49 protein-coding genes, 1 pseudogene and 2 riboswitches (2 of these 52 cut by a window edge) are annotated in these 55,832 nt (G+C 75.1%); of the genes and pseudogenes, 28 read left to right on the top strand and 22 right to left on the bottom strand.

Features of this window, described 5'->3' with window-relative positions; genetic code table 11:
- Both ACVMYR_RS13915 and ACVMYR_RS13910 read right to left on the bottom strand, forming a co-directional pair.
- Nucleotides 1-114, bottom strand: partial view of an ROK family protein gene (locus ACVMYR_RS13915; protein WP_457121953.1) — the beginning only. Its footprint begins 834 nt before the window's first position; the window shows 114 of its 948 coding nt (coding positions 1-114); it begins with the start codon at nucleotides 112-114; its stop codon lies beyond the left edge, outside the window.
- Entirely contained in the window at nucleotides 111-1,040 is a 930-nt protein-coding gene (locus tag ACVMYR_RS13910; protein ID WP_077938101.1) for an SIS domain-containing protein, read from the bottom strand. The genes ACVMYR_RS13915 and ACVMYR_RS13910 overlap by 4 nt, the downstream gene beginning before the upstream one ends.
- 194 nt (nucleotides 1,041-1,234) lie before the next feature.
- Here ACVMYR_RS13910 and ACVMYR_RS13905 point away from each other — a divergent pair, with 194 nt between their 5' ends.
- The 6 genes from ACVMYR_RS13905 to ACVMYR_RS13880 all read left to right on the top strand — a co-directional run bounded on the left by ACVMYR_RS13905 (nucleotide 1,235) and on the right by ACVMYR_RS13880 (nucleotide 6,386).
- Nucleotides 1,235-2,020 carry a DeoR/GlpR family DNA-binding transcription regulator gene (locus ACVMYR_RS13905; protein ID WP_043965142.1) on the top strand — a complete coding sequence of 262 codons (786 nt, stop codon included), beginning with the start codon at nucleotides 1,235-1,237 and terminating at the stop codon, nucleotides 2,018-2,020.
- Nucleotides 2,021-2,106: 86 nt separating this feature from the next.
- Complete coding sequence (locus ACVMYR_RS13900) at nucleotides 2,107-3,117, top strand: ATP-binding cassette domain-containing protein (RefSeq protein ID WP_077938102.1); 1,011 nt, start codon at nucleotides 2,107-2,109, stop codon at nucleotides 3,115-3,117.
- Entirely contained in the window at nucleotides 3,114-4,136 is a 1,023-nt protein-coding gene (locus tag ACVMYR_RS13895; protein WP_077938103.1) for an ABC transporter permease subunit, read from the top strand. Before ACVMYR_RS13900 ends, ACVMYR_RS13895 begins: the two co-directional genes overlap by 4 nt.
- A gap of 128 nt (nucleotides 4,137-4,264) precedes the next feature.
- Entirely contained in the window at nucleotides 4,265-4,744 is a 480-nt protein-coding gene (locus ACVMYR_RS13890) for a DUF3263 domain-containing protein (protein ID WP_077938104.1), read from the top strand.
- A gap of 66 nt (nucleotides 4,745-4,810) precedes the next feature.
- Nucleotides 4,811-5,806, top strand: a complete 996-nt coding sequence (locus tag ACVMYR_RS13885) for a hypothetical protein (protein WP_457121952.1) — start codon at nucleotides 4,811-4,813, stop codon at nucleotides 5,804-5,806.
- A 70-nt stretch (nucleotides 5,807-5,876) separates the two neighbouring features.
- Complete coding sequence (locus ACVMYR_RS13880) at nucleotides 5,877-6,386, top strand: GNAT family N-acetyltransferase (RefSeq protein WP_077938106.1); 510 nt, start codon at nucleotides 5,877-5,879, stop codon at nucleotides 6,384-6,386.
- Nucleotides 6,387-6,420: 34 nt separating this feature from the next.
- Here the strand turns inward: ACVMYR_RS13880 and ACVMYR_RS13875 are convergent, their stop codons facing one another.
- The 7 genes and pseudogenes from ACVMYR_RS13875 to ACVMYR_RS13845 form a co-directional block, all read right to left on the bottom strand.
- Nucleotides 6,421-8,718, bottom strand: coding sequence for an AAA family ATPase (locus ACVMYR_RS13875; protein WP_457121951.1), 2,298 nt, complete (start codon nucleotides 8,716-8,718; stop codon nucleotides 6,421-6,423).
- A gap of 74 nt (nucleotides 8,719-8,792) precedes the next feature.
- Nucleotides 8,793-9,503: a hypothetical protein gene (locus tag ACVMYR_RS13870; RefSeq protein ID WP_457121950.1), complete on the bottom strand. Its 711-nt coding sequence runs from the start codon at nucleotides 9,501-9,503 to the stop codon at nucleotides 8,793-8,795.
- A gap of 39 nt (nucleotides 9,504-9,542) precedes the next feature.
- Nucleotides 9,543-10,292, bottom strand: coding sequence for a GTP-binding protein (locus ACVMYR_RS13865; protein WP_396789666.1), 750 nt, complete (start codon nucleotides 10,290-10,292; stop codon nucleotides 9,543-9,545).
- Nucleotides 10,270-10,617 (bottom strand): annotated as a pseudogene (locus ACVMYR_RS13860) (DUF742 domain-containing protein); the annotation flags it as partial. The pseudogene ACVMYR_RS13860 and the gene ACVMYR_RS13865, both read right to left, overlap by 23 nt.
- A 428-nt stretch (nucleotides 10,618-11,045) precedes the next feature.
- Nucleotides 11,046-11,510: a roadblock/LC7 domain-containing protein gene (locus ACVMYR_RS13855; RefSeq protein ID WP_077938110.1), complete on the bottom strand. Its 465-nt coding sequence runs from the start codon at nucleotides 11,508-11,510 to the stop codon at nucleotides 11,046-11,048.
- Nucleotides 11,507-14,305, bottom strand: coding sequence for a sensor histidine kinase (locus ACVMYR_RS13850; protein WP_457121949.1), 2,799 nt, complete (start codon nucleotides 14,303-14,305; stop codon nucleotides 11,507-11,509). The genes ACVMYR_RS13855 and ACVMYR_RS13850 overlap by 4 nt, the downstream gene beginning before the upstream one ends.
- Nucleotides 14,295-15,527: a hypothetical protein gene (locus ACVMYR_RS13845; RefSeq protein WP_096761662.1), complete on the bottom strand. Its 1,233-nt coding sequence runs from the start codon at nucleotides 15,525-15,527 to the stop codon at nucleotides 14,295-14,297. The genes ACVMYR_RS13850 and ACVMYR_RS13845 overlap by 11 nt, the downstream gene beginning before the upstream one ends.
- Before the next feature lie 367 nt (nucleotides 15,528-15,894).
- On the opposite strand from ACVMYR_RS13845, the gene ACVMYR_RS13840 reads away from it, so the two are divergent.
- From ACVMYR_RS13840 to ACVMYR_RS13825, 4 genes are all read left to right on the top strand, one after another.
- Nucleotides 15,895-18,765 carry an alpha/beta fold hydrolase gene (locus tag ACVMYR_RS13840; RefSeq protein WP_457121948.1) on the top strand — a complete coding sequence of 957 codons (2,871 nt, stop codon included), beginning with the start codon at nucleotides 15,895-15,897 and terminating at the stop codon, nucleotides 18,763-18,765.
- The gene (locus ACVMYR_RS13835) at nucleotides 18,765-19,637 is read left to right on the top strand and encodes an ABC transporter permease subunit (protein ID WP_343449281.1); all 873 of its coding nucleotides are present in this window, start codon (nucleotides 18,765-18,767) and stop codon (nucleotides 19,635-19,637) included. The genes ACVMYR_RS13840 and ACVMYR_RS13835 overlap by 1 nt, the downstream gene beginning before the upstream one ends.
- Nucleotides 19,638-19,832: 195 nt before the next feature.
- Nucleotides 19,833-20,282, top strand: a complete 450-nt coding sequence (locus ACVMYR_RS13830) for a DoxX family protein (RefSeq protein WP_077938116.1) — start codon at nucleotides 19,833-19,835, stop codon at nucleotides 20,280-20,282.
- A gap of 137 nt (nucleotides 20,283-20,419) precedes the next feature.
- Nucleotides 20,420-21,718, top strand: coding sequence for a low temperature requirement protein A (locus ACVMYR_RS13825; RefSeq protein WP_457121947.1), 1,299 nt, complete (start codon nucleotides 20,420-20,422; stop codon nucleotides 21,716-21,718).
- Between the two features lie 16 nt (nucleotides 21,719-21,734).
- Here the strand turns inward: ACVMYR_RS13825 and ACVMYR_RS13820 are convergent, their stop codons facing one another.
- Nucleotides 21,735-22,124 (bottom strand): Rv0361 family membrane protein, encoded by a 390-nt coding sequence (locus ACVMYR_RS13820; protein WP_457121946.1) that lies wholly within the window; start codon nucleotides 22,122-22,124, stop codon nucleotides 21,735-21,737.
- 288 nt (nucleotides 22,125-22,412) lie between these two features.
- Nucleotides 22,413-22,544: riboswitch (SAM riboswitch) on the top strand.
- A gap of 12 nt (nucleotides 22,545-22,556) precedes the next feature.
- Between ACVMYR_RS13820 and thrC the strand changes: the two genes are divergently transcribed.
- The 3 genes from thrC to paaN all read left to right on the top strand — a co-directional run bounded on the left by thrC (nucleotide 22,557) and on the right by paaN (nucleotide 26,986).
- On the top strand, nucleotides 22,557-23,843 hold the full coding sequence (gene thrC / locus ACVMYR_RS13815) for a threonine synthase (protein WP_457121945.1): 1,287 nt from the start codon (nucleotides 22,557-22,559) through the stop codon (nucleotides 23,841-23,843).
- A 363-nt stretch (nucleotides 23,844-24,206) separates the two neighbouring features.
- On the top strand, nucleotides 24,207-25,226 hold the full coding sequence (locus ACVMYR_RS13810) for an N-acetyltransferase family protein (RefSeq protein ID WP_457121944.1): 1,020 nt from the start codon (nucleotides 24,207-24,209) through the stop codon (nucleotides 25,224-25,226).
- Between the two features lie 86 nt (nucleotides 25,227-25,312).
- Nucleotides 25,313-26,986, top strand: a complete 1,674-nt coding sequence (gene paaN / locus ACVMYR_RS13805; protein WP_457121943.1) for a phenylacetic acid degradation protein PaaN — start codon at nucleotides 25,313-25,315, stop codon at nucleotides 26,984-26,986.
- A gap of 65 nt (nucleotides 26,987-27,051) precedes the next feature.
- Here the strand turns inward: paaN and ACVMYR_RS13800 are convergent, their stop codons facing one another.
- Entirely contained in the window at nucleotides 27,052-27,531 is a 480-nt protein-coding gene (locus tag ACVMYR_RS13800) for a GNAT family N-acetyltransferase (protein WP_457122054.1), read from the bottom strand.
- A gap of 338 nt (nucleotides 27,532-27,869) precedes the next feature.
- Between ACVMYR_RS13800 and ACVMYR_RS13795 the strand changes: the two genes are divergently transcribed.
- The 3 genes from ACVMYR_RS13795 to groL all read left to right on the top strand — a co-directional run bounded on the left by ACVMYR_RS13795 (nucleotide 27,870) and on the right by groL (nucleotide 31,236).
- Complete coding sequence (locus ACVMYR_RS13795; RefSeq protein WP_007073263.1) at nucleotides 27,870-28,073, top strand: cold-shock protein; 204 nt, start codon at nucleotides 27,870-27,872, stop codon at nucleotides 28,071-28,073.
- Nucleotides 28,074-28,204: 131 nt separating this feature from the next.
- A complete protein-coding gene (locus ACVMYR_RS13790) occupies nucleotides 28,205-29,296 on the top strand; it encodes a hypothetical protein (protein WP_457121942.1) in 1,092 nt (363 codons plus the stop codon).
- Between the two features lie 317 nt (nucleotides 29,297-29,613).
- Complete coding sequence (gene groL / locus ACVMYR_RS13785) at nucleotides 29,614-31,236, top strand: chaperonin GroEL (protein ID WP_043965179.1); 1,623 nt, start codon at nucleotides 29,614-29,616, stop codon at nucleotides 31,234-31,236.
- Nucleotides 31,237-31,368: 132 nt separating this feature from the next.
- Here the strand turns inward: groL and ACVMYR_RS13780 are convergent, their stop codons facing one another.
- Entirely contained in the window at nucleotides 31,369-31,632 is a 264-nt protein-coding gene (locus ACVMYR_RS13780; protein ID WP_077938125.1) for a hypothetical protein, read from the bottom strand.
- Between the two features lie 172 nt (nucleotides 31,633-31,804).
- Complete coding sequence (locus ACVMYR_RS13775; protein ID WP_457121941.1) at nucleotides 31,805-34,237, bottom strand: S8 family serine peptidase; 2,433 nt, start codon at nucleotides 34,235-34,237, stop codon at nucleotides 31,805-31,807.
- 27 nt (nucleotides 34,238-34,264) lie between these two features.
- Between ACVMYR_RS13775 and ACVMYR_RS13770 the strand changes: the two genes are divergently transcribed.
- Together ACVMYR_RS13770 and ACVMYR_RS13765 are read left to right on the top strand one after the other, a co-directional pair.
- Entirely contained in the window at nucleotides 34,265-36,133 is a 1,869-nt protein-coding gene (locus ACVMYR_RS13770; protein ID WP_077938126.1) for a glycerol-3-phosphate dehydrogenase/oxidase, read from the top strand.
- Nucleotides 36,134-36,218: 85 nt separating this feature from the next.
- Nucleotides 36,219-36,755, top strand: a complete 537-nt coding sequence (locus ACVMYR_RS13765; RefSeq protein ID WP_091277871.1) for a hypothetical protein — start codon at nucleotides 36,219-36,221, stop codon at nucleotides 36,753-36,755.
- A 19-nt stretch (nucleotides 36,756-36,774) separates the two neighbouring features.
- On the opposite strand, the gene ACVMYR_RS13760 is transcribed toward ACVMYR_RS13765, so the two are convergent.
- Nucleotides 36,775-38,175, bottom strand: coding sequence for an FAD-binding oxidoreductase (locus tag ACVMYR_RS13760; protein WP_091277869.1), 1,401 nt, complete (start codon nucleotides 38,173-38,175; stop codon nucleotides 36,775-36,777).
- 35 nt (nucleotides 38,176-38,210) lie between these two features.
- On the opposite strand from ACVMYR_RS13760, the gene ACVMYR_RS13755 reads away from it, so the two are divergent.
- Complete coding sequence (locus ACVMYR_RS13755; RefSeq protein WP_077938129.1) at nucleotides 38,211-38,477, top strand: DUF4031 domain-containing protein; 267 nt, start codon at nucleotides 38,211-38,213, stop codon at nucleotides 38,475-38,477.
- Here the strand turns inward: ACVMYR_RS13755 and ACVMYR_RS13750 are convergent, their stop codons facing one another.
- On the bottom strand, nucleotides 38,478-39,116 hold the full coding sequence (locus ACVMYR_RS13750) for an HD domain-containing protein (RefSeq protein ID WP_457122053.1): 639 nt from the start codon (nucleotides 39,114-39,116) through the stop codon (nucleotides 38,478-38,480).
- Nucleotides 39,117-39,305: 189 nt separating this feature from the next.
- Here ACVMYR_RS13750 and ACVMYR_RS13745 point away from each other — a divergent pair, with 189 nt between their 5' ends.
- Entirely contained in the window at nucleotides 39,306-40,526 is a 1,221-nt protein-coding gene (locus ACVMYR_RS13745) for an FUSC family protein (RefSeq protein ID WP_091278125.1), read from the top strand.
- Nucleotides 40,527-40,566: 40 nt separating this feature from the next.
- Here ACVMYR_RS13745 and ACVMYR_RS13740 read toward each other — a convergent pair whose 3' ends face one another.
- The gene (locus ACVMYR_RS13740; RefSeq protein WP_396789676.1) at nucleotides 40,567-41,865 is read right to left on the bottom strand and encodes an aminotransferase class V-fold PLP-dependent enzyme; all 1,299 of its coding nucleotides are present in this window, start codon (nucleotides 41,863-41,865) and stop codon (nucleotides 40,567-40,569) included.
- A gap of 46 nt (nucleotides 41,866-41,911) precedes the next feature.
- Nucleotides 41,912-42,031, bottom strand: a riboswitch (SAM riboswitch).
- A 66-nt stretch (nucleotides 42,032-42,097) separates the two neighbouring features.
- Here ACVMYR_RS13740 and ACVMYR_RS13735 point away from each other — a divergent pair.
- A complete protein-coding gene (locus ACVMYR_RS13735) occupies nucleotides 42,098-43,573 on the top strand; it encodes a PrsW family intramembrane metalloprotease (RefSeq protein WP_457121940.1) in 1,476 nt (491 codons plus the stop codon).
- 100 nt (nucleotides 43,574-43,673) lie between these two features.
- Here ACVMYR_RS13735 and ACVMYR_RS13730 read toward each other — a convergent pair whose 3' ends face one another.
- Together ACVMYR_RS13730 and ACVMYR_RS13725 are read right to left on the bottom strand one after the other, a co-directional pair.
- Nucleotides 43,674-43,835, bottom strand: a complete 162-nt coding sequence (locus ACVMYR_RS13730; RefSeq protein WP_176734157.1) for a hypothetical protein — start codon at nucleotides 43,833-43,835, stop codon at nucleotides 43,674-43,676.
- 161 nt (nucleotides 43,836-43,996) lie between these two features.
- Nucleotides 43,997-44,344 (bottom strand): GroES family chaperonin, encoded by a 348-nt coding sequence (locus ACVMYR_RS13725; protein ID WP_043965186.1) that lies wholly within the window; start codon nucleotides 44,342-44,344, stop codon nucleotides 43,997-43,999.
- Nucleotides 44,345-44,431: 87 nt separating this feature from the next.
- Between ACVMYR_RS13725 and ACVMYR_RS13720 the strand changes: the two genes are divergently transcribed.
- On the top strand, nucleotides 44,432-45,844 hold the full coding sequence (locus tag ACVMYR_RS13720; RefSeq protein WP_377536828.1) for an AI-2E family transporter: 1,413 nt from the start codon (nucleotides 44,432-44,434) through the stop codon (nucleotides 45,842-45,844).
- Between the two features lie 33 nt (nucleotides 45,845-45,877).
- Here the strand turns inward: ACVMYR_RS13720 and ACVMYR_RS13715 are convergent, their stop codons facing one another.
- Nucleotides 45,878-48,037 (bottom strand): ATP-dependent DNA helicase, encoded by a 2,160-nt coding sequence (locus tag ACVMYR_RS13715; RefSeq protein ID WP_457121939.1) that lies wholly within the window; start codon nucleotides 48,035-48,037, stop codon nucleotides 45,878-45,880.
- A gap of 138 nt (nucleotides 48,038-48,175) precedes the next feature.
- Between ACVMYR_RS13715 and ACVMYR_RS13710 the strand changes: the two genes are divergently transcribed.
- Nucleotides 48,176-48,682 (top strand): DUF402 domain-containing protein, encoded by a 507-nt coding sequence (locus tag ACVMYR_RS13710; RefSeq protein WP_043965189.1) that lies wholly within the window; start codon nucleotides 48,176-48,178, stop codon nucleotides 48,680-48,682.
- A 76-nt stretch (nucleotides 48,683-48,758) separates the two neighbouring features.
- On the opposite strand, the gene sigJ is transcribed toward ACVMYR_RS13710, so the two are convergent.
- On the bottom strand, nucleotides 48,759-49,733 hold the full coding sequence (sigJ, locus tag ACVMYR_RS13705; RefSeq protein WP_457121938.1) for an RNA polymerase sigma factor SigJ: 975 nt from the start codon (nucleotides 49,731-49,733) through the stop codon (nucleotides 48,759-48,761).
- Nucleotides 49,734-49,899: 166 nt separating this feature from the next.
- Here sigJ and ACVMYR_RS13700 point away from each other — a divergent pair, with 166 nt between their 5' ends.
- From ACVMYR_RS13700 to ACVMYR_RS13690, 3 genes are all read left to right on the top strand, one after another.
- Complete coding sequence (locus tag ACVMYR_RS13700; protein WP_198956611.1) at nucleotides 49,900-50,811, top strand: PPK2 family polyphosphate kinase; 912 nt, start codon at nucleotides 49,900-49,902, stop codon at nucleotides 50,809-50,811.
- 247 nt (nucleotides 50,812-51,058) lie between these two features.
- Nucleotides 51,059-51,685 (top strand): DUF47 domain-containing protein, encoded by a 627-nt coding sequence (locus ACVMYR_RS13695; protein ID WP_043965192.1) that lies wholly within the window; start codon nucleotides 51,059-51,061, stop codon nucleotides 51,683-51,685.
- Between the two features lie 4 nt (nucleotides 51,686-51,689).
- Nucleotides 51,690-52,697, top strand: coding sequence for an inorganic phosphate transporter (locus tag ACVMYR_RS13690; RefSeq protein WP_077938139.1), 1,008 nt, complete (start codon nucleotides 51,690-51,692; stop codon nucleotides 52,695-52,697).
- 135 nt (nucleotides 52,698-52,832) lie between these two features.
- On the opposite strand, the gene ACVMYR_RS13685 is transcribed toward ACVMYR_RS13690, so the two are convergent.
- On the bottom strand, nucleotides 52,833-53,801 hold the full coding sequence (locus tag ACVMYR_RS13685) for a Gfo/Idh/MocA family protein (RefSeq protein ID WP_431892225.1): 969 nt from the start codon (nucleotides 53,799-53,801) through the stop codon (nucleotides 52,833-52,835).
- Between the two features lie 81 nt (nucleotides 53,802-53,882).
- Here ACVMYR_RS13685 and ACVMYR_RS13680 point away from each other — a divergent pair, with 81 nt between their 5' ends.
- On the top strand, nucleotides 53,883-54,716 hold the full coding sequence (locus ACVMYR_RS13680) for an NUDIX hydrolase (protein WP_363631476.1): 834 nt from the start codon (nucleotides 53,883-53,885) through the stop codon (nucleotides 54,714-54,716).
- An 88-nt stretch (nucleotides 54,717-54,804) separates the two neighbouring features.
- Nucleotides 54,805-55,260: a hypothetical protein gene (locus ACVMYR_RS13675; protein WP_457121937.1), complete on the top strand. Its 456-nt coding sequence runs from the start codon at nucleotides 54,805-54,807 to the stop codon at nucleotides 55,258-55,260.
- 105 nt (nucleotides 55,261-55,365) lie between these two features.
- Here ACVMYR_RS13675 and pstB read toward each other — a convergent pair whose 3' ends face one another.
- Nucleotides 55,366-55,832, bottom strand: the 3' portion of a protein-coding gene (gene pstB / locus ACVMYR_RS13670) for a phosphate ABC transporter ATP-binding protein PstB (protein WP_074472378.1). 310 nt of this gene lie beyond the right edge of the window; 467 of the gene's 777 nt are visible here — the last part of the coding sequence; its start codon lies beyond the right edge, outside the window — the gene reads right to left on this strand; its stop codon occupies nucleotides 55,366-55,368.

The following is a 55,832-nucleotide window of genomic DNA, read 5'->3' as shown; positions in this document are numbered from 1 at the left end:
CTCGGTGTGGACGGTGCTGCCGTCCGGGCGGACCAGCGCGCACTTCATGCCGGTGCCGCCCACGTCCAGCGCGACGACGACGTCGGCGGGACCGGCGGCGTCGGCTGGGCTCACGCGAGGACCACGGAGCGGGTCAGGTGGCGGGGCGCGTCGGGGTCGAGGCCCCGGCTGGTGGACAGGGCGACGGCGAACCGCTGGGCGAGGATCAGGTCGGCCATCGGGTCGACCGGCGTACGCCCGGCGGCCCAGCTCGTGAGCACGGCGCGGCAGCCGTGGGTGCGGCTGTGCACGAAGGCGGCCCCGGTGGCGGCGACGTCCTCGGCGAGCCCCTCGGGGATGTCGCCGAACGCCCAGACCAGCCGGCCCGGCGCGGCCACCGAGATCGGGCCGTGCCGGTAGTCCATGGCCGGGTACGCCTCGGCCCAGAAGGTGGCCGCCTCGCGGCACTTGAGCGCGGCCTCCTGGGCCAGCCCGATCGTCCAGCCCCGGCCGAGGAAGGTGACCTGCTCGATGCGGGCCGGGTCGATCGGCAGCGGGGCCCGGACGGCGACCTCGGCGTCGGCGGAGAGCGCGGCCAGGTTGTCGCCGAGGTGGGCGCGGAGCAGGGCCAGGGCGGTGGTGGCGAAGCGGGTCTGCACCACGGAGCGTTCGTCGGCGAACGGCATGGCGACCACGGCGGAGGCGACGTCCACGGCGGGGGAGGCCGGGTCGCCGACGATGACGGTGGTGGGGAGCTGGCCGCGCAGCGCGGCGAGCAGCTCCAGCACCTCGGTGGTGGTGCCGGAGCGGGTGACGGCGATCAGCCGGTCGTAGCGGCGGCCCGTGGGGAACTCGGACGCCTGGAACGCGTCGGTCTCGCCGTGGCCGGCGGCCTCGCGCAGCCCGGCGTACGCCGTCGCCATGAACCACGACGTGCCGCAACCGACGACGGCGACCCGCTCCCCGGGGCGCGGCAGGTGCTCGGCGACCGTGGGGGCCAGCAGCGCTGCCTCCCGCCAACAGTCGGGTTGACTCGCGATCTCCGCGTGCACGAACGCCATGAGAACTCCTCGCTGGGAGGTCGTGCGCAATACGGCGCAATACGGCCGCCTTTCGCGCGTTATTCTGCGCGAAACCTCGCGTCTCTGGCAACCGGGTACCCGATCGCGCAGAGCGGAGTTTTGCACCTTGGTAGTTTCGCGCACTACTGTGCACGCAATCAATCACCCTTCGTGCAGTCAGTGGAGGCGCCGCAGTGGACCGGTACGCCCGATGGAACGCGCTGCTGGAGATGCTCACTGACAACGGGCGGGTGAGCGTGGAGGAGGCCGCCGGGCGGCTGGACGTCTCCCAGGCCACCATCCGGCGCGACTTCGACCAGCTCGCCCAGCAGCAGATGATCACCCGGACGCGGGGCGGCGCGGTCGCCAACGGCGTCTCCTACGACCTGCCGCTGCGCTACAAGACGGCCAAGCACTCGGCTGAAAAGCAGCGGATCGGGGCCGCCGCCGCCGCGCTGGTCACCCCGGGCACCGTGGTCGGCCTCAACGGCGGCACCACCAGCACGGAGGTGGCCCGCGCGCTGGCCGTCCGGCCCGACCTGAACACCAGCGCCGAGGGCGCGCAGCTCACCGTCGTCACCAACGCGCTCAACATCGCCAACGAGCTGCTGGTGCGCTCCCGGATGAAGGTGGTGGTCGCCGGCGGCGTGGTGCGGCCCAAGTCGTTCGAGCTGGTCGGCCCGCTGGGCGGGGCGCTGCTGCGCGAGGTCACCCTGGACGTCGCCCTGCTCGGCGTGGACGCGATCGACCCGCAGCTCGGTGCCGCCGCCCACCACGAGGGCGAGGCGGCGATGAACAACCTGATGGTGGCCCGCGCCAAGCGGGTGGTGATCATCGCGGACTCGTCCAAGCTGGGCGGTCACGCGTTCGCCCGGATCTGCCCCGTCGAGCGGGTGGAGACGCTGGTCACCGACTCGGGCGCGAACCCGGAGCTGGTGGAGGCGTTCCGCGCGGCGGGCGTCCACGTCGTCATCGCCTGACGCGCCGTACTGCATACCGGGTATTGCTTCCCTCTGCATACCGCGTATGGTGTGCGTCGTCACCGACTCATCGGGGGAGGCGCAGCTTGTCAGCTGTCCTGGAAATAGAAGGTCTACGCAAGACATACAAGAGTCGCCGCCGGGGGGTCCGACACGCCCTCGACGGCTTCGACATGCGGGTCGAGCAGGGGCAGGTGCACGGCTTCCTCGGCCCCAACGGCTCGGGCAAGACCACCACGCTGCGTACGCTGCTCGGGCTCATCCGGCCCAACGGCGGCCGGATGGCGATCCTCGGGCAGGAGGTGCCCGCCGCCCTGCCCGCCGTCGTCGGCCAGGTCGGCGCGATCGTCGAGAGCCCCCAGTTCTTCCCGCACTTCACCGCCCGCGACACCCTGTCGCTGCTGGCCGGGGCGGGCGAGGTGCCGCAGACCCGGGTCGACGAGGTGCTGGAGCTGGTCGGCCTGCGCGACCGGGCCGGTGAGCGGGTCAAGACGTACTCGCTCGGCATGAAGCAGCGCCTCGCGGTCGCCTCGGCACTGCTCAAGAACCCGAAGCTGCTCATCCTCGACGAGCCCGCCAACGGCCTCGACCCCGGCGGCATCCGGGAGATGCGCACGTTGACCCGGGACCTGGCCGCCTCCGGGATGACCGTGCTGCTGTCCAGCCACATCCTCGGCGAGATCCAGCTCATCTGCGACTCGGTCACCATCATCTCGCTCGGCCGGCGGGTCGCTTTCGGCCCGGTCGACCAGGTGCTCGCCGAGCACTCCGGCGGGGCCGTGCGGGTCCGGCTGGAGGCGGTCACCGACCTGCCGGCGGCGGCCGACGCGCTCAGCCGGGCGGGCGTGGCGGTCACCGCCCACCCCGACCACCTGATGCTCGCCGGCGTCGAGAAGCCGGCCCAGGTGAGCCGGATCCTGGCCGGCCAGGGCCTGTACGTCAGCGAGCTGGCCCCCGTCACGGTCGACCTGGAGAGCGTCTTCCTGGAGTTGACCTCGACCGCACCCGTGCCGGGGCAGCACCGCCAGGTCGACCAGTCCACGAGGGTCGGTGACGCGGGCCAGCCCGGCGCCGTCGGGGGAGGTTGGGGCGCATGAGCCTCTATCGCACGGAGCTGCGCCGGCTGGGCAAGCGGCGCTTCGCCCGCTGGGCGACGGTGCTCGGCCTGCTGGTGCTCGGGGCGGTCCTCGTCGGGGTCTTCTTCACCAACCAGAAGATCGGCCCCGAGCAGCAGGCCGCCGCCCAACGGCAGGCCGAGCAGCAGTACCAGGAGCAGGTGCGCTGGGCCGAGCAGGAGCGCAAGGCCTGCGAGCAGGCCAAGGCGTCCGGTCAGGACCAGCAGCAGGAGGGCCGGTTCCCGCCGGACTGCGAGATGATCACCCCGCCGCCGCCGGAGAGCATCGAGGCGCGGTGGTTCCTGCCGTCGACGTTCGACTTCCGGGCGAGCTTCGAGGAGATGATCGTCACCTTCACCGCGATCCTGGCGCTGCTCGGGTTCGTGATCGGCGCCTCCTTCGTCGGCGCCGAGTGGAGCTCCGGCGGGATGATGAACCTGCTGCTGTGGCGACCGCAGCGGCTCACCGTGCTGCTGACCAAGCTGGCGGCGCTGCTCACCGGGCTCGTCGCCGTGACCCTGGCTGCCGCGACGCTCTGGACCGCCGGGTTCTGGATCGTCGGCACGCTGCGCGGCACCACCGAGAAGATGACCTCCGGGACGTGGCAGTCGTTCGCGCTGACCGGGCTGCGCGGGCTGGTGCTGATCATGGTCGCGGCGACCATCGGGTTCGCGCTGGCCTCGCTGGGCCGGCACACCGCGATGGCCCTCGGCGGGGCGATCGGGGCCGTCGTGGTCGGCCAGTTCGGCCTGGGCATCGTGATGTCGATGGCGGGGGCGCGCTTCGTCGAGGCGTGGCTGCTGCCGACGTACGGGCTCGCCTGGATGACGAAGAAGGTCACCCTGGAGGACTGGAACGCCTGCAACGCCACGTACTACGGCGAGTGCAAGCCGGCCACCTTCGACCTGACCTGGCAGCACGCCTCGATCCTGTTCTCCGTCGTGCTGGTGCTCGCCCTCGGGTCGGCGCTGGTCACCATGCGCCGGCGGGACGTCGCCTGAGCAGTGGCACCGGGTGGCCCGGACCGCACCGCACGTCCGATGCGGTCCGGGTCCGCCCTGGTTAGGCTGGGGATCCCCCCGGCCGGCGCGGCTCCGTCGGCCCTTCGCCCGCCCGCGTGAGGACCGCCATGCCGCCTGCCGACGCCGCCCCGGCCGACACCGACCGGCCCGAGCCGGCGCGACCCGGCGGCCGGGAGGCGACGGGCACCCGGGAGGGCGTCACCGTCCCCCCACCCCGGTCCGCGCCGGACGCCGCGACCCCCGCCCCGGCCACCCGCGCCGAACCCGTGACCGGCGAGCCGGAGCCCGGCACCCCCGAGCCGGAGCCGGGAGCGCCCGAGCCCGGAGCGGACCCGGCCGAGCCGGTCGCCGCCGCCCCCGGCCTCACCGAGCGGGAACTGCGCATCCTCGCCTTCGAGCAGCAGTGGTGGCGGCACGCGGGGGCCAAGGAGCAGTCGATCCGGGACACCTTCGGCCTCTCCGCGACGCGCTACTACCAACTGCTCAACGGGCTGCTGGACAATCCGGCCGCGCTGGCCGCCGAGCCGGTCCTCGTCGGCCGGCTGCGCCGGTTGCGCTCGTCCCGGGCCCGCAACCGGCGGCGCTGACCACGCGAACCCGGCCACTTGGCCGCCCGATCCCCGGCACAATCGAGCCGGCGGAGGGAGCGGCGGATGGCGGCAGCGCACCGGGGCGTACCGGCCGGGGACGCCCGGCCCGGGCGGACCGCGACGGCCGGGCGGGCCACGACCCCGGCGGAGGCGGCGGTCGCACCGGGCACCCGCGCCGGGTCGGCCGGGCCGACGATGCGGGTCCGGTCGGCGTCCGCGCCGGCACCCGGCCGGGCCGTCAACGAGGACCTGGTCTTCCGCTTCGGCCCGCTGGTCGGCGTGCTGGACGGGGCGACCGTGCCCGAGGGCTTCGACACCGGCTGCGTGCACGGCCCCGCCTGGTACGTCCGGCACCTCGCCGCCCGGATCGGGCTGGCCGCCGCCGCCCGGCCCGCCGCCACCCTGGCGAGCACCCTCGCCGCGGCGATCCTCGCGGTACGGGCCGACCACGGCACCGGCTGCGACCTCGACCATCCCGGCACCCCCTCGTCGACCGTCTGCCTGCTGCGGGAGAGCGGTGGGGAGGCGGACTGGCTCGTGCTCTGCGACAGCCCGCTGGTGCTCGACGTCGGCGGCCGGGTGCGCGCCGTCACCGACGACCGGCTGGAGCACGCGGTGGCCGACCTGCGCCGCACGGCGTCCACCCTGCCCGCAGGCGTCGGCGACGACCCGGTCACCCGGTTCCGGCGGGCCGTCACGCTGCAGCGGGAGCGGATGAACCGCACGCACGGCTACTGGGTCGCCGCCGCCGACCCCGACGCCGCGTACCACGCGATCACCGGCAGAGAGCCGCTGCGCGGCCCGGGGAGCCTGCGCCGGGCGGCCCTGCTCACCGACGGTGCCTCCTGTGCCGTCGAGCAGTTCGGGCTCCTCGACTGGGCCGGCCTGCTCGACCTGGTCGCCGCCGAGGGGCCCGGCGCGCTCCTCGACCGGGTCCGCGCCGCCGAGCGCGACCGGCCGGACCGGCTGCGCCGGCACAAGGCCACCGACGACGCCTCCGTCGTCCTCTGCGAGTTCGGCCCCGGTCGAGCCACCGCCGGCCCGCCGACCGGCTCGTAGCTGCTGCCGGACCGGTCGAGGGAAGCCAAAGGGTGGACTCGGGCGGGTGCGGGACGGCAGACTTCGGCACGTGACGGGAACGGTCCGGTTGGAGCCGGTGGACGAACGGAACCTGGAGCCGCTGCTCTCGGTGGCCGTCGCCGAGGCCGAGCCCGACGACGTGATGCCCCCGGTCGACGCGCCGGCCGGCTGGTCGCACGCCCGGCGGGAGGCGTTCCGGGACTACTACCGCACGGGCATGGCGGGCCTCGACGGCCCCACCCACACCGCCATGTACGCGGTCCTCGTCGGCGGCGAGGTGCTGGGCATGATCCGGATGACCCGCCGCGCCGAGCCGGGGACGGTGGAGACGGGCATCTGGCTCGGCCGCTCGGCCCGGGGCCAGGGCGTGGGCGCGGTGGCCCTGCGCGAGCTGCTCGACCTCGCGGCGGCGGCCGGGATGCACACGGTGGTGGCGGAGACCACCCCGGACAACTCCGGTGCCGTGTCGGTGCTCCGCAGGTGCGGCGCGAAGCTGATCGAGGACGGCGACGCCGTGCGCGCCGAGATCTCCCTCGACGCCATCCCGCCCGCCTTCTGAGCATCCCGGCACCGCCCCGGCGGCGGCGCGAGCCTCAGCGCGCGTCTCGGGCCTGCGCGTACGCGGCCAGCCAGGCGACCTGGGCCGGGTCGAGCGACGGGCGGACCCGCTGCCGCGCCGCCTCGACGTGCCCCGCCGTGACCGTCGACGCGGTCAGCGACTCCCGCATCGCGGCGAGCGCCGCCTCTCGCACCAGCGCCGCGCAGTCCGCCGCCGAGAAGCCGTCCAGCCCGGCACCGAGCGCCGCGAGGTCGACGTCGTCGGCGAACGGGACGTTGCGGGCGGCGGCGCGCAGGATCTCGGCGCGGGCGTCCCCGTCGGGCGGCGGCACGTACACCAGCCGTTCCAGCCGGCCCGGGCGCAGCAGCGCCGGGTCCACCAGGTCGGGACGGTTGGTCGCGCCGACCACCACCACGTTGCGCAGCGACTCCACCCCGTCCAGCTCGGTGAGCAGGGCGGCGACCACCCGGTCGGTGGTGCCCCCGTCGCTGGCCTGGCCGCGCACCGGGGCGAGCGCGTCCACCTCGTCGAGGAAGACCAGCGTCGGGGCGGCCTCCCGGGCCCGGCGGAACAGCTCCCGGACCGCCCGCTCGCTCTCGCCGACCCACTTCGACAGCAGCTCCGCGCCCTTCACCGAGAGCACGTTGGCCCGCCCCGAGCCGGCGAGCGCGGTCACCAGGTACGTCTTCCCACAGCCGGGCGGCCCGTAGAGCAGCACCCCGCGCGGCGGCTGCACGCCCAGCCGGGCGAAGGTGTCCGGGTAGGTCAGCGGCCACAGCACCGACTCCGTCAGCGTCTGCTTGACCTCGACCATGTCCCCGACGTCGTCGAGGGTGACGTTCGCCAGCTCCAGCGTGGACCCGGCCATCGTCGTCGGCCGGACCACCTCCAGGGCGGCGGCGAAGTCGGCCATCGCCACCGTCGGCGCGTCGGCCGTCTTCTGCCGCAGCGCCGCCCGCACCCCGGCCTCCCGCACCAGCGCCGCCAGGTCGGCGGCGACGAACCCGGGGGTACGCCCGGCGACCTCGTCCAGCCGGACGTCCTCGGCCAGCGGCACCTGGCGGGTCAGCACGGTCAGCTGCTCCCGGCGCAGCGCCTGGTCGGGCAGTGGCACGGTGATCCGCAGCGACAGCAGGTTCGGGGCGCGCAGCCCCGGGTCGACGGCCTCGGGGCGGCTGGTCGTGCAGACCACGGCCACCCCGGCCCGGACGGTCTCGGCGAGCACCTGGCGGAACACCGTGGCCACCGGCCCGGCGTCGTCGGCCGGGGCGAGCGCCTCCACGTCGGTGACCAGCAGCACGGCGGGGCCGTCGCCGCGTACCTCGTCGGCGGCGGCGCGCAGCCGCCGGGCCGCCGCGTCGTTGGCGAGCGCGGCCAGCTCGGGTGCCCAGATCGGGCGGACCCGGGCGCCCACCCGGGCGGCGACCGCCCGGACCAGCGCGGACTTGCCCGACCCGGCCGGCCCGGCGACCAGCACCCCGAGCGACACGCCGGTGCCCAGCCGGCCCAGCACCTCCCGGTGGTGGAACCCGAGGTCGAGCAGTTCGGTCAGCTCCTGCACCTGCGCCCGCAGCCCCGGCAGCTCGTCCACGGCGGGCGCGGCGTCCGCCCCGGCGTCGTCGCCGTCGGGGACCCGCCCGTCGGGCCCGGTCGCCCCGGTCGTCGCGTCGGGCCCGGCCGCCGGACCGTTCCCGGTGGCGTGGCCGGGTGCGCCGGCGTGGGCGGGACCGGCCGAGCCGCCGGCCCGGGTGGCCGGCCCGTGCTCCCAGCCGACCACGGTGTCCATGGTGACCAGCGCGGCGACGCCCGGCTCGGCGGCGGCCACGGTGAGCAGGGTGCTGGTCCAGGCGTACCCGACGGTGCTGGACAGGCGGTGCCGGGCCGCCGCGACGAGGGCGCGCACCGAGGCGTCCGGCAGCACGTCCTGCGGCAGCAGGGACACGTCGTCGCCGACGGTGACGACCTTGCCGAGCAGCGCGAGGCGGAGCATCTCGGGGGAGACCGCGGCGGTGACCTGCACCGGCCCGGTGAGGGTCACCCGGCGGGCCGGGACCACCGGCGCACGGCTCACCGTGACCTGCCCGCCGTCGCGTTCGCCCAGGTTGCCCAGGAGCAGGTCGTCGGCGTAGAGCAGCGCGGTGCTCGCGGCGGGCCCGGCCGGCGCGACGATCCCGGCGGTCACCCGGCGGCCGGTGAGCCGCACCGGGTCGCCGGGGCGCAGCGCGAGCGCCGTCAACACCTCCGGGTGCAGCCGCACCACGCCGCGCCGGCCGTCCAGCGCGGCCGGTCGCAGGCTGGCGACGAGGGTCAGTTCGGGTGCGGGCGAGGCCATCGCCCGAGGTTAGCCGCAAGGAAGGGCCCCCTGTTAACGCCGACGGTAGAGAAGGGTCCCCCTCTCACACCGGGTCAGCGCGTGGGGTCGGTGCTGTCGAGCAGCGACGGGTCGCGCCGGATCAGCTCCGCCAGCCGGGCCGCCGGGTCCACCTTCAGCCGGTCGGCGTCGGACGGCCACGCCGGCACGGCCTTCACCGTCAGCGGCCACACCGGGGGCGGTACGGTCGCGGCCTCCGCGCCGACGGTCACCCGCCCGTTCGACCAGCCGACCCGCAGCGGGTACGCCTGCCCGTCGTGCTCCACGCGCAGCGCGACCGTCATGCCGGGGTGCGCCGCCACCACCCGGGCGACCGCCTCGGCCACCTCGTCGACCGGGTCCCGCCCGGCGACGCCGGCCGGGTGGGCGAGGGTCGGTTCAGCGAGGGCCGGGTGGGTGAGGGTCGGCGCGGCGGGCAGGGCCGGTACGCCGCCCGTCCGGCGGGGCAGGGCGTCCGCCGGGTCCTGGCCGACGTCGCCCGCCGGCCGGGGGCGGGTGGCCGGGGTGGCGGCGTCTCCCGTCCCCGCGTCGGGTCCCGCTCCGGCGTCGACCCGTACGGCCGGGGTGGGATCCTGTCGCGCCTCGGCCGGCTCGCCCCAGCCGACCGGGTGGGCCGCGGCCTGCGCCGGGACGGTCGGAGCCGCCGGCTCCCGGCCGGGCTCGTCGCCCGGATCGGCGCCCCGGCGGCGGAGCGCCTCCTCACGCCGGGCGAGCCGGGCCAGTGTCTCGTCGAGATCACCTCTCATGTCGCCACCCCTTCCGCGTGTGGACCGAACCGGGCCGGTTCAGTCCCTCCTGTCCCGGGTGGCCCGGTCCAGCGCCCGGTCCAGGACGACCAGCAGGGCGTCCCGCACCGAGAGCCGGTCCCGGGCGTCGAACTGCACCAGGGGGACCTGGTCGGAGATGGCCAGGGCCCACCGGATCGAGGGGAGGTCCACGGCCAGCCGGCCGTCGAAGGCGTTCACCCCGACGACGAACGGCAGCCCGGCCCGCTCGAAGAAGTCGATCGCCGGATAGCAGTCGTCCAGCCGCGAGCTGTCCACCACCACCAGCGCGCCGAGCGCCCCCCGGGCCAGGTCGTCCCACATGAAGCCGAAGCGGTTCTGACCCGGCGTACCGAAGAGGTAGAGCTTGAGGCTGCGGTCGATCGTCACGGAGCCGAAGTCCATCGCCACCGTGGTGGTGGTCTTGCCCGACCGCGCGCCGGGGTCGTCGATGCCGATCCCGGCGCTGGTCATCTCCGCCTCGGTGGTCAGCGGCGCGATCTCCGAGATGGCCCCGACCGTGGTGGTCTTGCCCACGCCGAAGCCGCCCGCGACCAGGATCTTGACCGGGATCGGGGGCGCGGCCCGGCCCGGGCCGGCGTTCGGCGTGCCGTGCCGCAGCCCGGCGGGCGGTGCCGGGGTGGTCGGCGGGGCGGCGCGTCCGGTGGCCGGCGTGGCACCCGCCGGGGTGCCGTAGCGGGCGGCGGCGCTGTTGGCGGAGAGCCCGCTCAGCGGGGCCGGCGGCCATTCAGGAGATCGCACGGAGTCCATCAATCACTCGCAGGATGATGTCGGGGTCAAGGGCGTCGTTGGCGGTGCTGACGTGCACGTCGAGGTGGCCGGCGGCCCGGAGGTCACCGACCAGGATCCGGGTGACGCCGAAGTGCAGCCGGGTCCGGGCCGAGATCTCCGCCACGGAGATCGGTTCTCCGCAGAGCGCGATGATCGCCTGGAGTTCGGGGGCGAGCCGGGAGACCGGCCCCGCGCCCCGGTGGCCGGGACCGGGCCGGGCGGTCACCTGGGTCTCCAGGCTGATCGCCGGGTCCACCCCGGCCACCCTGCCGGCGGTGAGCACGAACGGGCGTGGCCCGGCCGGCAGGTGCGGATCGGGAGCGTCGAGCCGGCCGGGAAGGTCGCTCGCCGGGCCGCCGGGCGGGCCGTCGCCAGGGCCGCCCGGGAAGCCGAGGCCGCCACCCGGGTAGCCAAGGCCGCCACCCGGGTAGCCAAGGCCGCCACCCGGGTAGCCGGGGTCGCCACCGGGGAAGCCAGGGCCGCCACCGGCAGGGCCGGGGTTGCCACCGGGGAAGCCGGGAGCGCCGCCCGGGAAGCCGGCGTCGGCACCGGGAAAGCCGGTAGCGCCGTCGGGGAACCCGGAAGCACCGCCCGGGCCGCCGGGATACCCGGGGCCGCCCGGCAGGCCCGCCGACTCGCCCGGCCCGCCGTCGACCGGGGGCTGCGCCCGCAGGTAGGGCCGGATCCGGACGACGGGTTCCGGATCCGGCCCGGTGCCGGCGACCTCCGGGCTCACTGCTGGACGGCGTTCTTCAGCTCGGCGATCAGTCGTGGGGTGAGGGCGCTGCCGGCCCGCCCGGCGAAGAGGGTCATCTCGTACGCCACGGTGCCGAGGTTCGCCGACCGGTCGGCCACCACCCCGAGCACCGAGCCGGCGCTGATCGAGCTGATCAGCAGGTAGCCGTCGGCCATGTCGACGATGACCCGGTTCAGGCCGCCGAGGGCGTACCAGCTCGCCGCGCCGCCGGCGAGGCTCGTCATGCCGGAGACCACGGCGGCGAGGCGCTCGGCGTTGGCCCGGTCCTTGATCGCCGACATGGCCATCAGCAGCCCGTCGGAGGAGACCGCGATCGCCTCCATCACGCCGGCGGTGCTGGACGTGAACGAGTCCAGCAGCCAGTTGAACGTGCGGGCCTCGGGGCTGAGGTCGGTGGGGTGCTGGTGCTCGACGTTCTCGTGCAGGTACGGGCTGGTCACCGTGTTGATCCCTCTTCGTAGCGGCGGTCAGGACGGGCTTCACGCAGCGCGCGGGCGACGCCCGCCTCGAACTGGTTGATCAGGTCGCGCACCTCTCCCGGGTCGCCGGGGTCGGACGGGGGAGCGGGCCTGGGGGGCGGGACGGCCAGGTTGGCACCGGGGACCCGACGGGTCAGCCGGGGAGGGTCGGCGAGCAGGGGTGCCGCCGCCGGGGCCGTAGCCACCGGGGGAGCGGCCATCGGGCGGGCGGAAACCGGGGGAGCAGCAGCCGGGCGGGCCGGCGCCGGCGGAGCGGTCGCCGGGTGGGGCGTCGCCGGGGGGTGCAGTTCGGCCCGGCGTACCCCGGCTTCGAACTCCTCGACCAGCGCGCGGGCGGCGGCCGGGTCGGCGGTGGTGGCGTCCACCGGGCCGACGACCGGGCTGGTGTGGGGCAGGCTCGCGCCGGGCACCCGCTGGCGGATGCCGGACGCGCGCCGCGCCGCCTCGCCGGGCTGCGGCGCGGATCCGGGCCGCAGCCCGGTCGGGAAGGAGGTGCCCCGGGAGCGGGCCGGCAGGACCGGTGTGCCGCCGGCCCCGCCGACCGGACCGGCGGCACGGGACGACCGGACGGTGCCGGGGGCCGCCGGGGGAGCGGCGGCGCCGGGCGCGACCGGGGTGCCGCCGACGGTCGGCGGGGCGTCCAGGGTGGGGGCGCCTGCGCGCCCGGTCGTGGCGGCCGGCGGCTCCGCGACCGCCCCGAAGGCGTTCCAGGAGTCGCCCGACTCCATCGACCGGGTGGCGCGGGTGAGCAGCTCGCGGTCCACGCCGAGGGCCACGCCGAGCGCCACGGCCCCGTCCACCGGCTTGCCGGCGGGCCCGGGGTGGGGGGTGGCGGCGACGGCCAGCGGCCGGCCGGACGCGCCCGGCCGGTCCGGCCCGGCCGCCGGGGCCCCGGCCTGGCCGGCGGGCGGCACGACCAGCAGCGCCGACGGGACCTCCAGCCGGGCGGTGACCCCGCCGCCGGTGGTCGGGGCGAGGTCCACCGTCCACCCGTGCCGGCGGGCGAGCCGGCCCACCACGAAGAGGCCGAGCACCTCGGTCGGGGCGAGGTCGAGCCGCTCCCGGCGGGTGAGCCGGGCGTTCTCCTCGGCCAGTCGCTCCTCGGTCATTCCGATGCCGTGGTCCACCACGGACAACCGCATGCCGTGCCCGGTCGGCTCGGCCGTCACCACCACCCGGGTGTGCGGCGGGGAGAAGACGGTGGCGTTCTCCATCAGCTCGGCCAGCGCCAGCACCAGGTCACCCACGGTGGACGGCGCCGCCGACACCCCGGCCGGGACCTGCACGTCGACCCGGGTGTAGTCCTCGATCTCGCCGAGCGCGAGCCGGACCACGTCGGTCAGCGGCACCGGGGCCACGTGCCCGTCGGCGCCGGTCGAGCCGGAGAGCACCACGAGGCTGCCCGCGTTGCGGCGCAGCCGGCTGGAGACGTGGTCCAGCCGGTAGAGGTGCTCCAGCCGCCCGGGGTCGGTCTCCTGCTGCTCCAGCCGGTCGATCAGCGCGATCTGCCGGCCCACCAGGTTCTGCGTACGACGCCCGACGTGCCCGAACATCTGCGCCACGTTGCGCCGGCCGGCGACCTGCCGCTCCACCAGCCGGGCGGCGGTGTGCTGCACGCGCTCGAACGCGCGGGCCAGGTCACCGATCTCGTCGCGGCCCCGGACGTCGACCGGGTCGAGGCGGATCGGCGGGACGTTCTCGCTCTCGTCGTCGGCGACCCGCACCAGCTCCGCCTCGGCGGCCCGGGCGACCCGTTCGGCGGAGCGGGTGAGGCGGGTCAGCGGGCGGGCGACCAACCGGGCCACCGCCATGCTGAGCAGCACCACGAGGAGCATGACCAGGGCCGCCGTGACGCCGACCACCCAGGCGGCGACGAGCGCCCGCCGTTCCTCCGCGCGCACCTGCGTGGTGACGTCCGCGGCGATCTTCTTCTCCACGAACTGGCCGAGGGTGATCATCGACTGGACGGAGGGGAAGAGCGTGTCCAGGGGCACCGTGGCGACGGCGGCGACGGGGTCCTTCTCGCTGTCGACGATGAACGTCGGGCTGGTCCGGGCGGCCACCGCCGCGTCGTCCAGCAGGGCCAGCTCCAACTGCTCGGGGGTGACCAGGCTGCGGAACCGGTCGGTGTCCACGCTCAGCGCGGCCATGCAGGCGATGTAGCTGGCGACGGTCTTCGGGTCGCTGGTCGCCCTGACCAGGACGATCAGCGTGGCGCACGCGCCCAGGCTCTCGTCGGCGCGCAGCAGCCCGTCCAGGGCCAGCACCTGCTGACCGACGGGGGTGGTGGTGTCCACCTTCCAGGTCAGCCGCAGCGAGTCGATCAGCTCCACGGCGAGCGGGCCGAAGGCCTCCATGACCCGGGCCGGGGTGGCCCGGCCGGCGAGCACGGCGGCGCGTACGTCGGCGAGCCCCCGTACCTGGTCGAGGGCGAGCCGGACCCGGTCGGTGAGCTGGCCTCCCAGCTCGGCGCGGATGTCGGCGACCCGGTCGTCCACGGTGGCCGACTTCTGGATCACCTCGGTGCGGGAGGCCCGGCCGAGCAGCAGACCGACGGAGAGCAGCCGCTCCTGCTGGAGGTCCTGGACGAGGCTGCCGACCCGGCTGGCCACCCGGACGGCCTCGGCGGTGTCCGCCGCCCGCCCGGCGGTGGCGACCCGGTCGAGGACGATCGGCACGGCGAGCCCGACCATGCTGAGCAGCGGGACGATCACCAGCAGGGCGAGCTTGCCCCGGATGCGGAGCCTAGCGAGCATCGAAGGGCCCCCACCGCTCGGCGCTGGCGGGGCGGCCCTGCCCGGCCGGCTGGAGCATCCGGGGCTCGACCGGGGCGAGCGTGCCGGCCGGGGCGGCCCCCCGGGGGTCGGCCGGGGCGTCGTCCCAGCCGGCGTCGTCGGCCGGCGGGCCGGTGTCGCCGCCGGCCGGTCGGCGGTCCCGCCCGGTCCGTCGGTCGCGGCGGGCGACGATCAGCGCGCCGAGCGCGCCGAGCAGCAGGACGGCCAGGACGGTTGCCCCGGCGGCGAGCCGGCGCTCCCGGTCGAGCTGGTCGATCCGGTCGGTCAGCAGCGCGTCCAACTCGTCGAGGATGACGGGCTGGAGCTGCCTGGCGGCCTCCTGCGCGGCGGTGCGGGCGGCGATGAGGTTGGTGAGCGCGCGGGCGGTCGCCGCCTCGTCCTGCAGCCGGGCCGACGAGGTCGGGGCGGCGAGCGCGCCGAGCCGCTCGATGGAGCGCTGGTAGGTGTCCAGCGGGGCGAGCACGTTCGCGCCGAGCTTGGTGCTGTCCGTGCTGTCCACGGCCGCGCGCAGGTTGTTGATCAGGTCGTTGGCGGGGCTGATGGCGCTCGTCCACAGGGCGCCGAGCTGGGACACCATGGCGATGCGCTGGGCGTCGGGGAGTTCGGCGGCGACGGCGGCCAGGTCGCCGAGCCGGCCGGTCGCCACGAGCGATTCGGGCAGCTCGTCGCTGATCGCGTCCTGGAGGTAGAACGAGTCGGCCTGCCGGTCCCGGACCAGCCCCGAGGCCTCGCGTACCTTGCGGTGCAGGGACAGCAGCAGGTCGGTGGCCTCGCCGTACGCGGCGAAGGTCGCCTGCGGGTCGGTCAGCCCCTTCTCGGGCAGGGCCTCCAGCTTGGCCCGCAGCCCGGTCCACCGCTCGTGGGTGCGCAGGTCGTCGCCGAGGCGGGCGTCGGCGGCGGCGACGTCCTCGACGGCCCGGCCGAGCGACTCCCGGGACACGGTCCGGCCGGCGACGGCGGCGGACTGCGCGTCGACCAGGGCGAGGGTGAGGGGGCCGAGGACGCGCAGGTACTCCACTCCGAGCCGCTCGCGGACGATGAGGTCGCGTTCCTCGCCGCTGTGGCGGCGCTGCTGGACGAAGAGGAACGCCACCGGGGCGAGGAGCGCCACCACGAGCACCAGCGGCAGGATGCGGCCGGTGCGGTTGGGCCGTCGGGGGCCCCGCTGCGCGGGGACGGTCATGGGTTCTCCTCCGGCGACGGCGGATACGGGCAGGTGCCGGGCCTGCCGAGCAGTCCCGTTCACCGGACCGGAAAACTAGCTGACTGGCACCGGCACGCAGAGCCGCCGGCCGGTCAGTTTTGCGTCACTACGAGCGATGTCACCTGTTGTCGACCGATGCGGCACCCTCGGTGGCGACTGCCCGGAGGAGATGGCCTGATCGGGTGCGATTTCGGTCGAACATCGGAATTCACATGATCCGAATTCATCTCGCTGGGATGCGGCGGACGCTGCGCAAACGATCAAAACGGGTCGCCGATCGGCCGGGCCGGACGGACGTACGGAGGATCTCAGCGAACGCTCAGGATCCGCACCGTACCGTTGCCGCATGAGATCGCCGTTGTCGGCCGCACCGGTCCGACGGGCCCTGGCCACCCGCCCCCGCCGGATCGTCGCCGGTTCGGTGGCGGTCGTGCTGCTGGCCGCCGCCGTGCTCTGGGCGGCCCGGCCCGGCGAGGCCGGCTTCCGCGCCGAGCCCGCGATGATCACTGTGCGCTCCGGGCCGGCCGGCGACGAGCCGGTCGACCTGGACACCACCTTCTACCTGCCCGACGGTGCCTCGGCGGACCGCCGGGTGCCGGCGGTGCTGCTCGCGCACGGCTTCGGCGGCACCAAGGAGTCGGTCCGCTCCGACGCCGAGGAGATCGCCGGCCAGGGCTACGCGGTGCTCGCCTGGACCGCGCGCGGCTTCGGCCGCAGCGGCGGCCAGATCCACCTGGACAGCCCCGACCACGAGGTGCGGGACGCGCAGCGGCTGCTGGACTGGCTGGCCGCCCGGCCCGAGGTGCGCACCGACGCCGCCGGCGACCCCCGGGTGGGGGTGGTCGGCGGCTCGTACGGCGGCGGCCTGGCCCTGCTGCTGGCGGCCCAGGACCAGCGGGTCGACGCGATCGTCCCCATGATCACCTGGAACGACCTGTCCCGCGCGTTCCTGCCGGAGAGCACCGGCGGGCCCGCCACCTCCGGCGTGTTCAAGAAGGGCTGGGCGGGGCTGTTCTTCGGCGGCGGCGGCAACGCCGGCTCCGGCCCGGCCGGGCTCTCCGGCACCTCCGCCGCCCAGCCCGAGGGCAACCCGGCCTCGGCGGGGCCGCCGAGCCCGGCACCGGGCGCGGGGCCGGGCACCGGTTCGGGGCGCGCGCCGGCCGGGGCGGCCGACCCGTCCTGCGGCCGGTTCGCCGCCGACGTCTGCGCCGCGTACCTGCGGATCGCCACCACCGGGCGGGGCGACCAGGCGGCCGTGGACCTGCTCCGCCGGTCCAGCCCGGCCGGCGTGCTCGACCGGATCAAGGCGCCCACCCTGCTGGTGCAGGGCGAGGCCGACACGCTCTTCCCGCTCGCCGAGGCCGACGCCAACGCGCGCGGCATCGCCGCCGCCGGCACCCCGGTCCGGGTGGCCTGGTTCACCGGCGGCCACGACGGCGGCGACGGGCCGCGCAACGACTCCGACCGGGTGAAGTACCTGACCGTGCAGTGGCTCGACCACTACGTCAAGGGCGAGGGGGCGGCCCCCGGCGACGACTTCACGTACTCGCGGATCGCCGGTTTCGACGCCCTCGACCGCGGCCTGGTCGCCACCGGCTTCCGCACCACCGACTACCCGGGGCTGGCCGGCGACGCGCGCCGCGAGGTCGCGGTGACCGGCCCGGCCCAGCCGGTCGCCAACCCGCCCAACGGCAACCCGGCGGCCATCTCCTCGATCCCGTTCGCCGGTGCGCTCGGTTCGCTGCTCGGCGGCGTGGCCGGCGACGTGCCCGGCCAGCACGCCCGGTTCGAGTCCGCGCCGCTGGACGAGGCCGTGGACGTGGCCGGTTCGCCGACCGTCACGCTGCGGGCCGCGTCGGCCAGCGGCGAGGCGGTGCTGTTCGTGAAGCTCTACGACGTCGACCCGCAGGGCGCGGCGACCCTGCCCAACGGGCTGGTGGCCCCGGTCCGGCTCACCGGCCTGCCGGCCGACGTCGGGGCTGCGAAGCCGGTCACGGTCACCCTGCCGGCGATCGTCCGCCGGGTCGAGGCCGGGCACCGGCTGCGGGTCGTGGTCGCGACGTCCGACCAGGCGTACACGACGCCGGTCGAGCCGGCGGTCTACACCGTGGCGGCCGGCGACGGCCCGCTCGTGCTGCCGACCGTGGCCGGCGAGCCGATCCCCACCACGGCCGTCGTCTGGCGCTGGGTGCTGGCCGGGCTGCTGGCCGCCATCGCGGTCGGGCTCGCCGCGGTCGTCCTGGTCGCCCGCCGCCGGCACCGCCGTCAGGACAGCTCCGTGCATCCCGAGTACGCGGGCACGCCGCTGGCCGTGCGCCAGCTCCGCAAGGAGTACGCCGACGGCTTCGTCGCCGTGTCGAACGTCGACTTCGAGGTGCACCCCGGCCAGGTCGTCGGCCTGCTCGGGCCCAACGGCGCGGGCAAGACCACCACCCTGCGGGTGCTGATGGGGCTGACCCAGCCCACCGCGGGCGAGATCTACGTGTTCGGCCGGCGGCTGGTGCCCGGCTCGCCGGTGCTGTCGCGCATCGGCGCACTGGTCGAGGGCCCCGGCTTCCTGCCGCACCTGTCCGGCCTGGACAACCTGAAGGCCTACTGGCGGGCCACCGGCCGGCCGTGGGCGGACGCGCACTTCGACGAGGCGCTGGAGATCGCCGGGCTGGGCGACTCGGTGCACCGGAAGACGCGCAAGTACAGCCACGGCATGCGGCAGCGCCTCGCCATCGCCCAGGCCATGCTCGGCCTGCCCGAGCTGCTGGTGCTCGACGAGCCGACGGACGGCCTGGACCCGCCGCAGATCGCGGAGATGCGCCGGGTGCTCCAGCGCTACGCCACCGACGGCCGGGCGGTGCTGGTCTCCAGCCACCTGCTCGCCGAGGTGGAGCAGACCTGCACCCACGCGGTGGTGGTCAACAAGGGGCGGATCGTCGCGTCCGGCCCGGTGGAGGAGATCGTCGGCGAGTCGCCGAGCGTGCTGTTCGACGTGACCGACCCCGACGCGGCGCGCGACGTGCTGGGCCGGCTGGCCGGCGTGACCGTGCTGCCCGACGCCGAGGGGCAGCTGGTGGTGGACACCAACGGCACCGCCCGCAGCGAGGTGGTGGCCGAGCTGGTCCGGGCCGGGATCGGGGTGGACCGGGTGGTGCCGCGCCGCCGCCTGGAGGACGCGTTCCTCGCCCTGGTGGGCGAGAACTCTCGGGGAAGCGGGGACCGGTGATGGCGCAGTCGTCTTCCACGGTGGGCGCGGCGGCCGGCTACCGGCCGTCGGCGACCCTGCCGTTCGCGGCGGAGTTCCGCCGGCAGGCGTCGCGGCGGCGCACCCAGCTCGCGCTCGGGTTCATGGTGCTGCTGCCGCTGATCGTGCTGGTCGCGTTCCAGTTCGACTCGGGCAACGACGACGACGGCGGCGGGGGTGAGTTCTCCAGCCTCGCCGACCTGGCCACCTCGGGCGGGCTCAACTTCACCCTGTTCTCGCTGCTGGTCTCGGCGTCATTCCTGCTGGTCGTGGTGGTGGCGCTGTTCTGCGGCGACACGGTGGCCAGCGAGGCGAGCTGGGGCAGCCTGCGCTACCTGCTGGCCGTGCCGGTGCCCCGGGCCCGGCTGCTGGCGGTGAAGCTGCTGGTGGCGCTCGCGTACTCGGGGTTGGCCCTGCTGCTGCTCGCCGGCACCGCCCTGCTCGCGGGCACCCTCCGGTACGGCTGGGAGCCGCTGCGCAGCCAGGTCTCCGCCCAGCTCGACCCGGCGGAGGGGCTGCTGCGGTTGGCGGCCGTGCTCGGCTACCTGGCGGTCGTCCTGCTGGCGGTGGCCGGGCTCGCGTTCCTGCTCTCGGTCGTCACGGACGCGGCGCTCGGCGCGGTCGGCGGCGCGGTGCTGCTGTGGATCCTGTCCAGCATTCTCGACCAGATCACGGCGCTCGGCGGGATCCGGGCGTTCCTGCCCACCCACTACGCCAACGCCTGGCTGGGGCTGCTGTCGACGCCGGTGCAGACCGACGACCTGGTGCGCGGCTGTATTTCCGCGATCGCCTACGCCACCCTGTTCTGGTCGCTGGCCTTCTGGCGTTTCACCCGCAAGGACGTCACGAGCTGACGGCGGAGCCGGGCAGCTACCCGCCGGCGTGACCGATCGGGCCTGGCGTGGAGGTCGCGGCGAGCGCTTCTGCTGGTGGGGATGTTCCGCGTCTCAAATACCGTGGGAACGCTCCCACGGACAGGGACAAGTATCGACCTTATCAAATTCTTACCGCATTCTAGCTGCATTGACTTCTGTCACTGGAGGTGTGGTATGAACATTGACCGACTTGGCGGTCCCGTCCTGTCCCTGTTCCGCATGGTGATTGGCCTGCTCTTTCTGTTCCACGGCCTGTCGTCGCTGCTCGGTGTCTTCGGCGGTGCGCGAGGAACCGGTCAGGCGGTTCCGCTCGGCACCTGGCCAGGCTGGTACGCCGCCCTGATCCAGGCCGTCTGCGGCGCGCTGGTGCTGGCCGGGCTGTTCACCCGACCCGCCGCGCTGCTCGCCTCGGGCTCGATGGCGTACGCGTACTTCGTGGTGCACCAGCCGGAGGGGCTGCTGCCGCTGCGCAACGGCGGTGAACTGTCCGCGCTGTTCTGCTGGTCGTTCGTGCTCATCGCGGTGCTCGGCCCCGGGACGTGGGCCGTCGACACCCTGCTGGGCCGCCGCCGGGAGCCGGCCGTCGCGGCGCCCGCCCCGAGCAAGCGCTCGGTGCCTGCCTGACCCGACCGCCGCCGGGGCGGGCGGGCTGCCAGCGAAGACGGCACCCCTGAGCACCCGCCCCGGCGGTAGTCGCGGCATCCGCCCCCATCTCGCCGTTCCGGCACTGTCGCCCGGGGGCGGCTGCCAGACTCGCGCAGGTGGGCAGCCGCAGGTATCCGGGCTGGCGCCCGGTCCGCACGGTCGCCGCCGGGGCCCGGGTGGCCCGCGTCGAGGTCTTCTTCGACCTGGTCTTCGTCTACGGCTTCTTCAACGTCTCCCGGTTCGTGGCCGAGGACCTGAGCACCCACGGGCTGGTCAAGGGCATGCTCGTCCTGGCCCTGCTGTGGCTGTGCTGGATCGCCCACATGCTGGTGGCCCAGCGGGTGCGCCTGGGGGAGGGCATCGCCCCGCTGGTGACCCTGACCGCCATGGGGGCGGTGCTGGGCATCGCCCTGTCCATCCCGCAGGCGTTCGGCGACCAGTCGGGCGGGGGCCCCGCCCCCGTGCTCTTCCCCATCTGCTATTTCCTGATCCGGGGGCTGCACCTCGGGCTGCACCTGTACGCGGTCCGGGACCTGCCCGAGGAGCGTCGCCAGCTCGTCCGGATCGGCCTCGCGGTCGTCGTCTCCACCGGGCTGCTGCTGGCGGCGGCATTCGTGCCCGACCTCCCCGGCGGCACCGACCGCGTCTGGGTCCGGCCCGGCATCTGGGCCCTCGCCGTGCTGGTCGAGTACGGCAACGGCTTCGCCGTCGGGCTGTCCGGCTGGCGGATCGCCGCCCCCGGCCACTTCGTCGAGCGCTTCGAGCTGATCGTCATCATCGCCTTCGGCGAGCTGATCATCTCGATCGGCCTGGGCAGCGGGGTCCTCGGCCAGCCGGTCACCTGGCCCACCTTCTACACCACGCTGGCGGGCCTGGCCGCCATCGTCAGCCTCTGGTGGCTCTACTTCGACAGCCTGGCCCCGGCCGCCGAGCTGGCGATGCACGGCCGCCGGGGCCCCGACCGGATCGCGGCGGCCCGCGACGGCTACCTCTACCTGCACCTGCCGATGATCGCCGGGCTCATCCTGGTGGCGCTCGGCGGCGAGCAGATGGTGCACCACCTCGGCGCGGCCGGCGTCGACCTGCTCGGCCCGTTGCCCGGCCCCGGCGGCCCCCTGCTGTTCACGAGGGCCGCCCTCTACCTGGTGAGCCTGGTCGCCTTCCAGCTCCGGGTCCTCGGCACCGTCGTGTGGACCCGGGTCACCGTCGTGGTGCTCGTGGTCGCCGCGGTGCCCGTCGCCGGCCGCCTCCCCGCCCTCGTCGCGGTGGCCCTGCTCACCGTGCTCACCGTCGGCCTGGTCGTCGCCGAGATCGTGCTGCTGGCGGGCTCGCGGTGGGCGCTGCACGAGGCCGTGCGGGAGGAACGCGAGGCGCGCGAGGTCCGGGAGGCGCGGTGGCGGCACCACCACCGCTGATCCCGGCCGGTGCCGCTCAGATCCCCCCGCACACCCGCCAGTCGCCGCCCTCCTCGACCAGGGTGAGGACCTGCTGCCGGCCGGCGGCGGTGACGGTCACCTCGGCCCGGGACTGGCTGTCGGTGCTGCTGCTCACCTCGGTGGCGGTGACCCGGTAGTTGCCCAGGGGCGGCTCGGCCGCCCGGGCCCGGGCGAACTCCTCCTCGGTCAGCTGGCTGCGCAGCTGTTCGCAGAGCCGGCCGTACGCGGCCGGATGGTTGCCGTCCCGCACGTCGTCGAGGTATGCGGTCGCGGCGTTCCGGGCGGGCGCGGTGGTGCCCTGCACGGTGCGGAAGAACCAGATGCCGCCGCCGGTGAACGCGCCGGCGCAACAGAGCAGCGCCACCACGGCGGCCACGATGATCACGGTACGGGTCGTCCGGCCGGTTCCACGGGGCTTCGGGGGCGGCCCGGGCACGCCGGGACTGGGGGGTGGCCCGGGCGTGCCGGGCGTCGGGGGGTAGGTCACGCCGTCAGGCTAGAAAGCGCAGGCCACCCGCCCTTCCGGAAGCCCCGGAGATGGTCGCCGTGGGTGGCGGTGGCGGTGCGGAGAGCGACGATGTGACCAAGTCGGCACCCCCGATCCGGCCCATACGCTGGGAAGCTCGGGTGGCGGTCGCCGCGATCCGCCGTAGACTCGGCGGCACAACTGAATACCTCATCCAGAGGGGCAGAGGGATACGGCCCGACGAAGCCCCGGCAACCACCCGTGCGTTCGATGACGAGCGGCGCGGACAGGTGCCAATTCCGTCCCCGCCGCAGGGTGCGATGCGGGGAAAGATGAGAGGACCTCCTCGACATGACGTCGACCCTCGCCGCGCCCGGCATCGACACCGCCGCCAGCCCCGCCCGCGCCCTGGTCTGCCGCGCCTGTTCGGCGCGCTACCCGCTCGCCGCGCAGCACGCCTGCTACGAGTGTTTCGGCCCCCTCGAAGTCGACTACGACGCGGCGGCCCTGGCCCGGGTCACCCGCGAGCAGATCGAGGCCGGCCCGCAGAACCTCTGGCGGTACGCCGCCCTCCTGCCCGCCGGGCAGGACCCGGCGACCCGGGTGACCGTGGACTCGGGGCTGACCCCGCTGGTCGCCGCCGGCAACCTCGCCGCCGAGCTGGGCATCATCGCCCCCCTCTGGATCAAGGACGACAGCGCCAACCCCACCCACTCGTTCAAGGACCGGGTGGTGTCGGTGGCGCTCACCGCCGCCCGGGCGCTCGGCTTCACCCGCTTCGCCTGCGCGTCGACCGGCAACCTGGCCAACTCGGTCGCCGCCCACGCGGCCCGTGCCGGGGCCCCGTCGATCGTGTTCATCCCCAGCGACCTGGAGCCGGGCAAGGTGGTCACCACCGCCGTCTACGGCGGGGAGCTGGTCGCCATCGACGGCTCGTACGACGACGTGAACCGGCTCTGCGGCGAGCTGGTGGAGACCGACGAGTTCGAGGACACGGCCTTCGTCAACGTCAACGTCCGGCCCTACTACGCGGAGGGCTCCAAGACCCTCGGGTACGAGGTGGCCGAGCAGCTCGGCTGGCGGATCCCGGCCCAGGTGGTCATCCCGATGGCGAGCGGCGAGCTGCTCACCAAGATCGACAAGGCGTTCAGCGAGCTGGTCGAGATCGGCCTCGTCGAGGCCCCGGCCGGCGGCTGGAAGGTGTTCGGGGCGCAGTCGGCCGGCTGCAACCCGATCGCGGCGGCCCTGCACGCCGACACCGACACCATCACCCCGGTCAAGCCGACCGGCATCGCCAAGTCGCTGAACATCGGCGACCCCGCCGCCGGCCTCTACGCGCTGGAGGCCGTGCGGCGCACCGGCGGGTGGATGGAGTACGTCGACGACGACGAGATCCGCGCGGGCATCCGGCTGCTGGCCCGCACCACCGGGATCTTCGCCGAGACCGCCGGCGGGGTGACCGTGGCGGTGCTGCGCAAGTTGGTCGAGTCCGGCCGGCTCGACCCGACGGCGGAGACCGTCGTGTTCAACACCGGCGAGGGGCTCAAGACCATCGACGCCGTCGCCCCGCAGGTCGGCCCGACCCACCGGATCAAGCCCTCGCTGCGCGCCGCCCGCGACGCCGGCCTGCTCGGCTGAGTCCCCGTCCGGCCCGGGCCGCCGTGCCGGTCGAGACTTGATCGACGCCGGGTCGGCGACATGGGGGCATCCGCCCGCCGGGACACCCCCATGTCGCCGACATCGCGCGCCTTCACGAAGGGAACCGATCCGTCGGGTAACCGACGTTTTGCCCTCCGTACGCAAAAACCCGCCGCCGAGGACTTGACGGCAGGAACCGGACGGCGCAAGATGCTCCGTGCGGGAGGGCGTTTCGCCGTAGACTTTAAGTTCTTACGACCCAACGCCGGAGGCGTTGTGCGATCGTCCCTCCCGACCAACGTCCGATCGGGCCAGCGGAGAAATTCGCTGGCCCGATCGTCTTTCCCCGGCCACCCTCGGCCCATGCGCATCACCATCACCCCGATCGACCCGGCGGACCAGGGCGCGGTCGACGCGGCGTACGGAATCCGGGCCGCCGCCGACCAGGCGGACGTCCCCGACTTCCCGCCGCTGTGCCGGCGGCGCTTCGAGGCGGCGATCCGGCACCCGATGCCGGGCAACGCGCCGGTCTGGGCGCTCGCCCGGCTCGACGGCGCGCCGGCCGGCTACCTCGCCCTCGACCTGCCGCAGCTCGACAACACCGACAACGCCACCGTCGACCTGCTCGTGCACCCGACGCACCGGCGGCGCGGGGTCGGCCGGGCGCTGCACGCGCACGGCGTGGAGCTGCTGCGCGAGCGGGGGCGCAAGCGGGTGATCGGCGCGACCGTCGCGGCCCTGCCCGGCGGGCCGGCGCGCGGCGGGGCCGGCGAAGCGTTCGCCGCGGCGACGGGCGCGCGGGCGGTGCTCGCCGAGGTCCGCCGCCGCCTCGACACCACCCGGCTCGACCATGCCGCGCTCGACGCGGCGCTGGCCGACGCCCGGTCCCGCGCCGCCGGCTACCGCACGGTCCGCTGGCAGGGCGCGGCCCCGCAGGAGCTCGTCGCCGACGTCGCCCACCTCGACGGCCGGCTGATGGCCGACGCGCCCCTGGGCGAGATGGAGTGGGAGCCGGAGCGGGTCGACGTCGAGCGGATCCGGGGCGTCGAGCGGGCGTTGGACGCGCGGGGCCGCCGCCGCTACCACCACGGGGCGGTGCACGCCGCGTCCGGCCGGCTGGTCGCCTGGACGACGATCGACGTCGGCCCCAACGTGCCGTGGCATGCGTGGCAGCAGATCACCATCGTCGACCCGGCGCACCGGGGCCACCGGCTCGGGCTGCTCGTCAAGGTCGAGAACCTGCGGTACGCGCTCGCCCACGAGCCGGGGCTGCGCGCGGTGGACACCTTCAACGCGCAGGCCAACACGTACATGATCACCATCAACGAGGCGCTCGGGTTCCGCCCGGTCGACGCCTGGACCGACTGGCAGCTCACCCTCTGACCGCCGGCCGGCGGCGAGGGCGGCGGGCGGCCGGCGGCGTCCGCCGACCCTACTGCCCGCCCGTCGGCTGCGGCATGATGGCGGGCATGACGGAGACCCCGCATCCCGAGTACGACAAGCACGCCGACACCCTGCACCGGGCGCTGACCGCGATCACGGAGCGCGGGTACTGGTCCGCCTATCCCGAGTCACCCAGCCCCCGGGTCTACGGCGAGACCGCCGCCGCCGACGGCAAGGCCGCGTTCGAGGCGTACCTGAACGGCGACTTCCCGCTCGACCAGCCCGGCACCGGCGACCGGGTCGCCACCGAGGCCAGCCCCTTCGGGCTGGAGCTGAACGTGCGCTACCCGCACCCGGGCGCCGACGAGCTGGTGGCCGCCGCCTCCGCCGCCCTGCCCGCCTGGCGTGACGCCGGCCCGCAGGCCCGCGCGGGCGTCTGCCTGGAGATCCTCGACCGGCTGCACAAGCACGTCTTCGAGCTGGCCAACGCGGTGCAGTTCACCAGCGGCCAGGCGTTCGTGATGGCCTTCCAGGCCGGCGGCGCACACGCGCTGGACCGCGCCCTCGAAGCGGTCGCCTACGCGTACGCGGAGATGACCCGCCACCCGGGGACGGCCGGCTGGGAGAAGGCCGCCGGCAAGGGCGACCCGCTGCGGATGACCAAGACGTTCCACGTGGTGCCGCGCGGGGTGGCCCTGGTGATCGGCTGCAACACCTTCCCGACCTGGAACTCCTACCCCGGGCTGTTCGCCTCGCTGGTCACCGGCAACCCGGTGGTCGTCAAGCCGCACCCCCGCGCGGTGCTGCCGCTCGCGATCACCGTGAAGTACGCCCGCGAGGTGCTCGCCGAGGCCGGCTTCGACCCCAACCTGGTGCTGCTCGCCCCCGAGGCCCCCGGCGAGAAGCTCGCCACCACCCTCGCCCTGCACCCGGCCGTGAAGATCGTCGACTTCACCGGCTCGACCGAGTACGGCGACTGGCTGGAGGCCAACGCCCGGCAGGCGACGGTCTACACGGAGAAGGCCGGCCTGAACACGGTGGTGATCGACTCCACCGACGACTTCGCGGGGCTGTGCCGCAACCTCGGCTTCACGCTGACCCTCTACAGCGGCCAGATGTGCACCACCTCGCAGAACATCCTCATCCCGGCCGGGGGCATCGACACCGACCAGGGGCACAAGAGCTTCGACGAGGTGGCCGCCGGGATCGCCGCCGCCGTGGGCAAGCTCACCGCCGACCCGGCCCGGGGCGTCGAGCTGACCGGCGCGATCGTCAACGACGGGGTGCTGGAGCGCCTCGACGAGGTCGCCAAGGTCGGGGCGGCGGTGCTGGAGTCGCGTACCGTCGAGCACCCGGCCTTCCCCGGCGCGGTGGTGCGGACGCCGACCATCGTCAAGCTGGCCGCCGCCGACACCGCGACGTACGGCCGGGAGTGGTTCGGGCCGATCTCGTTCGTGATCGCCACCGACTCCACCGCGCACAGCCTGGAGCTCCTGCGCGCCACCGTTGGCGAGTCCGGGGCGCTGACCGCCGCCGTCTACTCGACCGACCCGGCGGTGCTGGACGCGGCCGAGGCGGCGGCGATCGACGTCGGGGTGCACCTGTCGTGCAACCTGACCGGCGGCGTCTTCGTCAACCAGTCGGCGGCGTTCTCCGACTTCCACGGCAGCGGCGCCAACGCGGCGGCGAACGCGGCGCTGACCGACGGCGCGTACGTGGCGAACCGGTTCCGCATCGTCCAGAGCCGCCGCCCCGCCTGAGGTGCAAGGAGGGGCCCCTTGTTAACGCATTCTGTTGTACAGGGGGCCCCTGCAAACGCCCCGCCTCACGCCGGGCGGCGCATCTGGAGCTCACGCAGGGCGGGGAGCCTCGGGTGCGGCACCCGCACGCCCGTGTCGACGAAGCCCAGCCTCCGGTACGCCCGGTAGGCGCGGTCGTTGCCGACGACGACCTCCAGCATCAGCTCCGGCCGACCGCACTCCCGGGACCAGGCGGCGACCCCCTCGATCAGCGCGGCGAGCAGCCCGGTGCCGCGCCGGGCCGGCGTGACGTAGACGGCGTAGACGACGGTGAGGCCGGGCTCGTCCGCCGAGACCGTCCCGCCGGCGTGCCCGAGGAGCCGCCCGGCGGGGCCGCCGGGCCGGTCCGCGCCGGGGTCGGCGACGAACTGGGCGGTGTGCCGGCCGCTGGCGACCGACGCGACGCGGGCCGCGTACTCGGCATGCGGGCGGGCGGCGGCCTCCGCCAGGGTCTCCAGGAAGGCCAGCGGCGCGTCGGCGATCATCTCCAGCCGCAGCGCCCGCATCCGGGCCGCGTCCGGCAGGGTCACCCGGCGTACGTCGGCTGCCCGTGCGACGGTGTCGGCCGTCCCCGTCGGGGCGCTGCCCGGGTCGGTCGGCGGGCGGGAAACTGCTGTCATCCCGCATACCTATCGCAGTGATGGTCGCCTATGGAGTGCCGGGTTGAGGTCGGTCCGTTATAGCCCTATTTGTGGCCGTGCGCCATCGTCACTCCTCGTGTAGCGTGCGATTTCGGTCACTGGTTTCCCGGTCGGCGCAGACGGGTGAAACCGGTGTTCCCGGGGCCGCCGGTTCCGTCGGCGTACCCGCTCGTGGAAGGCCGCGCGACGTTAGGAAGTGCACCGTGGCACAGGGCACCGTGAAGTGGTTCAACGCCGAGAAGGGCTACGGCTTCATCGCCGTCGACGGGGGGCAGGACGTCTTCGTCCACTTCTCCGCCATCGAGATGGACGGCTACAAGGCGCTGGACGACGGGCAGCGCGTCGAGTTCGAGATCGCCCAGGGGCAGAAGGGGCCGCAGGCCGAGCGCGTACGCGTCGTCGCCTGACCGCCCGACGCTGGGGCCCGCGGGCGGGCGGGCCGCCGGTGCTGGGCAGAGCGCGTCGCCCCGGGGCGGCGGAGGCGGGTCGGGCCAGGGAAGATCGTGAGCCGTTCCGGCGTCGCCGCTGAGGAGGGCCCATGTCCCAGCCACCCCCACCCGATCGATCCCTCCCGGGGCCCGAGGGGCCGGCTGCGGTCGGTCCGCCGCCCGTCCGGCACCCCACCGGGTTCCCGGCCCACCCGGGCCAGCAGCCCTATCCCGGCCAGCAACTTCACCCCGGCCGGCAGCCCCACCCCGGCCCGGCGCTACCGCCGGCACACGCCGCGCCGTACCCGCCGGGCCACCCCTTTCCGCCGGGCTACGCGGTGCCGTGGCCGCCACCCGGCTACGACCCGGCGGACCCGCTGGTCACCCTGCCCGGGGAAGGGCTGAGCGGGTGGTTCTCCCGGTGCTCCGGCACGCTGCGCCGCAGCTGGCGGCTGCTCGTGCCGGTCCTGGCCCTCACCCATGCCCTGCCGACGCTCCTGCTGCTGCTGGCGACCGTGCCGCTGTACCCGCTGCCGCCGCTGGAGCCCACCGCGCCCGGCGAGCCGCCGCCCCCGCTGCCCGACGGCTACCTCGCCGACCTCGGCGTCTTCCTCGCCGCGATGATCGGCCTCGGCTGCCTGCTCGGGTTCGTCCAGGCGGTCGGCTGGGCCGCCGGCACCCGCGTGGTGGCGCGGCAGGCCGCGGGCGAGCCGACGTCGGCGGGCGACGCCCTGGCGTACGGCCTGCGCCGGGCCCCGGCGCTGTGGGGCTGGACGGTGGTCTACGTCCTGCTCATGCTGGTCGGCTTCGTGCTGTGCTACCTGCCCGGCCTGTACGTGATGGCCGCGCTGAGCCTGTTCGGCCCGGTGCTGCTCTTCGAGGGCGGCGCGCCGCTCGGCCGGGCCCGGCAGCTGTTCCACGCCCGCCTCGGGCCCGTGCTCGGGCGGATCGCGCTGGTCGGGCTCGCCGCCTCCCTCGCGTCCATGGTCGTGGCCCCGATCCAGGTCGCCGCCCTCTTCTTCGCCGACCCTGCCGACGCCGCCTCGCTGGACGGCTGGAACGTCGCGTACGCCCTGGGCGCCGCCCTGGTCGCGGTCCCGGCCGCCCTGGTGTACCTGATCGGCCTGGTCGTCACGTACGCCGAGCAGCGGGCGTACGAGGGCCCGGTTACCGCCGCCCGGCTGGCGGGTGAAATCGGCTGAACCGGTGGGCCGGGTCGCGCTGGTCAGGCGGGGTCGACCCGGCCCGTCCGCCGCATCGTGCTTGCACTCGGCAGGGCAGAGTGCTAAACAAGTCATTGGCACTCGCCTTGGGTGAGTGCCAATGGTCGGGACGGTGGGGCCACGGCCGCACGGCGGAAATCCGTCGGGTGGCACATGGCCGGTCGTCGCGGGCTATCCGGCCCGGCCGAGGAGACGTCGTCGTCGCCAGGTGGCGACGTCCCAAGGTGCGTACACCAGGCGGCCCATCCGGGACACACACTCGGGTGGCCCGTGAGTGTCCAGGAGGACAACGCCGTATGGCCAAGATGATCGCGTTCGACGAAGAGGCTCGCCGCGGCCTCGAGCGGGGCATGAACCAGCTCGCCGACGCCGTGAAGGTGACCCTCGGCCCGAAGGGCCGCAACGTGGTGCTCGAGAAGAAGTGGGGTGCCCCCACCATCACCAACGATGGTGTGAGCATCGCCAAGGAGATCGAGCTCGAGGACCCGTACGAGAAGATCGGCGCCGAGCTGGTCAAGGAGGTCGCCAAGAAGACCGACGACGTTGCCGGTGACGGCACGACGACGGCGACCGTCCTGGCCCAGGCCCTGGTCCGCGAGGGCCTGCGCAACGTGGCCGCCGGCGCCAACCCGATGGCCCTGAAGCGGGGCATCGAGGCCGCCGTGGCCAGCGTCTCGGAGGAGCTGTCCAAGCTCGCCAAGGACGTCGAGACCAAGGAGCAGATCGCCTCCACCGCCTCCATCTCCGCCGGTGACAGCACCGTCGGCGAGATCATCGCCGAGGCGATGGACAAGGTCGGCAAGGAAGGCGTCATCACCGTCGAGGAGAGCAACACCTTCGGCCTGGAGCTTGAGCTCACCGAGGGCATGCGCTTCGACAAGGGCTACATCTCCGCGTACTTCATGACCGACCCGGAGCGCATGGAGGCCGTCTTCGACGAGCCTTACATCCTGATCGCCAACAGCAAGATCTCGTCGGTGAAGGACCTGCTCCCGATCCTGGAGAAGGTCATGCAGTCGGGCAAGCCGCTGCTGATCATCGCCGAGGACGTGGAGGGCGAGGCCCTGCCGACCCTGGTGGTCAACAAGGTCAAGGGCGTCTTCAAGTCCGCGGCCGTCAAGGCCCCCGGCTTCGGCGACCGCCGCAAGGCCATGCTGACCGACATCGCCATCCTCACCGGTGGCCAGGTCATCAGCGAGGAGCTCGGCCTCAAGCTGGAGGCCGCCGGCCTCGACATGCTGGGCCGCGCCCGCAAGGTCGTGGTGACCAAGGACGAGACCACCATCGTCGACGGTGCCGGCGACGCCGAGCAGATCCAGGGCCGGGTCAACCAGATCCGGGCCGAGATCGACAAGAGCGACTCCGACTACGACCGCGAGAAGCTGCAGGAGCGCCTGGCCAAGCTGGCCGGCGGTGTTGCGGTGATCAAGGTCGGCGCGGCCACCGAGGTCGAGCTGAAGGAGCGCAAGCACCGCATCGAGGACGCCGTCCGCAACGCGAAGGCCGCCGTCGAGGAGGGCATCGTCCCGGGTGGTGGCGTCGCGCTGGTGCAGGCCGGCAAGACCGCCTTCGACAAGCTGGACCTGACCGGCGACGAGGCGACCGGTGCGCAGATCGTCAAGATCGCGCTGGACGCCCCGCTGCGGCAGATCGCCGTCAACGCCGGCCTGGAGGGTGGCGTCGTCGTCGAGCGCGTCCGCAACCTGGACGCCGGCCACGGCCTCAACGCCGCCAGCGGCGAGTACGTGGACCTGCTGGCCGCCGGCATCATCGACCCGGCCAAGGTGACCCGGTCGGCGCTGCAGAACGCCTCGTCGATCGCGGCGCTCTTCCTCACCACCGAGGCCGTCGTCGCGGACAAGCCGGAGAAGACCCCGGCCGCCGCGGCTGGCCCGGGCGGCGGGGACATGGACTTCTGAGTCCAGCCCCACCCGAGTTCAGCTACACCGCACGTCGAAGGGGCGGGTCGCGTCAGCGGCCCGCCCCTTCCGCGTCGCGCCGGCCCAGAACCGCTGGTGCCCCCACCTCGGCGACACGCCCGCCGCCGGCTCTCACGTCGGCAGGGGCGGCTGGTCGCGTCGCCTCCCGGCCCGGCCGGACGGCCGGCGAATGCGGATCGGCTCGTCGACGCGGATCGGCTCGTCGACCAGGACCACCGGCTCCTCGGCCGCGAGCGCGTCGCCCCCGGCCATCTCCGCCAACTGCTCGGCGTCGCCGTAGTCCAGCCGGTCGAACGGCAGTTGCCCCGCGATCTCCTCGACCGGCACCCAGGCGGCGGGGCGCAGGTCGTCGGCCTGTGCGTCGTCCGTGGTCATCGCTGCCTCCTCACCTCGACGGTAGGTGGCCGTCGATGGCCGGGACGGTCGAACGGCGCTATCCGCCCCCGTGCCCGTTTCGGCCGCTGCTGCCGTCGGGGCGGGCGCGGGCGGGGGTGAGAAGGGGACCCCTCTCTACCGTATGCGTTAACAAGGGGCCCCTCCTTACCCCTCAGCGCGCCGCGCGGACAGCGGCGTACGCGTCGACCAGGCCGGCCCCGGTGATGTTCACGTCGCCGCCGCAGGCGTCCGCCGGCTTGCGGGAGGCGTACGTCGCCCCGGCCGGGACGGCGGTGTCGCGCAGGATCCGGCGGGTGCGCTCCAGGTCCCCGATCAGCGCCGGGTTCGCCGACCACATCAGCGCCACCACGCCCGCGACCTGCGGGGCCGCCATCGACGTGCCGTCCAGCGTGGCGTACCCGCCGCCCGGCATCGCGGAGAGCACCCTCACGCCCGGGGCGACCACATCCGGCTTCGCCGCGCCGGGCACCGGCCCCCGGCTGGAGAAGTCGGCGACCTGGCGGTCCCGGTCGGTCGCCCCGACGGTGAACACGTCCGGGTACGTCGCCGGCGGGTCCTCGATCGACCGGCAGTACGGCCCCGTGTTGCCGGCCGCCGCGACCACGAAGATGCCGGCCGCGTCCAGCGCGTCGGCCGCCGGCCGCAGCGCCGCCGGGTCGCAGCCCTCGATCGGCGGGCAGCCCCACGAGTTCGTCAGCACCTGCGGGGCCCGCTCCGGACGCCCGTCGGTGAACGGGTCGCCGCCCGCCGGGAACGGGGCCAGCATGAACTGGAGGCAGTCGAGGTAGCGCGCCGGGCTGCCGAGGTTGCGGTCCAGGTTGACGCAGCCGACCCAGCTCGCCCCGGGGGCCACCCCGATCCCGTCCCGCCCGACGGCGCTGCCCGTCGTGTGGGTGCCGTGGCCGCCCTGGTCGGTCGGCGCGCGGGTGTGGTCCCACGGGTCGTACCAGGAGTCGTCGCCGCCCCGGAAGCCGTCGGCCAGCGCCGGGTGCCGCCCGTCCACCCCGGAGTCGGAGCTGCCCACCACGATGCCGGCCCCGGTCACGCCGAGCTGCGACCAGACCCGGTCGGCGCGGAGCAGGGAGACGTTCCAGGCCGGCCCGGAGGGTGCCGGCTGATCGCCCCGGCTGGTCGGTGCCCCGGCCGGCAGCGGGCGCAGCCGCTGGCTCAGCAGCACCCGGTCCACCTCCGGGCGGCGCGACAACCAGGCCCGCACCGCCGGCCCGCCGTCCACCTCGATCGCGTTGACCAGGTAGTACGGCGTCGGGTCGAGCCCCAGCCGGCTCAGGTCGCGGCGCAGCCCCGCCTGGGTGCGCTCGGCCGTGGCGACCAGCCGCCGGTAGACCTCCCGGGCGCGGGCGTCCCGGCCCGCCTGACCCGCCCCGCCGGCCGGCACGCCGCCCAGGTCGGCCTGCTCGCGCAGCACCACCAGCAACCGCTCGCCGTGCAGGCCGGGCTGGCCGGGGCCGAGGTGGACCAGCGCCGCCCCGGCGAGCAGCACCCCGGCGGTCGCCGCCGCCACCGGCCGGCTCGGCGCGCGGCCACGCGGGCGGGCCAGCAGCACGCCGTACGCGACCGCCAGGAGCGCGGCCACCGCGAGCCCGGCGGCGGCCGCGACCGCCACCCAGAACGGCACGTCCCGGGTGGTCGCCAGGAGCAGGGTGATCTCCTCCGGGTCGGCGAAGGCCAGCGGCCCGAACGCGGCGAGCCCGACCAGCCAGCGCACGGGCGCGGTGCCGGCGGGCCGGCCGGCCCGCAGCGCGGGAGCCTGGAGGGCGGCCAGCGCGAAGCCGAGCGGCGGCAGGGTCAGCAGGGCGGGCAGCTGCGCGCCGGACTGCCCGGTGCCGGCGGCGAGCAGCAACAGCGTCACCCCGGCCACCAGGCCGCCGACCAGCACCAGCCGCGCCGGCCGGTGCGGCGGCCCGCCCGCGAGGTGCGCCCAGAACCGGGCGCCGAGCAGCGCCCCGGCGAGGACGCCGACGGCCGCCGCGGCCGCCGCCGCGAGCACGGTCTCCAGCAGCCCGCCGAGCGCGCCGAACCACGCCCAGGGCAGCAGCGTCGCCAGCCCGGCGGCCACCGCCAGCCAGGTCACGGCCGGTGGGGCCGCTGGAACGGGCCCGGCCGGGCCCGTGGCGGCAGCGGGCGCGGGGCCCCGGACCAGCCGGGGCAGCACCACGGCGAGCAGGGCGGCCGTCGCCGCCAGCGCGGCCAGGTACGCCTCGTGGTGCACCGGCGGCAGGGCGCGCAGGCCGGTGAGCGCGCCGAGGGCGAGCAGCCCGGCGAGCCAGGCGCGGCCGGTGGCCCGGACCGCCCCGGAGCGGGGCAGCAGGGCCAGCAGCAGCGCCGGCACCCCGGCCAGCAGCACCGTCACGGCGGCGGCCACCGGCCACAGCCAGACCACCCGGTCCAGGCCGGTGGCGAGCCGGACCTGGTCGGCCAGCCAGCCGACCAGCTCACCCGGCACGGCGACCGCGACCGTCCAGCACCCGAGGAGCACCGCCGCCACCACGGGCCACGGGCCGGGGCGGGCCGGCGGGACGGCCACGGGCGGAAAGGGACGACCTGCGTACGGACCGACCTCCATGCCCCGACAGTACGGCCGGATCACGACATGCCGCGTGGTGGCCACGGCGGTTACGGTGGACGGGTGCGTGACCCCAACGTCTCCCGAAGCGTCGCCGGCCAGCTCTCCCCGGCGCGCCGCGCCGCCGACCTGCGGCGACTGCGCGCCGAGCGGTTCGACGTCCTGGTGATCGGCGGTGGCGTCACCGGCGCCGGCGCGGCGCTGGACGCCGCCTCCCGGGGCCTGAAGGTGGCCCTGGTGGAGGCGCGCGACTTCGCCGCCGGCACCTCCAGCCGGTCCAGCAAGCTGATCCACGGCGGCCTGCGCTACCTGGAGCAGTTGGAGTTCCACCTGGTCCACGAGGCGCTCACCGAGCGGGGGCTGCTCGCCACCCGGCTCGCCCCGCACCTGGTCCGGCCGGTGCCGATCCTGGTCCCGCTGCCCGCCGGCAAGGGCGTGCGCGACCTGCCCGGCCGCACCTTCCGCCGCTCCTACTACGGCCTCGGCGTGGCCGCGTACGACGCGTTCGCCGGGCTGTTCGGGGGCGGGCGGGGGATGCCGCTGCACCGGCACCTCAGCAGGGAGGGCGCGCGGCGGATCTTCCCGAGCCTGCGCGCCGACGGCCTCGCCGGGGCGATCCGCTACTACGACGGGCAGGTCGACGACGCCCGGCTGGTGGTCACCCTGGCCCGCACCGCCGCCAGCCTGGGTGCGACGGTGGTCACCAGCACCCGCGCCGTCGGCCTCGTCCGGCAGGCGCGCGAGGTGACGGGGGTCCGGGTCCGCGACCTGGAGGCGCCGCCCGGCTCACCGGACGCCGAGTTCGAAGTACGCGCCCGCACCGTCGTCGCCGCGACCGGCGTGTGGACCGACGACATGTCGCGGATGCTCAACGACGTCGGGCTGCGCCGGGGCGTCCGGGTCCGGGCGTCGAAGGGGGTGCACCTCGTGGTGCCCCGCTCGGCGATCACCGGCGAGACGGGCCTGATCCTGCGCACCGCCACCAGTGTGTTGTTCGTCATCCCCTGGGGCGGGCACTGGATCATCGGCACCACCGACACCGACTGGCGGCTCGACCGGTCCCACCCTGCCGCGTCGGCCCGCGACATCGCCTACCTGCTGGAGCAGGTCAACACGGTGCTGGACCGGCCGCTGACCACCGACGACATCGAGGGCGTCTACGCCGGCCTGCGGCCGCTGCTGGCCGGCGAGGCGGACTCCACCTCCAAGCTGTCCCGGGAACACGCGGTGGTCGAGCCCATGCTCGGGCTGCTGCTCGTCGCCGGGGGCAAGTACACGACGTACCGGGTGATGGCCTCCGACGTGGTGGACCGCGCGGCCCGCCGGCTCGGCGGGGTCCGCCCGTCCCGCACGGCCGACCTGCCGCTGCTCGGCGCCGACGGGTACGCCGCGATGTGGCGGGACCGGGCCGACCTGGCCCGCCGGCACGGGGTGCCGGTCGGCGTGGTCGAGCACCTGCTGGAGCGCTACGGCACCCTCACCCTCGACCTGTTGGCGCTGGTCGACGCCGATCCGCTGCTCGCCTCCCCGCTGGCCGGCGCGCCGGAATACCTGGCGGCCGAGGTGACGTACGCGGCCCGCGCCGAGGGGGCGCTGCACCTGGAGGACGTGCTGACCCGGCGTACCCGGATCTCCTTCGAGACGGCCCACCGCGGCCTGGAGTCGGCCGAGCACACCGCCGAGCTGATGGGCGCGGTGCTGGGTTGGGACGCGGCGACCCGGGCGCGTGAGGTCGCGCACTACCGGGCCCGGGTGGAGGCGGAGCGGGAGTCGCAGCTCATGCCGGACGACGCGACGGCGGACGCGGCCCGGCTCGGCGCGCCGGACGTGCGCGGCTTCGCGGCGGACCGGGGCGCCGACGGCGATCCGGTCGAACTCCCGTCGTCCCCCCGGTAGCCGAACCCGTACCGGAGGGCGGTCCACCCCTGTCCGGCCGCTCGGCCGGTACCCGACGGCACCATGATCGGGTACGTTCCGGCGCGTGATCCGCCCTTTCCGCGCGCGTTCGATCATCCCGTTGGCCGCCGGTGCCCTGCTCGTCGGGGCGCTCGCCGCCTGCTCGACGGTCGGGCCGGTCCGCCGGGCCGGCACGGCGACCGCCCCGCCGCCCGACGGGTCGCCGGCATCCCCGGCCGGTGGCGCGGCGGCCGGCGGGCCGGTGCGGGTGGAACTGGTGCAGAAGCACGGCCAGGACGGCCCGGTGCGGACGCTGTCCGTCCAGCCCGACGGGCGGTGGGACTGCGCCAACTGCGCCGGCGACGACGTCCGGTCGTCCGGGCAGCTCGCCCCCGAGCAGACGCAGCGGCTGCGCGCGCTGCTCACCGACGAGCGGCTGGCCGCCGAGACCGACAAGGCCCGGGGCTACCGGGTGAGCTGCATCGACGCCCTGACGTCCGTGCTGGTCACCACGCCGGGCCCGATCACGATCGAGGACTGCCCGGGGGAGGAGCGGCCACCCCTGGGCTACGAGATCCTGCTGCTGCTCACCCAGGCCACCCCGGCGGAGGCCACCGCCTGAGGCCGGGCCCAGGACCGCGTCAGAGCACCTTGCCGGGGTTGAACAGCCCCGTCGGGTCGAGCGCCGACCTGATCGCCTGGTGCACCCGCACCCCGACCGGCCCGATCTCCCGGGCCAGCCAGTCCCGCTTGAGCAGCCCCACCCCGTGCTCGCCGGTGCAGGTGCCGCCCAGCTCCAGCCCGAGCCGCATGATCTCGTCGAACGCCCGCCGGCCCCGCTCCACGCTCGCCGGGTCGGCGCGGTCGACCACGATGTTCGGGTGCAGGTTGCCGTCGCCGGCGTGCCCCACCACCCCGATCGGCACGGCGCACTCCTCGGCGATGCGGGCCACCCCGTCCAGCAGCTCGGCGAGCGCCCCGCGCGGCACCGCCACGTCGTCGATGACCAGCCCTCCGTTGCCACCCGGGTACGTGTCGGCGGCGAACTTCTCCATCGCCGGGTGGGCCAGCCGGCGGGCCTGGAGCAGCGCCGCCGCCTCCACGGCGTCGGTGGCCGCGTACACCTCGTCGGCACCGGCGGCCTCGCACACCTCGGCGATCCTCGCCAGGTCGTCGGCGGCCCGCGAACCGGTGTCCACGGCGGCCAGCAGCAGCGCCTGCGCGTCGGTGCGCAGCCCCATCGGCTGGTACGCCTCGATGGCCCGCAGGTGGGTGCGGTCGAGCAGCTCCAGCAGGCTCGGGGTGAGGCCCTTCGCGGCGATCTGGGCCACCGCCGTGCCGGCGTCCGCCGTCGAGTCGAAGACGGCGACCAGGGTGAGCGACTCCTCCGGCGCGGGCCGCAGCGCCACGGTCACCTCCGTGATCACCCCGAGGGTGCCCTCCGAGCCGACGAAGAGCCGGGTCAGGTCGTAGCCCGCGACGCCCTTGGCGGTGCGCCGCCCGGTGCGCAGCACCTCGCCGGAGGCGAGCACCACCTCCAGGCCCAGCACGTACTCGGTGGTCACGCCGTACTTGACGCAGCACATGCCGCCCGCGTTGGTGGCGACGTTGCCGCCGATCGTGGACGACTCCCAGGAGCCCGGGTCCGGCGGATAGTAGAGCCCCTCCCGGCGCACCGCCCCGGCCAGTGTCGCGTTCACCACACCGGGCTGGACCACGGCGATCCGCGCCACCGGGTCGATCTCCAGGATCCGGTCCATCGCCACCGTGCTCAGCACCACCGCGCCGTCCACCGCGTTCGCCGCGCCCGCCAGCCCGGTCCGCGCCCCCTGCGGCACCACGGGTACGCCGTGCCGGGCCGCCGCCCGGACCACGCCGGCCACCTGCGCGGTGTCACGGGGGCGGACCACCACCAGCGGCGTGCCCGAGGCGCACAGGTCGGCCTCGTCCCGCTCGTGCATCCGCAGCAGGTCGGGGTCGGTCAGGACGGCGGCGTCGCCGAGGAGGGCACGCAGGTCAGCGAGGAGAGGGGATCCGGCCATGCAGGAGAGGCTAACCGGCGGCTAGGTTGGCGGCCATGCTGTATGTGGACCGGCCCGCCTGGCCGGCGCGCGGGCGCCTCTGGTCCCACCTGATCAGCGACGTCTCCGCCGCCGAGCTGCACGTCTTCGCCGAGATGCTGGGCGTGCCCCGGCGAGCGTTCGACCGGGACCACTACGACATCCCCGCCGAGCGGTACCGGATGGCGGTGCTTCTCGGCGCGCGGGTCGTGCCGAGTCGCGACCTGGTCCGCCTCCTGCGCGCGGCGAACCTGCGCCGCCCCAAACACCTGCACGTCCCCTGATCACCCGGGCGAGGGGGCGAGGGCGGTCAGTTCGCGGGTGAGGTTGGCGTGGGCCTGCGGGGTCCAGTGGGTGTGCAGATGGGGGTGGCGGTAGAGGGTGGGCAGGGACAGGAGCTGGTCCAGGATCCTCGCGCGGCCCCGGCGGAAGTCCCCGTCCGGCACGTGCGCGTACTCCTGCCGGACGGCCGCGGCGTAGCGGTCGTACTCCTCGGGCGTCCCGGCCAGCACGGCCAGGTCGGCGTCGCAGAGCAGCGCCCCGTCGCGGTCGTCGGCGGCGACCGCGTGCCCGGCGGTGAGCAGCACCAGCCGGCGCACCTCGGCCACCGCCGCCGCCGGCACCCCGAGCCCGGTGAGCAGCCCCTCGGCGAGGTCGGCGCTGGCCCGCTCGTTGGCGTCCCCCGCAGTGCGCGGGTCGTAGACCGCGTCGTGGCACCAGGCGGCGAGGCGGACCAGGTCCGGACGGTCGGCGAAGCCGGCGTACGCGTCGACCACGTCGAGGACGGCGGTCAGGTGCCGGACGGTGTGGTAGCGGCGGTGCGGCTCCCGCCAGCGGGCCAGCAGCTCCTGCCCGGCGCGGGTCAGCGCGGGGCCGTCGGGTGCGCCAGCGTCCCGGACCGCCGCCCGCCACCGGTCCACCAGGCCGGCCCCCCGCCCGTCGTCCGCCTCGGCCGCCCGGTCGTCGTGCGGGTCGGGCACCCGGGCGTCGTCCAGCTCCGTCACCCGGTCGAGTCTGCCGCAGCGGGCGAGGATTCACCGGCCCCGCCGCGGGTAGTCCCCGCCATGGCCGTGGCCCGGGACCGCCGACCCTCGCTGCTGCGGCGTGCTGGGATGCGCGACGGCGACGGCGACGTCGACGCGCCACGGATCGCGGCGGCCATGGAACAGCTGCGCCACCGGGGCAAGGCCACGCTGCACGACCGGCTGCACCGGGTGCGGATGGCGCTCGGGTTGGCCGTCCAGGCGGGGCTGGCCGCGGCGCTGGCCTGGATCGTCTCCCACGAGCTGCTGCACAACCCGCAGCCGGTCTTCGCGCCGATCTCGGCGGTCGGCACCCTCGCCGCGTCGGTCGGCCAGCGGCTGCGGCGGACGGTCGAGCTGATCGTCGGGGTGGCGGTCGGGGTGTTCCTCGGCGACGTGCTGATCTATTTCCTGGGCACCGGCGGTTGGCAGCTCGGGATGGTGGTGACGGCGGCGATCCTGCTGACCATCTTCTTCGGCGCGAGCGTGGCGATCGTCATCCAGGCCGCCGCCACGGCCGTGCTGATCGTCACGCTCAGCCCGTCCACCGAGAACCTGGAGATACCGCGCTTCGTGGACGCGTTCGTCGGCGGCGGGATCGCGCTGGTGGTGACGGCGATCCTGCTGCCGCTGAACCCGCTGCGGGTGATCAACCGGGCCGCCCGGCCGGCGCTCGACCTGCTCGCCGACCAGCTCGACGTGGCCGCCGCCGCGCTGCGCGACCGTGACCGCGACAGCGCCCAACGTGCCCTGGAACGGCTCCGGGAGAACAAGGCGGAGCTGGCCACCTTCACGGAGGCGATCGAGGGCGCGAAGGAGACCAGCACCCTCTCCCCGGCCCGCTGGCACCGGCGCAGCGAGCTGACCCACTACGCCGACGCGGCCGAGCCCATCGACCGGGCGATGCGCAACAGCGGCACCCTGATCCGGCGCTCGGTCACCATGATCGAGGACGGCGAACCGGTGCCCGACCCCATGTCCGACGCGGTGGGCCACCTCGCCGAGGCGGTCCGCCTGCTCCGCCACGAGTTCGCCGTCGGGGCGGAGCCGGAGAAGGCCCGGGAACGGTCCCTGCGCGCCGTCAGCGAGGCCGGCCGGGCGTACGAGCAGGGGGTCGGGTTCTCCGGCAGCGTGGTGGTCGCGCAGGTGCGGACCACCGCCAGCGACCTGCTGGTGGCCTCCGGCATCGAGCAGCAGGAGGCGAACCGGCTGGTCCGCGAGTCGTTCGGCGAGCAGGAGAAGCCGGCCCCGGAGGCGGGCGAAGGCGAGCCCGGCCCCCGGAGGTCGCCCGCCGCCCCGTCCGTCGGCTGAGCGGCGGGGCCGCGCTCGGCCCCGCCCGGAGTCGGTCGGCTCAGCCCAGCTCGGCGAGGGCGGCCAGCAGGCGGTCGACGTCCCACGCCGTGCTGCCCAGGCCGAGGCTCGCCCGCAGGGCGGTCGGCGGCAGGTCCGTCCGGCCGCTGCGGGCCGCCGCCTCGGCGAGCAGCCGCCGGGCCAGCGGGTGGGCGCAGAACAGCCCGTCGCGGACCCCGACGTCGTGCCGGGCCGCCAGCTCCGCCGCCACCTCGCCCGAGTCCCGGCCGGCGACGACGAACGAGACGATGCCGACCCGGGGCGCGTCCGGCCCGAAGGTACGCAGCTCCACCACGTGCGGCAGGGCGGCCAGGCCCTGCCGGAGCCGGGCCAGCAGGGCCTGCTCCCGGGCGTGCAGCGCGTCCCGGTCGGCGTCGGCGAGGGCCGCGCAGACCGCCGCGAGGGCGACCGCGCCGAGCAGGTTGGGGGTGCCCGCCTCGTGCCGGGCCGGGCCGGCGGCCCAGCGCACCTGGTGGGTGGCGTCCCCGACGTGGCTGGTCGCGCCCCCACCCGCCAGGTACGGCGGGGCCGCGTCCAGCCAGTCGCCCCGCCCGAGCAGCACGCCCGCGCCGAACGGCGCGTACAGCTTGTGCCCGGACACGGCCAGGTAGTCCACGCCGAGCGCGGCGACGTCGACCGGCGCGTGCGGGGCGAGCTGGGCGGCGTCCACGGCGATCCGGGCGGCGTGCCGGCGGGCGACGGCGGCCAGCTCGGCCACCGGCCAGCGTTCCCCGGTCACGTTGCTGGCCCCGGTGACCGCCACCAGCACCGGCGGGCCGGCGGAGCGGCTGATGCCCGCGGCCCCCGGCGTCGCGTCCCGGCGCAGCTCGGTCAGCGCCGCGTCCAGCGCCCGGACCGCCTCGCCCGGGCTGGCCGGCACGGGCAGCCGCACCGAGCCGCGCGGCCAGGGCAGCAGGTTGGCGTGGTGCTCCCCGGCGAACGTCACCACCGTCGTCCCCGCGGGCAGGGCGCGGGCCAGCAGGTTCAGCGCGTCCGTCGTGTTGCGGGTGAAGATCACGTGGTCGCCGGGCCGGGCGCCGAAGAAGTCGCCGACGGTCTGCCGGGCCCGCTCGTAGGCGAGGGTGCAGCGCCGCGACAGCGCGCCCGCGCCGCGGTGCACGCTGGCGTACCAGGGGAGCAGCTCGGCCACGGCGTCGGCCGCCGCCCGCGCGCACGGCGCGCTGGCCGCGTGGTCCAGGTTGGTCTGGCCCGGCACGCCGAGCACGTCGAGCGGCCGCGACGACGCCGGCGCGGTCCACGCGGGCAGCGGGGCGGGCGGGGGTACGAGGGTGACGGTCATGTCGACCTCCGGGTCCGGGGACCCCGGGTGACGCCACCGGAGACGGGGTCCGCGCTTGCCCAGCGCCGGACGGGGCTGGGCCCGGTCATCACCCGGGGCACCCCACCGCGAACTCGACGAGGGTTGCCGGCCAGCAAGCCGGGGCTTGACGCTGGCGCTCGTGACCTGCCGACAGGATAACGGTCGGCGGATGCGCCCGGAACGGGCGGCGGGGGGTGACTACGCTGACAGAATGGCCGACACCCCACCCGGCGGCGCCCCGGTGCCGCCGTGGACCGCGCCCGACGTCCCCGCGCCGCCCGGCGGGTCCGCCCCCCGGATGCCGCTGCGTCGGCTGGGCTGGCGGCGGTTCCTGGTGCTGGCCCTGGTGGTGCTGCTGATCGCGGCATGCGCGGTCTACATGCTCTTCGTGCTCGGCTCCAACCTCGGGCCGCAGGCGCTGCTGATCGGGGTGGTCGCCGCGATCCTGCCGGTGCCGGTGCTGGTCTCCTGCTTCCTGTGGCTCGACCGGTACGAGCCGGAGCCGCTGAAATACCTGATCTTCTGCTTCGCGTGGGGCGCGTTCGTCTCGACGGCCGCCTCGCTGACCGTGAACGAGTTCTTCGCCGCCCGGTTCGCCGACTGGGGGCTGCCGAACGCCCTCACCGGCGTGCTCGTCGCCCCGTTCATCGAGGAGCTGACGAAGGCGCTCGGGCCCATCCTGCTGCTGATCTTCCGCCGCCGCGAGTGGTCCGGGATCACCGACGGCCTGGTCTACTGCGGGCTGTCGGCGGTCGGCTTCGCCATGGTGGAGAACATCCTCTACCTGGGCGGCTACGGCTACGCCTCCGGCGTCGACGAGTACGGCCCCGCCACCGGCGCGCGGCAGGTCATCGCGATCTTCATCGTCCGGATCCTGCTGTTCGGGTTCGCGCATCCGCTGTTCACCTCGATGACCGGGGTGGGGCTCGGCATCGCCGCCCGCACGGCCGACCGGCGGGTGCGGTTCCTCGCCCCGCTCGCGGGCCTGCTGCTGGCGATGATGCTGCACGGCACCTGGAACCTGCTGCCGTCGCTGGCCCAGGCCACCGGCCAGGCCATGATCGCCCTGTACGGCTACCTCGGCGTGATGGTGCCGATCTTCTTCGCCATGGTCGGGCTGGCCATCTGGCTGCGCGGCTGGGAGGGGCGGCTGACCGAGCGCACCCTGCCCGACTACGTGCGGGCGGGCTGGCTCACCCCGCCCGAGGTGGCGTCGCTGGGCAGCCTCGGCCGGCGGCACGCGGCCCGCACCTGGGCCCGCCGGGTGGCCGGCGACGCGGGCCTCAAGGCGATGCGGGGATACCAGTTCTCGGCCACCCGGCTGGCGCTGCTGCGCGACGGGATGCGCCGGGGGCTGGACCGTCGGCCCGCCGACCAGGAACGGACGATCAGGGAGGAACGGGAGCTGCTGGACGCGCTCACCGCGTACCGGGCGTTCTTCGTCGGCCGGGACCCGCAAACCCCCGTCGGCAGCTGGGACGGCCACCGCTACCACCTGCGGTTCCCCGACGGCTCGCAGCGCGCCGTCGACGCGCCGGACGAGCCGGTCGTGCCGATCCCCGTGGTGCTCGTCCCGCCGCCGCCTCCGGTCCCGGCCCACGCGGCCGGCTACGGCCCGCCCGGCTACGGCCCGCCCGGCTGGCACGGCCCCCACCAGCCCCCGCCCTGGCCGCCACGCGCGGGCTGACGGTCCGGCCGGAACTCCGGGCCGGCTCGGGGCGGCTCGCGCCGGGCCGGGCCGGGGCCGTCAGGCGTGATCAGGTCGGGCGTGATCAGGCCGGGCCGGGTCAGGTCGTGAGGCCGGTGAGGAAGTCACCCATGCCCTGGGCCATCGCCATCAGGCCCCCGCCGACCGACCGGCACACCTGCGCCGCGCCGTCCGGCCGGAACGCCACGAAGTAGATCAGGAACGCGACGCCGCCCCAGAGGAACACCTTCTTCACGAACACCGGCAGGCTCCCCTCCCCAGGGTGCTGGACGTGCCTGGCGTTCCCTTCGCGGACGGCCGCAAACGAAGCAGCCCCCGCCAGGCCGCGCACGATGCGCCCGGGGGGAGGAGTGTTAGGAGGGGGCCCCTGCTATACCGAAAGCGTTAACAGGGGGCCCTTCCTTACAGGTAGAGGCCGGTGGAGCCGGTGGTCTCCGCCTCGACGCGTTCGGCGGCCACGGCGTGCACGTCCCGCTCGCGCAGCAGCACGTACCCCCGGCCGTGCAGCTCGACCTCGGAGCGGTCGTCGGGGTCGAAGAGGACCCGGTCGCCGGAGACGATCGAGCGGACGTGGGGGCCCACGCCGACGGCGGTGGCCCAGGCGAGGCGCTTGCCGACGGCGGCGGTCGCCGGGATCACGATGCCGGCGGTGGAGCGGCGCTCACCCTCGCTCCCCTCCAACCGCACCAGCACCCGGTCGTGCAGCAGGCGGATCGGCAGGCCGGCGTCGAGGTTCTCATCGGCGGTCACGACGGAACGGTACCGCGTCCCCGCGGACCGGTCCGCCGGTGGTTACGGGGTTGCGGGCCGGGGCAATGTTGGCGCAACCGCCCTAGGCTGGGGCGGTCGGACGTATCCTGTCCCCCCTGTCGTCTGGGCGGGCGGGTTCTGCTGCGGGAGGTGCGCTTGAGCCGCTTCGAGCGGGTACGGGGACGGCTGCGCCGCGCGTACGAGTCGGGACGGGACGCGGTGCGGCAGGCCCGCGCCGACCCGACCGGGCGGGCCGACGTGACGGGCCCTCGGGCGCTGCCCGGCAGCATCGACGCGTCGGCCGAGGCCGGGGTGGCCTCGCCCCGCTCGCCGGGGCCGGTGGCACCGCCGTCGGCGATCGTGGTCGGCGCCGAGCCGCCCGCCGCGCTGCACAACTCCACCTCCAGCCGCGACGACGCCGACGTGCCGCACGCGCTGCGCATCGCGGCCGCCTGGTCGTGGCGGCTGATCGTCATCGGCGTCGTGTTCTGGGCGCTGCTGAAGATCGTCGCCACCGTCAGCATCGTGATCATCCCGCTGGCCATCGCCATGCTGCTCTCGGCGCTGCTCGCGCCGGCCGTTGGCTGGCTGCTGCGGGCGCGCTTCCCCCGCTCGCTGGCGACGGCGGTGGTGCTGGTCGGCGGCCTGGCCGCCGTGGTCGGCACGCTGACGCTGGTGGTCAACGAGTTCATCAAGGGCGTGCCGGAGCTGAGCAAGAAGTCCTCCGAGGGCGTCCGGCAGATCCAGGACTGGCTCAAGACCGGCCCGCTGCACCTGTCGGACAGCCAGCTCGACCGGTACATCGAGGAGGCCCAGTCCTGGATCAACAACAACACCGAGCGGTTCACCAGCGGGGCGGTCTCCACGGCGGCGACCCTGGCCGAGGTGCTCACCGGCATCGTGCTGGTGCTCTTCGCCACGTTCTTCTTCCTGCGTGACGGCAGCCGGATCTGGCGGTTCCTGGTGCGGCTGCTGCCGGTGGCGGCCCGGTGGAAGGTCGACGACGCCGGCCGGGCGTCCTGGGAGACGCTGGGCGCCTACGTGCGGGCCACGGTGCTGGTCGCGTTCATCGACGCGGTCGGCATCGGCACCTTCCTGGTCGTCTTCGACATCCCGTTCGCGTTCCCGCTGGCGGCGCTGGTCTTCCTGGGGGCGTTCATCCCGATCGTCGGGGCCGCGCTCTCCGGCGGGGTCGCGGTGCTGGTGGCGCTGGTCGACAGCGGCCCGGTCACCGCCCTGATCATCCTCGGCGTGGTGATCGGCGTGCAGCAGGTCGAGGGGCACGTGCTCCAGCCGCTGATCATGGGTCGGGCGGTGGCCATCCACCCGCTCGCGGTGATCATCGGCATCGCGGCGGGCGTGGTGCTCGCCGGGATCACCGGCGCGCTGGTCTCGGTGCCGCTGATCGCGGTGCTCAACACGGCCGTCCGCCGGCTCGCCGCGCGTACGGTGCCGGACACCCCGCCCGACGCCGTGGTGGTCGCCTCGCAGGCGCCCTGACCGGCCGGCGGGCAGACCGCCGACCGGGCCGCGTCACGACCTGCCGAGCCGCTCCAGCGCCCCCCGGGCCACCTCCGGGCGCGTCGTATACCAGAACGGGGGCAGCGAACGGCGCAGGAACGGGCCGTAGCCCCGGGCCGTCTCCAGCCGCGAGTCGAGCACCGCGACCACGCCCCGGTCGCCGGTGGCCCGGATCAGCCGGCCCACGCCCTGGGCCAGCCGGACCGCCGCGATCGGCACGCTGACGGCGGAGAACCCGGAGCCCCCGCCCGCGTCCACGGCGGCGGCGCGGGCCGCCGCGAGCGGCTCGTCCGGCCGGGGGAACGGCAACCGGTCGATCACCACGAGTTGGCAGGAGTCGCCCGGCACGTCGACCCCCTGCCACAGCGACATCACGCCGAACAGGCAGCTCGACTGCTCCTGGCGGAACCGGCGCACCAGCAGCGGCAGCGCCTCCTCGCCTTGGAGCAGGACCGGCAGGTCGGTCTTCGCGCGCAGCAGCTCCGCCGCCTGCTGCGCGGCCCGCCGGGAGGAGAACAGCCCGAGGGTACGCCCACCCAGCGCCCCGACCAGCGCCAGCAGCTCCTCGCCGGCCGCGTCGGGCAGCCCGGAGGCAGCGGGGCGGGGCAGGTGCGCCGCCACGTAGAGGATGCCCTGCCGGGCGTAGTCGAACGGGGAACCGACGTCGAGCGACCGCCAGCCCGGCCCCTCGGTGGCGGGCACGGTGCCGGTGGTGGGGCGGCTGCCCGGGGCGGCGGCCACCGGCGTCGCGCCGGCCGGGGCGTCCCCCCGGGCGGTCGCGGCGGCCAGCGCGGCGGCGGCCGGGGACGGCGGGGCGGGTGGCGGCGCCTCCAGCCCCAGCGCCCGGGCCACCGTGTCGAACCGGCCGCCCAGCGCCAGGGTCGCCGAGGTGGCGACGACGGTGCGCTCGTCATACAGGTGGGTGGCGAGGGTGCCGGCGACCGACAGCGGGGCCACCACCAAGGCCCGGCGGCTGCCGTTGTCGGGCTTCTCCACCCACGCCACGTCGTGCTCGGACTCCTCCAGCAGCCGCTGGGCGGTGGCCGACAGCTCGTCGAGCACCGCCTTGGCCTGCTGCTTGCGGACCGGGTCGGGGTCGTCGGACTTGACGTCGCCGATCGCGTCGAGCGCGGCCCGGGTGGCGGCGTCGAGCAGCGTGCACGCCTCGCGCAGCGGGCCGGGCAGACCGGCCGTGAGGCGACCGGCGGGGGCCTCGGCCAGCCCGACGGCGAGCGCGTCGCCGGCCTCGGTGAGCCGCTCGGCGACCTCCGGACGCAGCAGCGGCCGGGCCCGCCGGGTGGACCGGTCGATCAGCTCCGGCACCAGCTCGGCCTGGGCCGCCGAGGAGACCCGGTCGGCCAGCTCGTGCGCCTCGTCGACGATCAGCAGCTTGTGCGGCGGCACGATGTGCCGGCCGGCGATCATGTCGACGGCGAGCAGGCTGTGGTTGGTGACCACGATGTCGGCCTCCCGGGCGCGGGCCCGGGACGCCTCGGCGAAGCACTCCGCGCCGAACGGGCAGCGGGACGCCCCCACGCACTCCCGGGCCGGCATCGACACCAGCCGCCAGGCCAGGTCGTCGACGCCCGGGTCAAGCTCGTCGCGGTCGCCGGTCTCGGTCTCCATCGCCCAGTCGCGCAGCCGCTCGATCTGCTTGCCGAGCCGGCCCGCCTCGCCGAGCCACCTCCCGCCCCCGCCGCCCGCCCGGGGCTCGACGGCGTCGAACAGCGTGTCCGTCGGCTCGTCCTCCGTCGAGTTGTCCAGCCGGGCCAGGCACAGGTAGTGGTGGCGGCCCTTGAGCACGGCGAAGGTGGGCCGGCGGCCGAGCACCGGCTCCACCGCCTCGGCGAGCCGGGGCAGGTCGTGCTCGACGAGCTGGGACTGCAACGCCAGGGTCGCGGTGGAGACCACCACCGGGCCGTCCACGGTCAGGGCCGGGGCCAGGTAGCCCAGGGACTTGCCGGTGCCGGTGCCGGCCTGCACCAGCAGGTGCTCGCCGGAGGCCACGCACTCGGCGATCGCCGTGGCCATCTGCTGCTGGCCGGGGCGGGCCGCGCCGCCGGGGACCGCGCCGACCGCGGCGGCGAGCAGCTCACCGGCGTCGGCCCGCTTGCCGCGCCGCCGGGAGGTGCGGGGGAGGGCGGAACCGGGAGCGGTGCGCGGCGGAGTCACCGTGCGAAGGTACCCGTCGCCGCCGACACCGGTCCGCCCCCGCCCCGCGTGGCGGGGTCACGGTACGGAATCTCCCGGCATGGATTCCGTTACTTCCCCCCGCGCGATCGGTGGGCGGAATCGACTAGGGTGCGACTCATGCCGAGCGACGTGGTCCGCGTGATCTACCGCAAGTACGACGGCAGCGCCCACCGCGACTACCCGGCCCGCCTCCTGACCACGGACGACCTCGGCGTGTGGCTCGGCGTCCCGGCCGGCACCGAGTCCGTCTACCATGGCCGGCCGTCGGTCGAGCAGATCCCCTTCGTGCTGCTGGTGCCGCACCACGCCTGGTGGACGTGCATGTTCAACCCGCCGCCGCGCACGAGCGAGGTCTACTGCGACATCGCCACCCCGGCCCGCTGGGAGGGCGACGACACCGTCCACCTGTTCGACCTCGACCTCGACGTGGTGCGTCGTCGGGGCACCGGTCTGGTCGAGCTGCGCGACGAGGACGAGTTCGCCGAGCACCGGGAGCAGTTCGGCTACCCCGACGACCTGGTGGCCGAGGCGGAGGCCGCCTCCCGGTGGCTGCTGGGCGTGCTCGGCGACGGCAGCGAGCCGTTCGCCACGGCGTACCGGAAGTGGCTGGCCCTGGTGGTCTGAGCCCGGGTCGCCCGCGGCCCGCCGCCGGCCCTCCGGCCCGAGGCCAGCCCGCCGGCCCGCTCCCGGCCCCCGGCCGTCACGGGTGCGGCGGCCCGTCGGCCTCCGGCCCGAGGCCGGGCACCCGGGTCAGCTTGTCGGGGTTGAGCTGGTTGAAGACGCCGGTGATCCGGCCGTCGTGCACGGCGAAGGCGGTGACCAGGCGCAGCGGCCGACCGTCGGTGTGCACGGTCTCGAACTGCAACCCGAGCGCGCCGTCCACCAGCACCGGCCGGGACCGCACCCGCGCGCCGTAGCGGCCCGCCCGCCCGAACAGGCCCAGGACGAACCGGCCCACCGCGTCGGCGCCGGTGACCGGCCGCCGGGCCGCCGGGAAGTGCCCGCCGCCGTCGCCGATCAGCACCACGTCCGGGGCGAGCACCCGCACCAGTTCGGCCAGCTCGCCGGACTCGGTCGCCGCGACGAACGCGGCCACCACCCGCCGCTGCTCGGCCAGGTCGGCCGTGTGCCGGGGCGCGTCGGGCGCGGCGAGGGCCCGCCGGGCCCGCGAGGCGAGCTGCCGGGCGGCCACCGCCGTCGTGCCGAGCACCTCGGCGACCTCGCCGAACGGCACCGCGAACACGTCGTGCAGGACCAGGGCGACCCGCTGCTCGGGGCCGAGCCGCTCCAGCAGCACCAGCAGGGCCGTGCCGACCCGGTCGGCCCGGACGGCGCGTTCGGCCGGGTCGGGCGCGAAACCTTCGCCGTCCAGCGGCGTCACGACCGGCTCGGGCAGCCACTGCCCCGGGTACGTCTCCCGGCGCACCCGCGCCGAGCGCAGCACGTCCAGGCAGATCCGCCCGCAGGTGGTGGTGAGCCAGGCGGCCAGGTTGCCGACCTCCGCCCGCCTCGCCGGGTCGCCCAGCGCGCCGGCGCAGCGCAGCCAGGTCTCCTGCACGGCGTCCTCGGCCTCGCTGCGGCTGCCCAGCATCCGGTACGCCAGGGCGGTCAGCCGCCCCCGCTCCGCCTCGAACCCGTCGACCAGCTCCGGCACGCCGCCACCTTCCACGCGCATGATTCTCCCCACCCCTCGACGTCCCGGCGACCGCGAACGTGACACGGGCGCTCGACGGGCGGGAGTGGCCGGGGTGGGTGATGATCCAGTCATGAGCGGGTTCGATGGTGCGCGGTCAGATGTCGCCCACGCTGTCCGGGACGTCGTGCCGCCCGAGGGGGCGACGATGCGGGAGTTGCTGCGGGTGGGCGGGGGTGCCGTCGACCTGGCGGCGATCGATCCCCGGTCGACGCCGGGGCTGCCGGCGTCCGCCGCCGAGGGCGACGGGAGCCGCAAGGCGTGGGCGCGGGAGCAGGTGCGGCTGCTCGGCGCGGCCCTGGGGCGGCAGCAGGAGATGCTGTACGCCACCGCGCAGGCCGCCGCCGGCCCGGGCGCGCCCACCGGTGCTCCCACGACGGCCGACGTCGCGCCGGGGCGGGGCCGACCCGACCGGGTGCTGCTGGTGCTCCAGGCCATGGACTGCGGCGGCAAGGACGGCACGATCCGGCGGGTCGCCGGGGCGATGAACCCGCTCGGGCTGCACATCCGCTCGTTCGGCCCGCCCACCGACGAGGAGCGGCGGCACGACTTCCTGTGGCGGATCCGCCGGGCCCTGCCGCCGCCCGGGTACGTCGGGGTCTTCAACCGGTCGCACTACGAGGACGTGCTGATCGCCCGGGTGGAGTCGCTGGTGCCGGAGGCCACCTGGCGGGCCCGGTACGACGAGATCAACGCCTTCGAGCGGGAGCTGACCGGCTCCGGGGTGCGGCTGGTCAAGGTCATGCTGCACATCTCGCACGCCGAGCAGGGCGAGCGGCTGCTGGCGCGGCTGACCGACCCGACGAAGCACTGGAAGTACAACCCGAGCGACCTGGACTCCCGGGCCCGCTGGGGCGACTACCAGGCCGCGTACGCCGAGGCCCTGAGCCGGTGCGGCACGGACGCCGCGCCGTGGCACGTGGTGCCGGCCGACCGGAAGTGGTACCGCGACTGGGCGGTGGCGCACCTGCTGCGGGAGACGTTCGACGACCTGGATCTCGGGTATCCGCCGGCGGACTTCGACGTGGCGGCGGAGCGCAGCCGCCTGTGCGGCACCTGACCGGCGGCGCGACGGCGTCTGACCAGCGGCGCGCCCGCGTGGCGGTCGGGCGGCGCCGGCGTGGCGGTCGGGCGGCGGTTGCGGGCCGGCTGACCGGTTCCAGGTGAACGGCAGGTGAACGACCAGTAAATGGCGGCTGGCCAGGGGTGGGCCGACGAATTCGCGGCCCGGCCGTTTCCTAGCATTCCCGTTGCAGGCACCCCCGGGGCGTCCGCCACCCTTCCACCGACACGACGAGGTCCAGGCTGTGAAGTTTTCCTTCCGCCCCACCGAGGGCGCCTTCTACGAGCTCTTCACCAGGGCCGCGCAGAACCTGGTGCGGGGCACCGAGCTGCTCAACGAGCTGGCCCTGCCGGGCGTGGACGTGCAGTCGGTGAGCGAGCGGCTGACCGAGGTCGAGCACGACAGCGACCAGATCACCCACGACCTCTACAAGAAGATCAACTCCACCTTCATCACCCCGTTCGACCGGGAGGACATCTACCGGCTGGGGTCGCTGCTCGACGACGTGATGGACCACCTGGAGGCCGTGGGCAACCTGCTCTACCTCTACGGCCTGACCAAGCTGCCGGCGCTCCCGCGCGAGCTGCACGAGCTGGTCAACGTGCTGGACCAGCAGGCGAAGCTGACCGCCGAGGCGATGCCCCGGCTCAAGTCGATGAAGGATCTCGAGGACTACTGGATCGAGTGCAACCGGCTGGAGAACGACGGCGACCAGGCGTACCGGATGCTGCTGGTCCGCCTCTTCTCCGGCGAGTACGACGCCCTCACGGTGCTCAAGATGAAGGAGGTCGCCGACGAGTTGGAGGCCGCCTGCGACGCCTTCGAGCACGTGGCCAACACCGTCGAGACCATCGCGGTCAAGGAGTCCTGATCCTGTGAGTCCCGAACTCATCGCCGTGCTGGCGGTGATCGCGGTGGCCCTGGCGTTCGACTACACCAACGGCTTCCACGACGCCGCCAACGCGATCGCGACCAGCGTCTCCACCCGCGCCCTGACACCCCGCATGGCGCTCGCCCTCGCCGCCGTCGGCAACTTCGTCGGCGCCCACTTCGGCGCGGGGGTCGCCAAGACCGTCGGCGACAACCTCGTCACCCTGCCCACCGGCATCGCGAGCCTGGGGGTGGTCTTCGCCGGGGTGCTCGGCGCGATCGCCTGGAACCTGATCACCTGGTACTTCGGCCTGCCGTCGTCGTCCTCGCACGCGCTGTTCGGCGGCCTGGTCGGGGCGACCCTGCTGGCCACCGGCGGCATCGTGCAGTGGGTCAACATCGCCGAGAAGGTCCTGCTGCCGATGGTGCTCTCGCCGATCGTCGGCCTGACGCTGGGCTACCTGCTGATGCTGGCGATCCTGTGGCTGTTCCGCAACGGGCAGCCGGGCAAGCTGAACCGGGGCTTCCGCTGGGCGCAGACCGCGTCGGCGGCGGCCATGTCCGTCGGCCACGGCATGCAGGACGCCGCGAAGACCATGGGCATCGTGGTCCTCGCCCTCTACACGGGCGGCTTCCAGGACGACAAGACCCACATCCCCGGCTGGGTGTTCTGGACGTCGGCGGCGATGCTGGCGGCCGGCACGTACGCCGGTGGCTGGCGGATCATCCGGACGCTCGGCCGCAAGATCATCGACCTGGGCCCGCCGGAGGGCTTCGCCGCCGAGACGGTGGCCAGCTCGGTGCTCTACTTCAACGCGCTGGTGCTCCACGCGCCGATCTCCACCACCCACACGATCACCTCGGCGATCATGGGCGTGGGGGCGACGAAGCGGCTCTCCGCGGTGCGCTGGAACGTGGCCGGCAACATCGTGGTCGCGTGGATCATCACGTTCCCGGCGGCGGCGCTGATCGCCTGCGTCACCTACCTGCTGGTCCGCCCCCTCTTCGGCTGACGGCCTGCCGCGCTCGCCGTCCGGCGGTCCCGCCGCTCGCCGCTCGCCGCTCGCCGCCCGCCGCCCGCCGGCCCGGCGGTTAGGAAGGGCCCCCTGTACAACAGAATGCGTTAACAGGGGGCCCTTCCTTGCACCTCACTTGTACTGCACGCCGATCTGCTCGCGGATCGCGTCCAGCAGGCCCATCACCTCAAGCGTGGTGGCGTGCGGCACCAGCGGGCTCTCCGTCAGCCCCGCCGCGAGGCAGCGCTGCACCTCGATCGCCTCGTACTGGTAGCCGCCGCCGGTCAGGTCGGCCGGGATCGTCTCCGGCTCCGCCCCGGCCCGGTGCAGCGTCGCCGACGGCGGCCGGAAGAACGGCGCGGGCAGGTCGATGCGTCCGGCGGTGCCGGTGATCGAGGCGACCAGCGGGCTGGCCCCGATCATGCCGCAGCTCAGCGTCGCCACGGCCCCCGAGTCGTAGCCGAACACGATGCCGGTGTTCTCGTCGACCCCCTCCGGGCCGATCTTCGCCCACGACCGCACGTGCTGCGGGACGCCGAGCAGCAGGTGGGCCAGGCTGACCGGGTAGACGCCCAGGTCCAGCAGCGCGCCCCCGCCCAGCGCGCGGGCCCGCATCCGGCTCTCCGGCGCGAACGGCCCGGCCACCCCGAAGTCGGCCTGCACGCCGGTGACCTGCCCGATCGCCCCCTCGGCGAGCAGCTCGACCACCCGCAGGATCAGCGGGTTCGTGCGCATCCACATGGCCTCCATGAGGAAGACCCCCCGGGAGCGGGCCGCCTCGACCAGCTCGGTGCTGTCGGCCAGGTCGAGGGTGAACGGCTTCTCCACCAGCACCGCCCGGCCCGCCGCCAGGCAGATCATGGTGGCCTCGTGGTGCGCCGCGTGCGGGGTCGCCACGTAGATCGCGTCCACCTCGTCGTCGGCGGCCAGCTCCGCCCAGGAGCCGTACGCCCGCTGCGCGCCGTGCCGGTCTGCGAACGCCCGTGCCGCCTCCGGCGTCCGCGAGCCGACCGCGACCAGCTCGGCCCCCGGCACGTGCCGCAGGTCCTCGGCGAAACAGCCGGCGATGTGGCCGGTGGCCAGAATGCCCCAACGTGTCATGCGCCCACGCTAGCCGGGCGGGAGCCGACCCCCCACCGCCGCCGGACCAGCCGATCCATCCTGCGGGACTACGCTCGCGGCATGACGATCGACAGCCACGGTTTCCCCGCCCCGCCGGCCCTCGTCGAGCACGCCCGGCGGTTCCGCGCCGAGGGCGGCACGCCCGCGCGGCCCCGGGTCGCGGCCACCGTGCTGCTGCTGCGCCCGGCCGGCGACGACTTCGAGGTGTACGTCATCCGTCGCGTCGCCGCGATGGCCTTCGGCGGCGTGTACGCGTTTCCCGGCGGCGGGGTGGACCCGTCCGACTCGGCGGCGCACCTCGACTGGGCCGGGCCCGAGCCGGCGGGCTGGGCCGGGCGGCTGGGCGTCGCGCCGGACGCCGCCCAGGCGGTGGTGTGCGCCGCCGCCCGCGAGGTCTTCGAGGAGTCCGGGGTGCTGCTGGCCGGCGCGGACCCGTCGACCGTGGTGGGCGACGTCAGCGGGGACGACTGGGAGGCCGCCCGGCAGGACCTGGAGGCCCGCCGGCGGGGCTTCGCCGAGCTGCTCGCCGGGCGGGGGCTGACCCTCCGGTCGGACCTGCTGCTGCCGTGGAGCCGGTGGATCACCCCGGAGTTCGAGCCGCGCCGCTTCGACACGTACTTCTTCGTGGCCCTGCTGCCGACGGGGCAGCGCACCCGGGACGTCTCCGGCGAGGCCGACCACACCATGTGGGTACGCCCGGCGGACGCCCTGGCCCGCGCGGAGGCCGGCGAGCTGACCATGCTGCCGCCGACCCTGGTGACGCTGGCCGAGGTGGCCGCCGCCGGCGACCTGGCCGGGGTGGCCCGGGCGTCGGCCACCCGCGACGCGGCGACGCCGATCACCCCCCGCCTGGAGCTGCCGGCCGACGGCGAGCCCCGCTTCGTGCTCGGCTGAGCGCCCTTGACCTGAAGGCGGCTTCAACTCCTAGCGTGGGCGTGCCGGTTCGCCCAGCGGGCCGGTTCGCCAACGGGGAGGGGCCGCGATGGAGTTCAGGGAGTACAGCCGGGACGAGCTCGCCGCGCAGCCGATCGGCTGGTGGAGCGGGGAGGCGTACCGCCGGGTGGTGGGGGAGATCCGCGCGGCGCTGGCCGTCGAGCAGCTCACCCAGCCGCACTGGTGGACGCTCAACCACGTCGCCGGCGACCCCGGCCGCTGGGGGCGGACGACGCTCGCCGAGCGGTTGACGCCGTACGACGATCTCGGCACGGACTTCGGCGGCGTGTTCGACGACCTGGTCGGGCGCGGCTGGCTGACCGAGGCGGACGGGGCGTTCCGGCTCACCGAGGCGGGCGAGGCCGGTCGGCTGCGGGCCCGCGACCGCACGTCTCGGGCTCACTCGCGGGTGCGGGCCGGCATCACCGCGGACGAGTACGCCGCGACGATCGACGTCCTGCGCCGGGTGGTCGCCAACCTCGGCGGCGACGGCAACCTGCCCTGACGGCGGCGCGGCCCGCCGGGCGCGGCGCTCGGGTTAGGAAGGGCCCCCTGTACGACAGAATGCGTTAACAGGGGGCCCTTCCTTGCACAGCTCCTTGCACGCGGCTCAGCCGAAGCGGCCCGTGATGTAGTCCTCGGTCTTCTTCTGGCTCGGGTTGCTGAAGATCTTCTGCGTGTTGTCGTACTCGATGAGGCGGCCCGGGTCGCCCGTCTTCTCGATCGAGAAGAAGGCCGTGCGGTCGGAGACGCGGGCGGCCTGCTGCATGTTGTGCGTGACGATGATGATGGTGAACTTGTCCTTGAGCTGGAACATCAGGTCCTCGATCGCCAGCGTGGAGATCGGGTCCAGCGCCGAGCACGGCTCGTCCATTAGCACCACCTGCGGCTCGACGGCGATCGTGCGGGCGATGCAGAGCCGCTGCTGCTGGCCGCCGGACAGGCCCGCGCCCGGCTTGCCGAGGCGGTCCTTCACCTCGTTCCAGAGGTTCGCCGCGCGCAGCGAGTTCTCGGCCGCCTCGTCCAGGATGGACTTCTTGCGCACCCCGTTGAGCCGCAGCCCGGCCACCACGTTCT

The organism is Micromonospora sp. PTRAS2 (assembly GCF_054052245.1).
The sequence above is the reverse complement of the archived record's forward strand: the minus strand, read 5'-3'. Positions and strand labels throughout refer to the sequence as shown.

Excerpts from the sequence above, each read along its gene's own strand:
- ACVMYR_RS13890 (WP_077938104.1), top strand. The coding sequence starts at position 4,265 with ATGCCGCCTGCCGACGCCGCCCCGGCCGACACCGACCGGCCCGAGCCG.
- ACVMYR_RS13770 (WP_077938126.1), top strand. The coding sequence starts at position 34,265 with ATGCCGCGTGGTGGCCACGGCGGTTACGGTGGACGGGTGCGTGACCCC.
- ACVMYR_RS13675 (WP_457121937.1), top strand. The coding sequence starts at position 54,805 with ATGGAGTTCAGGGAGTACAGCCGGGACGAGCTCGCCGCGCAGCCGATC.
- ACVMYR_RS13875 (WP_457121951.1), bottom strand. The coding sequence starts at position 8,718 with ATGGCCTCGCCCGCACCCGAACTGACCCTCGTCGCCAGCCTGCGACCG.
- ACVMYR_RS13800 (WP_457122054.1), bottom strand. The coding sequence starts at position 27,531 with ATGCGGGCGCTGCGGCTGGAGATGATCGCCGACGCGCCGCTGGCCTTC.
- ACVMYR_RS13830 (WP_077938116.1), top strand. The coding sequence starts at position 19,833 with ATGAACATTGACCGACTTGGCGGTCCCGTCCTGTCCCTGTTCCGCATG.
- ACVMYR_RS13685 (WP_431892225.1), bottom strand. The coding sequence starts at position 53,801 with ATGACACGTTGGGGCATTCTGGCCACCGGCCACATCGCCGGCTGTTTC.
- ACVMYR_RS13895 (WP_077938103.1), top strand. The coding sequence starts at position 3,114 with ATGAGCCTCTATCGCACGGAGCTGCGCCGGCTGGGCAAGCGGCGCTTC.
- ACVMYR_RS13775 (WP_457121941.1), bottom strand. The coding sequence starts at position 34,237 with ATGGAGGTCGGTCCGTACGCAGGTCGTCCCTTTCCGCCCGTGGCCGTC.
- sigJ (WP_457121938.1), bottom strand. The coding sequence starts at position 49,733 with ATGCGCGTGGAAGGTGGCGGCGTGCCGGAGCTGGTCGACGGGTTCGAG.
- paaN (WP_457121943.1), top strand. The coding sequence starts at position 25,313 with ATGACGGAGACCCCGCATCCCGAGTACGACAAGCACGCCGACACCCTG.
- thrC (WP_457121945.1), top strand. The coding sequence starts at position 22,557 with ATGACGTCGACCCTCGCCGCGCCCGGCATCGACACCGCCGCCAGCCCC.
- ACVMYR_RS13835 (WP_343449281.1), top strand. The coding sequence starts at position 18,765 with ATGGCGCAGTCGTCTTCCACGGTGGGCGCGGCGGCCGGCTACCGGCCG.
- ACVMYR_RS13760 (WP_091277869.1), bottom strand. The coding sequence starts at position 38,175 with ATGGCCGGATCCCCTCTCCTCGCTGACCTGCGTGCCCTCCTCGGCGAC.
- ACVMYR_RS13700 (WP_198956611.1), top strand. The coding sequence starts at position 49,900 with ATGCGGGAGTTGCTGCGGGTGGGCGGGGGTGCCGTCGACCTGGCGGCG.
- ACVMYR_RS13780 (WP_077938125.1), bottom strand. The coding sequence starts at position 31,632 with ATGACCACGGACGACGCACAGGCCGACGACCTGCGCCCCGCCGCCTGG.
- ACVMYR_RS13840 (WP_457121948.1), top strand. The coding sequence starts at position 15,895 with ATGAGATCGCCGTTGTCGGCCGCACCGGTCCGACGGGCCCTGGCCACC.
- ACVMYR_RS13710 (WP_043965189.1), top strand. The coding sequence starts at position 48,176 with ATGCCGAGCGACGTGGTCCGCGTGATCTACCGCAAGTACGACGGCAGC.
- ACVMYR_RS13755 (WP_077938129.1), top strand. The coding sequence starts at position 38,211 with ATGCTGTATGTGGACCGGCCCGCCTGGCCGGCGCGCGGGCGCCTCTGG.
- ACVMYR_RS13845 (WP_096761662.1), bottom strand. The coding sequence starts at position 15,527 with ATGACCGTCCCCGCGCAGCGGGGCCCCCGACGGCCCAACCGCACCGGC.
- ACVMYR_RS13745 (WP_091278125.1), top strand. The coding sequence starts at position 39,306 with ATGCGCGACGGCGACGGCGACGTCGACGCGCCACGGATCGCGGCGGCC.
- ACVMYR_RS13865 (WP_396789666.1), bottom strand. The coding sequence starts at position 10,292 with ATGGACTCCGTGCGATCTCCTGAATGGCCGCCGGCCCCGCTGAGCGGG.
- ACVMYR_RS13735 (WP_457121940.1), top strand. The coding sequence starts at position 42,098 with ATGGCCGACACCCCACCCGGCGGCGCCCCGGTGCCGCCGTGGACCGCG.
- groL (WP_043965179.1), top strand. The coding sequence starts at position 29,614 with ATGGCCAAGATGATCGCGTTCGACGAAGAGGCTCGCCGCGGCCTCGAG.
- ACVMYR_RS13885 (WP_457121952.1), top strand. The coding sequence starts at position 4,811 with ATGGCGGCAGCGCACCGGGGCGTACCGGCCGGGGACGCCCGGCCCGGG.
- ACVMYR_RS13810 (WP_457121944.1), top strand. The coding sequence starts at position 24,207 with ATGCGCATCACCATCACCCCGATCGACCCGGCGGACCAGGGCGCGGTC.
- ACVMYR_RS13680 (WP_363631476.1), top strand. The coding sequence starts at position 53,883 with ATGACGATCGACAGCCACGGTTTCCCCGCCCCGCCGGCCCTCGTCGAG.
- ACVMYR_RS13910 (WP_077938101.1), bottom strand. The coding sequence starts at position 1,040 with ATGGCGTTCGTGCACGCGGAGATCGCGAGTCAACCCGACTGTTGGCGG.
- ACVMYR_RS13740 (WP_396789676.1), bottom strand. The coding sequence starts at position 41,865 with ATGACCGTCACCCTCGTACCCCCGCCCGCCCCGCTGCCCGCGTGGACC.
- ACVMYR_RS13850 (WP_457121949.1), bottom strand. The coding sequence starts at position 14,305 with ATGCTCGCTAGGCTCCGCATCCGGGGCAAGCTCGCCCTGCTGGTGATC.
- ACVMYR_RS13870 (WP_457121950.1), bottom strand. The coding sequence starts at position 9,503 with ATGAGAGGTGATCTCGACGAGACACTGGCCCGGCTCGCCCGGCGTGAG.
- ACVMYR_RS13790 (WP_457121942.1), top strand. The coding sequence starts at position 28,205 with ATGTCCCAGCCACCCCCACCCGATCGATCCCTCCCGGGGCCCGAGGGG.